Origin of the sequence: Mesorhizobium sp. B263B2A, from assembly GCF_020165775.1 — a bacterium.
GTDB lineage: Bacteria > Pseudomonadota > Alphaproteobacteria > Rhizobiales > Rhizobiaceae > Mesorhizobium > Mesorhizobium opportunistum.
Genome location: NZ_JAIUIU010000006.1, coordinates 163,747 through 219,971, shown reverse-complemented (window position 1 = coordinate 219,971; position 56,225 = coordinate 163,747). Strand labels below are relative to the sequence as shown.

At 61.8% G+C, this 56,225-nt stretch carries 53 protein-coding genes and 2 tRNA genes (2 of these 55 only partly in view); 28 read left to right on the top strand and 27 right to left on the bottom strand.

Annotation, left to right across the window (positions count from 1 at the left end):
- The 4 genes from rpsI to LB568_RS13550 all read right to left on the bottom strand — a co-directional run.
- Nucleotides 1-350 carry the 5' portion of a 30S ribosomal protein S9 gene (gene rpsI, locus LB568_RS13565; RefSeq protein WP_013895952.1) on the bottom strand. It extends 133 nt beyond the left edge of the window, so 350 of the gene's 483 nt are visible here — the first part of the coding sequence; the start codon lies at nt 348-350; its stop codon lies beyond the left edge, outside the window.
- 1 nt (nt 351) lies between these two features.
- Complete coding sequence (gene rplM, locus LB568_RS13560) at nt 352-816, bottom strand: 50S ribosomal protein L13 (RefSeq protein WP_010915638.1); 465 nt, start codon at nt 814-816, stop codon at nt 352-354.
- A gap of 267 nt (nt 817-1,083) precedes the next feature.
- Nucleotides 1,084-1,692, bottom strand: a complete 609-nt coding sequence (locus tag LB568_RS13555) for a LysE family translocator (protein WP_224730394.1) — start codon at nt 1,690-1,692, stop codon at nt 1,084-1,086.
- 101 nt (nt 1,693-1,793) lie between these two features.
- Complete coding sequence (locus LB568_RS13550) at nt 1,794-2,240, bottom strand: PaaI family thioesterase (RefSeq protein WP_013895950.1); 447 nt, start codon at nt 2,238-2,240, stop codon at nt 1,794-1,796.
- A gap of 154 nt (nt 2,241-2,394) precedes the next feature.
- Between LB568_RS13550 and LB568_RS13545 the strand changes: the two genes are divergently transcribed.
- From LB568_RS13545 to LB568_RS13520, 6 genes are all read left to right on the top strand, one after another.
- Nucleotides 2,395-3,216 carry an enoyl-CoA hydratase gene (locus tag LB568_RS13545; RefSeq protein WP_013895949.1) on the top strand — a complete coding sequence of 274 codons (822 nt, stop codon included), beginning with the start codon at nt 2,395-2,397 and terminating at the stop codon, nt 3,214-3,216.
- Nucleotides 3,217-3,229: 13 nt separating this feature from the next.
- The gene (locus LB568_RS13540) at nt 3,230-3,652 is read left to right on the top strand and encodes a VOC family protein (RefSeq protein ID WP_013895948.1); all 423 of its coding nucleotides are present in this window, start codon (nt 3,230-3,232) and stop codon (nt 3,650-3,652) included.
- A gap of 27 nt (nt 3,653-3,679) precedes the next feature.
- On the top strand, nt 3,680-4,462 hold the full coding sequence (locus LB568_RS13535) for an AAA family ATPase (RefSeq protein WP_013895947.1): 783 nt from the start codon (nt 3,680-3,682) through the stop codon (nt 4,460-4,462).
- Nucleotides 4,459-4,980, top strand: coding sequence for a CoA-binding protein (locus LB568_RS13530; protein ID WP_224730393.1), 522 nt, complete (start codon nt 4,459-4,461; stop codon nt 4,978-4,980). Before LB568_RS13535 ends, LB568_RS13530 begins: the two co-directional genes overlap by 4 nt.
- Nucleotides 4,981-5,137: 157 nt before the next feature.
- A complete protein-coding gene (locus tag LB568_RS13525; protein WP_224730392.1) occupies nt 5,138-6,418 on the top strand; it encodes an O-acetylhomoserine aminocarboxypropyltransferase in 1,281 nt (426 codons plus the stop codon).
- Between the two features lie 114 nt (nt 6,419-6,532).
- A complete protein-coding gene (locus LB568_RS13520) occupies nt 6,533-6,880 on the top strand; it encodes a cupin domain-containing protein (protein ID WP_224730391.1) in 348 nt (115 codons plus the stop codon).
- Here LB568_RS13520 and LB568_RS13515 read toward each other — a convergent pair whose 3' ends face one another.
- The 4 genes from LB568_RS13515 to LB568_RS13500 all read right to left on the bottom strand — a co-directional run bounded on the left by LB568_RS13515 (nt 6,881) and on the right by LB568_RS13500 (nt 11,375).
- Nucleotides 6,881-7,945 carry a hypothetical protein gene (locus LB568_RS13515; RefSeq protein ID WP_224730390.1) on the bottom strand — a complete coding sequence of 355 codons (1,065 nt, stop codon included), beginning with the start codon at nt 7,943-7,945 and terminating at the stop codon, nt 6,881-6,883.
- Nucleotides 7,946-7,970: 25 nt separating this feature from the next.
- A complete protein-coding gene (locus LB568_RS13510) occupies nt 7,971-9,215 on the bottom strand; it encodes a cytochrome P450 (RefSeq protein ID WP_224730389.1) in 1,245 nt (414 codons plus the stop codon).
- A gap of 105 nt (nt 9,216-9,320) precedes the next feature.
- Complete coding sequence (locus tag LB568_RS13505) at nt 9,321-10,700, bottom strand: pyridoxal phosphate-dependent decarboxylase family protein (protein ID WP_224730388.1); 1,380 nt, start codon at nt 10,698-10,700, stop codon at nt 9,321-9,323.
- A gap of 84 nt (nt 10,701-10,784) precedes the next feature.
- Nucleotides 10,785-11,375: a hypothetical protein gene (locus tag LB568_RS13500; protein ID WP_224730387.1), complete on the bottom strand. Its 591-nt coding sequence runs from the start codon at nt 11,373-11,375 to the stop codon at nt 10,785-10,787.
- Nucleotides 11,376-11,718: 343 nt separating this feature from the next.
- On the opposite strand from LB568_RS13500, the gene clpP reads away from it, so the two are divergent.
- From clpP to LB568_RS13480, 4 genes are all read left to right on the top strand, one after another.
- Nucleotides 11,719-12,348, top strand: coding sequence for an ATP-dependent Clp endopeptidase proteolytic subunit ClpP (clpP, locus tag LB568_RS13495; protein WP_013895939.1), 630 nt, complete (start codon nt 11,719-11,721; stop codon nt 12,346-12,348).
- A gap of 294 nt (nt 12,349-12,642) precedes the next feature.
- Entirely contained in the window at nt 12,643-13,917 is a 1,275-nt protein-coding gene (gene clpX / locus LB568_RS13490; RefSeq protein WP_013532190.1) for an ATP-dependent Clp protease ATP-binding subunit ClpX, read from the top strand.
- A gap of 275 nt (nt 13,918-14,192) precedes the next feature.
- Nucleotides 14,193-16,604: an endopeptidase La gene (lon, locus tag LB568_RS13485; protein WP_013895938.1), complete on the top strand. Its 2,412-nt coding sequence runs from the start codon at nt 14,193-14,195 to the stop codon at nt 16,602-16,604.
- Between the two features lie 197 nt (nt 16,605-16,801).
- Complete coding sequence (locus LB568_RS13480) at nt 16,802-17,074, top strand: HU family DNA-binding protein (protein WP_006201846.1); 273 nt, start codon at nt 16,802-16,804, stop codon at nt 17,072-17,074.
- A gap of 82 nt (nt 17,075-17,156) precedes the next feature.
- On the opposite strand, the gene LB568_RS13475 is transcribed toward LB568_RS13480, so the two are convergent.
- Nucleotides 17,157-18,179: an aldo/keto reductase gene (locus LB568_RS13475; RefSeq protein ID WP_224730386.1), complete on the bottom strand. Its 1,023-nt coding sequence runs from the start codon at nt 18,177-18,179 to the stop codon at nt 17,157-17,159.
- Between the two features lie 116 nt (nt 18,180-18,295).
- Here LB568_RS13475 and LB568_RS13470 point away from each other — a divergent pair, with 116 nt between their 5' ends.
- Nucleotides 18,296-18,922 (top strand): SIS domain-containing protein, encoded by a 627-nt coding sequence (locus tag LB568_RS13470; RefSeq protein ID WP_013895936.1) that lies wholly within the window; start codon nt 18,296-18,298, stop codon nt 18,920-18,922.
- Between the two features lie 3 nt (nt 18,923-18,925).
- On the top strand, nt 18,926-19,669 hold the full coding sequence (locus tag LB568_RS13465) for a creatininase family protein (protein WP_224730385.1): 744 nt from the start codon (nt 18,926-18,928) through the stop codon (nt 19,667-19,669).
- A gap of 48 nt (nt 19,670-19,717) precedes the next feature.
- On the opposite strand, the gene LB568_RS13460 is transcribed toward LB568_RS13465, so the two are convergent.
- From LB568_RS13460 to LB568_RS13450, 3 genes are all read right to left on the bottom strand, one after another.
- Complete coding sequence (locus LB568_RS13460) at nt 19,718-20,635, bottom strand: carbohydrate ABC transporter permease (protein ID WP_013895934.1); 918 nt, start codon at nt 20,633-20,635, stop codon at nt 19,718-19,720.
- A gap of 12 nt (nt 20,636-20,647) precedes the next feature.
- Nucleotides 20,648-21,769, bottom strand: coding sequence for a carbohydrate ABC transporter permease (locus tag LB568_RS13455; RefSeq protein WP_041164284.1), 1,122 nt, complete (start codon nt 21,767-21,769; stop codon nt 20,648-20,650).
- 90 nt (nt 21,770-21,859) lie between these two features.
- Nucleotides 21,860-23,524, bottom strand: coding sequence for an ABC transporter substrate-binding protein (locus LB568_RS13450; RefSeq protein WP_013895932.1), 1,665 nt, complete (start codon nt 23,522-23,524; stop codon nt 21,860-21,862).
- Nucleotides 23,525-23,816: 292 nt separating this feature from the next.
- On the opposite strand from LB568_RS13450, the gene LB568_RS13445 reads away from it, so the two are divergent.
- Genes LB568_RS13445 through rbsK form a run of 3 tightly spaced genes read left to right on the top strand, consistent with a single transcriptional unit; the run spans nt 23,817 to nt 26,325 of the window.
- Nucleotides 23,817-24,866: an ABC transporter ATP-binding protein gene (locus LB568_RS13445; protein ID WP_013895931.1), complete on the top strand. Its 1,050-nt coding sequence runs from the start codon at nt 23,817-23,819 to the stop codon at nt 24,864-24,866.
- Nucleotides 24,867-24,923: 57 nt separating this feature from the next.
- Nucleotides 24,924-25,376, top strand: a complete 453-nt coding sequence (locus LB568_RS13440) for an RbsD/FucU family protein (protein WP_013895930.1) — start codon at nt 24,924-24,926, stop codon at nt 25,374-25,376.
- A gap of 4 nt (nt 25,377-25,380) precedes the next feature.
- The gene (gene rbsK, locus LB568_RS13435; RefSeq protein ID WP_013895929.1) at nt 25,381-26,325 is read left to right on the top strand and encodes a ribokinase; all 945 of its coding nucleotides are present in this window, start codon (nt 25,381-25,383) and stop codon (nt 26,323-26,325) included.
- A 196-nt stretch (nt 26,326-26,521) separates the two neighbouring features.
- Here rbsK and LB568_RS13430 read toward each other — a convergent pair whose 3' ends face one another.
- Nucleotides 26,522-27,037 (bottom strand): hypothetical protein, encoded by a 516-nt coding sequence (locus tag LB568_RS13430; protein WP_041164282.1) that lies wholly within the window; start codon nt 27,035-27,037, stop codon nt 26,522-26,524.
- A gap of 342 nt (nt 27,038-27,379) precedes the next feature.
- Nucleotides 27,380-27,456: transfer RNA gene (locus LB568_RS13425), tRNA-Asp, on the bottom strand.
- Nucleotides 27,457-27,673: 217 nt separating this feature from the next.
- Here LB568_RS13425 and LB568_RS13420 point away from each other — a divergent pair.
- A tRNA-Val gene (locus LB568_RS13420) sits at nt 27,674-27,749 on the top strand.
- 384 nt (nt 27,750-28,133) lie between these two features.
- Here LB568_RS13420 and LB568_RS13415 read toward each other — a convergent pair.
- Nucleotides 28,134-29,810 (bottom strand): hypothetical protein, encoded by a 1,677-nt coding sequence (locus LB568_RS13415; protein ID WP_224730384.1) that lies wholly within the window; start codon nt 29,808-29,810, stop codon nt 28,134-28,136.
- Nucleotides 29,807-30,232 carry a hypothetical protein gene (locus LB568_RS13410; RefSeq protein ID WP_224730383.1) on the bottom strand — a complete coding sequence of 142 codons (426 nt, stop codon included), beginning with the start codon at nt 30,230-30,232 and terminating at the stop codon, nt 29,807-29,809. Before LB568_RS13410 ends, LB568_RS13415 begins: the two co-directional genes overlap by 4 nt.
- A gap of 812 nt (nt 30,233-31,044) precedes the next feature.
- On the opposite strand from LB568_RS13410, the gene LB568_RS13405 reads away from it, so the two are divergent.
- Nucleotides 31,045-31,296: a hypothetical protein gene (locus LB568_RS13405; RefSeq protein ID WP_013895925.1), complete on the top strand. Its 252-nt coding sequence runs from the start codon at nt 31,045-31,047 to the stop codon at nt 31,294-31,296.
- A 115-nt stretch (nt 31,297-31,411) separates the two neighbouring features.
- On the opposite strand, the gene LB568_RS13400 is transcribed toward LB568_RS13405, so the two are convergent.
- The 6 genes from LB568_RS13400 to LB568_RS13375 all read right to left on the bottom strand — a co-directional run bounded on the left by LB568_RS13400 (nt 31,412) and on the right by LB568_RS13375 (nt 36,844).
- Nucleotides 31,412-31,678, bottom strand: coding sequence for a hypothetical protein (locus tag LB568_RS13400; protein ID WP_013895924.1), 267 nt, complete (start codon nt 31,676-31,678; stop codon nt 31,412-31,414).
- Nucleotides 31,679-31,918: 240 nt separating this feature from the next.
- Entirely contained in the window at nt 31,919-32,689 is a 771-nt protein-coding gene (locus LB568_RS13395) for an SDR family NAD(P)-dependent oxidoreductase (protein WP_013895923.1), read from the bottom strand.
- Nucleotides 32,690-32,719: 30 nt separating this feature from the next.
- Nucleotides 32,720-33,715, bottom strand: a complete 996-nt coding sequence (locus LB568_RS13390; RefSeq protein WP_013895922.1) for an ABC transporter permease — start codon at nt 33,713-33,715, stop codon at nt 32,720-32,722.
- A gap of 121 nt (nt 33,716-33,836) precedes the next feature.
- Nucleotides 33,837-34,877 (bottom strand): sugar ABC transporter substrate-binding protein, encoded by a 1,041-nt coding sequence (locus tag LB568_RS13385; RefSeq protein ID WP_013895921.1) that lies wholly within the window; start codon nt 34,875-34,877, stop codon nt 33,837-33,839.
- A gap of 39 nt (nt 34,878-34,916) precedes the next feature.
- Nucleotides 34,917-35,681 (bottom strand): ATP-binding cassette domain-containing protein, encoded by a 765-nt coding sequence (locus LB568_RS13380; protein WP_013895920.1) that lies wholly within the window; start codon nt 35,679-35,681, stop codon nt 34,917-34,919.
- Nucleotides 35,678-36,844, bottom strand: a complete 1,167-nt coding sequence (locus LB568_RS13375; RefSeq protein WP_013895919.1) for an ROK family transcriptional regulator — start codon at nt 36,842-36,844, stop codon at nt 35,678-35,680. The genes LB568_RS13380 and LB568_RS13375 overlap by 4 nt, the downstream gene beginning before the upstream one ends.
- 217 nt (nt 36,845-37,061) lie before the next feature.
- Between LB568_RS13375 and LB568_RS13370 the strand changes: the two genes are divergently transcribed.
- Together LB568_RS13370 and LB568_RS13365 are read left to right on the top strand one after the other, a co-directional pair.
- Entirely contained in the window at nt 37,062-38,240 is a 1,179-nt protein-coding gene (locus LB568_RS13370) for a M24 family metallopeptidase (RefSeq protein WP_224730382.1), read from the top strand.
- Between the two features lie 271 nt (nt 38,241-38,511).
- Nucleotides 38,512-39,135 carry a class I SAM-dependent methyltransferase gene (locus LB568_RS13365; RefSeq protein WP_224730381.1) on the top strand — a complete coding sequence of 208 codons (624 nt, stop codon included), beginning with the start codon at nt 38,512-38,514 and terminating at the stop codon, nt 39,133-39,135.
- A gap of 32 nt (nt 39,136-39,167) precedes the next feature.
- On the opposite strand, the gene LB568_RS13360 is transcribed toward LB568_RS13365, so the two are convergent.
- Nucleotides 39,168-40,472 (bottom strand): M23 family metallopeptidase, encoded by a 1,305-nt coding sequence (locus tag LB568_RS13360; protein WP_013895916.1) that lies wholly within the window; start codon nt 40,470-40,472, stop codon nt 39,168-39,170.
- 300 nt (nt 40,473-40,772) lie between these two features.
- Here LB568_RS13360 and LB568_RS13355 point away from each other — a divergent pair, with 300 nt between their 5' ends.
- Entirely contained in the window at nt 40,773-41,768 is a 996-nt protein-coding gene (locus tag LB568_RS13355) for a sterol desaturase family protein (protein ID WP_224730380.1), read from the top strand.
- Nucleotides 41,765-42,907, top strand: a complete 1,143-nt coding sequence (locus tag LB568_RS13350) for a GNAT family N-acetyltransferase (protein WP_013895914.1) — start codon at nt 41,765-41,767, stop codon at nt 42,905-42,907. Before LB568_RS13355 ends, LB568_RS13350 begins: the two co-directional genes overlap by 4 nt.
- Before the next feature lie 75 nt (nt 42,908-42,982).
- Here LB568_RS13350 and LB568_RS13345 read toward each other — a convergent pair whose 3' ends face one another.
- Nucleotides 42,983-43,450 carry a peroxiredoxin gene (locus LB568_RS13345; protein WP_013895913.1) on the bottom strand — a complete coding sequence of 156 codons (468 nt, stop codon included), beginning with the start codon at nt 43,448-43,450 and terminating at the stop codon, nt 42,983-42,985.
- 95 nt (nt 43,451-43,545) lie between these two features.
- On the opposite strand from LB568_RS13345, the gene LB568_RS13340 reads away from it, so the two are divergent.
- Nucleotides 43,546-46,926, top strand: coding sequence for a DUF3971 domain-containing protein (locus tag LB568_RS13340; RefSeq protein WP_224730379.1), 3,381 nt, complete (start codon nt 43,546-43,548; stop codon nt 46,924-46,926).
- Between the two features lie 7 nt (nt 46,927-46,933).
- On the opposite strand, the gene tyrS is transcribed toward LB568_RS13340, so the two are convergent.
- Nucleotides 46,934-48,187, bottom strand: a complete 1,254-nt coding sequence (gene tyrS / locus LB568_RS13335) for a tyrosine--tRNA ligase (protein ID WP_224730378.1) — start codon at nt 48,185-48,187, stop codon at nt 46,934-46,936.
- 309 nt (nt 48,188-48,496) lie between these two features.
- Between tyrS and LB568_RS13330 the strand changes: the two genes are divergently transcribed.
- The 4 genes from LB568_RS13330 to LB568_RS13315 all read left to right on the top strand — a co-directional run bounded on the left by LB568_RS13330 (nt 48,497) and on the right by LB568_RS13315 (nt 52,094).
- Entirely contained in the window at nt 48,497-49,231 is a 735-nt protein-coding gene (locus LB568_RS13330) for a glycosyltransferase family 2 protein (RefSeq protein WP_224730377.1), read from the top strand.
- Nucleotides 49,224-49,556, top strand: a complete 333-nt coding sequence (locus tag LB568_RS13325) for a lipid-A-disaccharide synthase N-terminal domain-containing protein (protein WP_023764145.1) — start codon at nt 49,224-49,226, stop codon at nt 49,554-49,556. Before LB568_RS13330 ends, LB568_RS13325 begins: the two co-directional genes overlap by 8 nt.
- 42 nt (nt 49,557-49,598) lie before the next feature.
- Nucleotides 49,599-51,248 (top strand): ArnT family glycosyltransferase, encoded by a 1,650-nt coding sequence (locus LB568_RS13320; RefSeq protein ID WP_224730376.1) that lies wholly within the window; start codon nt 49,599-49,601, stop codon nt 51,246-51,248.
- 75 nt (nt 51,249-51,323) lie between these two features.
- Nucleotides 51,324-52,094: a phosphatase PAP2 family protein gene (locus LB568_RS13315; RefSeq protein ID WP_224730375.1), complete on the top strand. Its 771-nt coding sequence runs from the start codon at nt 51,324-51,326 to the stop codon at nt 52,092-52,094.
- Nucleotides 52,095-52,106: 12 nt separating this feature from the next.
- Here the strand turns inward: LB568_RS13315 and LB568_RS13310 are convergent, their stop codons facing one another.
- Together LB568_RS13310 and LB568_RS13305 are read right to left on the bottom strand one after the other, a co-directional pair.
- Nucleotides 52,107-52,775: an FMN-binding negative transcriptional regulator gene (locus LB568_RS13310; RefSeq protein ID WP_224730374.1), complete on the bottom strand. Its 669-nt coding sequence runs from the start codon at nt 52,773-52,775 to the stop codon at nt 52,107-52,109.
- A 43-nt stretch (nt 52,776-52,818) separates the two neighbouring features.
- A complete protein-coding gene (locus tag LB568_RS13305) occupies nt 52,819-53,493 on the bottom strand; it encodes an alpha/beta hydrolase (protein WP_013895905.1) in 675 nt (224 codons plus the stop codon).
- A 237-nt stretch (nt 53,494-53,730) separates the two neighbouring features.
- Here LB568_RS13305 and LB568_RS13300 point away from each other — a divergent pair, with 237 nt between their 5' ends.
- Both LB568_RS13300 and sufB read left to right on the top strand, forming a co-directional pair.
- Nucleotides 53,731-54,909 (top strand): cysteine desulfurase family protein, encoded by a 1,179-nt coding sequence (locus tag LB568_RS13300; protein ID WP_224730408.1) that lies wholly within the window; start codon nt 53,731-53,733, stop codon nt 54,907-54,909.
- A 243-nt stretch (nt 54,910-55,152) separates the two neighbouring features.
- A protein-coding gene (gene sufB, locus LB568_RS13295; protein ID WP_023776296.1) for a Fe-S cluster assembly protein SufB crosses the window boundary here: on the top strand, nt 55,153-56,225 show its 5' portion. It continues 445 nt past the right edge of the window; 1,073 of the gene's 1,518 nt are visible here — the first part of the coding sequence; it begins with the start codon at nt 55,153-55,155; its stop codon lies beyond the right edge, outside the window.

Sequence of the window (56,225 nt, the reverse complement as noted above, 5' to 3'; positions counted from 1 at the left end):
AGCGCCTTGGAGATGCCGTGACGCACAGCACCGGCCTGGCCGGAGAGGCCGCCGCCGACGACGGTGGCGACGATGTCGTACTGGCCAGCGCGGTTGGAGGCGATGATCGGCTGGTTGAGGATCATCTGCAGGACCGGACGCGCGAAATAGGTTGCGAATTCCTTGTCGTTGACGACGATCTTGCCGGAACCCGGCTTTACCCAGACGCGCGCAATGGCGTTCTTGCGCTTGCCGGTGGCATAGGCGCGGCCCGACTTGTCGAGCTTCTGGACGTGGACGGGTGCCGCGGCCTGCGTATTGGTGTTGCCGGTGGCGGCGCCCAGTTCTGCGAGCGAGGAAAGCTCAGCCATCTTATGCGACCTTCTTGTTCTTGGAATTCAGCTTGGCCACGTCGAGGACTTCTGGCTGCTGGGCGACATGCGGATGCTCGGCACCTGCATAGACGCGCAGGTTCTTCATCTGGCGACGGCCGAGCGGGCCACGCGGCACCATGCGCTCGACGGCCTTCTCGACGACACGCTCGGGGAAACGGCCCTCCAGCAGCTGGCGCGCGGTGCGCTCCTTGATGCCGCCGGGGTGGCCGGTGTGCCAGTAATAGACCTTGTCGGTGAACTTCTTGCCGGTGAACACCACCTTGTCGGCATTGATGACGATGACGTTGTCGCCGTCGTCGACATGCGGGGTGAAGGTCGGCTTGTGCTTGCCGCGAAGATGATTGGCGATGACAGTGGCGAGACGGCCGACGACGAGACCCTCGGCGTCGATCAGGATCCACTTCTTCACCACATCCGCAGGCTTCTGCGAAAAGGTTGTCATGTTTTCTGCTCTCGGTTTGGACCTTCCCAAAAACATAGAGAAGGCGTTTCTTGTTGCTTGGATTGGCGAAAAGCACTTGCCCGCCGCCAATAACAAAACGGCGGCCTTTGCGGGCCGCTGCTTCGTGAGGGCTTATAGGGGAGAAGGGTAGCCCTCGTCAAGCATCATTGGCGGTCAACGAAACCGAAAAACCGTTAAATTTCAAGTGTTAAACTATGTGGTATTATTTTACAACACGGCCTGCCGCCAAAACGGCTGGTATTTCGCTCACCGCCGGCCACTCGTCACTGCAAGCAGGAGTCTGATGCCGACGGCGACCATAATGGCTCCGGCCAGCCTTCCCTGCCACACGACGAAGCTGCTTCGGCGCGACAGCCAGCCGCCGACCGCGCCGGACGTCAGCGCGACGGCGCCGAGGACAACCATTCCCATCATCTTCATAGTCGTGCCGAGAATGATGAACTGCAACGCCGCTGGACCGGCCCAAGGGTGAACGAATTGCGGCAGCATCGCTAACATGAAGGCAAGCGTCGTCGGATTGGTGAGATTGCAGATCATGCCCTGCCGGAAAGCGGCTGCAGTGCCACCGGTGTTGGCAAAGGCAAAGATACGACTTTCATCCTGCCGGCGCGCCAACAGGAATTTGACCCCGATGGCGATCAGATAGATGGCGCCGACGATTTGGAGAAAGCTGTAAAGAGGCGGCGAGGATGTGATCAGCGTGGCAAGTCCCATCGCAAGTAATGGAATTTGCACGACGCCGGCCGATACGCAGCCTGTCGCGGCCGCCAGTGCGTGGCGCCAGCCCTGTCCGACGCCGCGACTGATCACAAGCATCATATCGGGCCCGACGCCGGAAAGCTGGTAGGCAAGCACGGCGCCGAGAAAGGCAAGGTATGTGGTCAGATCGGGCATGCCGCAAAACGGACGTGTCGATCGGGAGTTCCGGCCAGGATGCCGGATCGGCCTTCTCCGTGTCAGCGTTTCGGCGGGATCGAATAGGTCCCCGTCGCGTGCGCGATCGTGTGTCCGCCCTCGCCGGCGACGATGTCGATGTCGAACACCATCAGGTTCTTTCCCAGCTTCAGGATGCGGCAGTGGCCATCGATCGGTCCTGTCCCGGCCTTGCGGACGAAGTTGATGTTGAGGTTGGTGGTGACCGAGAGTGCATCCGGCCCGGCATGGCTGAGCACGCATACATAGCCGCCTATGTCGGCCAACGTGAACAGGGCAGGGCCGGACACCGTGCCGCCTGGACGAAGATGCCGGTCGCCGGCATTGAGCCGCACGATGCAGCCGCCCGGGAAAACGTCGATCGCCTCATAGGCCGCGACTCTTTCGTTAAGCTGCGGAAACTCGGCTTCCATCAGCGCATTCACCTGCTGTGCGTTCAGCACCGGCTTGAGGTTAGTCTGGGCGGGCATGTCGGTCTCTCGTTTTGCGCCGGACCCTGTATGAGCGCAGCCGCCCGTTTCTGGCAACACCTCCGTCCGTCTGGCGCAAGCGATCGGTGTTGGACGAAACCCGATCCGGTATTAGATACTCAGGCAGCCCGAGCGGAATCGCGGAGACCTTAACATGGCCGAAATCCTTGCCATCAAGCCTGCCGCTGTCGAGGGGCCGGTCGCGACCCGGCTGGACAAGGGCGTGCTGCGCCTCATGCTGGCCAATCCGCCCGCCAACGCCCTGTCGCTGGCGGTGATGGCGGCGCTGACGGCGGAACTCGAACGCGCCAAGGCCGACAAGGCCGTGCGCGTCATCGTGCTGTCGGCGGCAGGCAAGGTGTTCTGCGCCGGCCATGACCTCAAGGAGATGACGGCGCGGCGTGCCGACGCCGATCGCGGCAAGGCCTTCTTCGAAGAGACGTTTGCCGCCTGCGCCACGTTGATGCAGGCGATCGTGCGGCATCCGCTGCCTGTCATCGCCGAGGTCGACGGCCTGGCGACGGCCGCCGGGCTGCAACTGGTCGCCAGTTGCGATCTGGCAATCGCCTCGCACGAAGCGACCTTCTGCACGCCGGGCGTCAACATCGGCCTGTTCTGCTCGACGCCGATGGTGGCGCTGTCGCGCAATGTCTCGCGCAAGCAGGCGATGGAGATGCTCTTGACCGGCGAGACGATCGACGCGGCGACCGCGAAGGACTTCGGCCTGGTTAACCGCGTCGTGCCGCGCGAGTACCTGAATCAGATTGTCACCAAATACGCGCAAACCATTGCTTCCAAATCGTCTTTGGTGGTGAAGACCGGCAAGGAAGCCTTTTACGCCCAGGCCGAGATGGGATTGGCGGACGCCTATGCGCATACCGGCCGCGTCATGGTCGAAAACATGCTGGCGCGCGACGCGCAGGAGGGCATCGGTGCCTTCATCGGCAAGCGCAATCCGGAATGGATGGACGAGTAAGGGAGACGCATTCATGGAACCGCGCATCTCCATCATCACCATCGCCACAGACGATCTCGATCGCGCGGTGCGTTTCTACGAGGCGATGGGCCTGAAACGGCATGCCGGCATCACCGAAGGCGTCGCCTTCTTCCAGATGGGGGGCGTCATTCTCGGCCTGTTCCCGCGCGAAAGCGCCGAGCAGGATTCCGGCGTCTCCTTCACCGGGGCGCCGTCCGCCGTCTATCTCGCCTACAACACCCGCTCTGATGCCGAGGTCGACGAGGTGCTCGCCATGGCGGAAAAGGCTGGCGGCCGCATCGTCAAGCCGGCCGGCCGCGCTTTCTGGGGCGGCTGGTACGGCTATTTTGCCGACGCCGACGGCCATGTCTGGGAAGTGGCGCACAATCCGGCCTTTCCAATCGCGGAAGACGGCACGATTTCGCTGCCCGAATGATGCAGCCCCGGCGATGCTGACCAAGTGATGGCCCACCGCAAGCAGCTGACGCGGCTCAAGGCACCCTATCTCAAACGCATCCTGCTCGATCCCGCGCGCGTGAACGATTGGGAAAAATACCCGTGGAGCCTGCCGCTGTTTCGCGGCCGTGCCTTCGAACTCGAATTCACCACGCCGATCACCATCATCGTCGGCGAGAACGGCACCGGTAAATCGACCTTGCTCGAGGCGATCGGCGCTCTGGCCGGTTACGACGAGGCTGGCGGCGGCAAGGGCTACCGGCCGGTCGACCATTCCAGCGCCATCGACAAGAGTGGCGCCGCGCTGGCGAACACGTTCCGTGGCCACTGGCTGCCGAAGGTCACCGCCGGCTGGTTCTTCCGCGCCGAATCCTTTTATTCCGTCGCCCGCTACCTCGACCAGGCAGCGCTGGAAGACCCATTCAAGCCGCCGCCGCCGGATTTCCTGTCCTGGTCGCATGGCGAGGGCTTCATCCGCTTTTTCGAGGAACGCTGCCGCAGGCAAGGCATCTATATCCTCGACGAGCCCGAGAGCGCGCTCTCCCCGTCGCGCCAGATCGAACTGCTCAAGATGCTGCGGCGCATGGACCAGTCGGGCACCGCGCAAGTGATCATGGCGACGCACTCGCCGCTGCTGATGGCCTGTCCCGGCGCGCGGCTGTTCCGCATCAGCCGGTTCGGGCTCGAGCCCGCCGACTTTCGCGACACGGACCATTTTCGCATGCTGCGCGATTTCAGCAATGACCCGGATGGTTTTCTCACCGAGGCGTTGTATGAGGACGAGGCATGAATCACGATAGCTACGACAACACCTACATCGGCGGCATCCTCAATTCGGTGAAGACCATCGCCATGGTCGGCGCGTCGGCCAATGACGTCAGGCCAAGCTATTTCGTGCTCAAATACCTGCTGGCCAAGGGGTTTTCGGTATTTCCGATCAATCCTGGCCAGGCCGGCAAGGAAATCCTTGGCCGCATGACCTATGCCAGGCTGGCCGACATTCCGGAGCCGATCGACATGGTCGACATCTTTCGCGCGCCGGCGGCGGTGCCAGGCATCGTCGACGAGGCGTTGCTGCTCGATCCGCTGCCGAAAGTGATCTGGATGCAGCTTGGCGTGCGCCATGACGAGGCGGCCGCACGTGCCGAGGCCGCCGGCATCAAGGTGGTGATGAACCGCTGCCCCAAGATCGAGTACGGCAAGCTCTCCGGCGAGATCGGCTGGACCGGGGTTAATTCCGGCATCCTGTCGTCGAAGAAGCCGCTGATGCGCCAGGGCTTTCAGAGCTTTGGTGTGCGCCAGAAATAGGCAGCAGCAAAAGCGCAAAATTATTCCGGCAAAAGCCGTATTTCCCTTCGGCTTGGTCGAAGGTCCCACGCCGAAGGGTATTTTCTTCTTTGCATTCCGGGCCGGGCTTCGCCAAGAATGCCCGGCGATTTTCAGAAGGTTTTTTAGGGAGGTTTCCGTGACCCGTACGCCCGGTTTCAATACGCTCGCCGTCCATGCCGGCGCCAAGCCCGATCCGGCCACCGGCGCGCGCGCCACGCCGATCTACCAGACCACGTCCTTCGTCTTCGACGATGCCGACCATGCCGCCTCTCTCTTCGGCCTGAAGGCCTTCGGCAACATCTACACCCGCATCATGAACCCGACGCAGGCTGTGCTCGAAGAGCGCGTCGCCGCACTCGAAGGCGGCACGGCTGCCCTTGCGGTGGCATCCGGCCATGCCGCGCAGGTGATCGTGTTCCACAATCTGATGCAGCCGGGCGACAATTTCGTCGCCGCCAATAAGCTTTATGGCGGATCGATCAACCAGTTCGGCCATGCCTTCAAGAATTTTGGCTGGGAGGTGCATTGGGCCGAAGCCAATGACGTCTCGACCTTCGAAAGCCAGATCGACGACAGGACCAAGGCGATCTTCATCGAGAGCCTGGCCAATCCTGGCGGTACCTTCGTCGATATCGAGAAGATCGGCGAAATCGCGCGCAAGCATGGCCTGCCGCTGATCGTCGACAACACGCTTGCCTCGCCCTACTTGATCCGGCCGATCGAGCACGGCGCCGACATCGTCGTCCATTCGCTGACCAAGTTCATCGGCGGCCATGGCAATTCGATCGGCGGCGTCATCGTCGATGGCGGCACCTTCGACTGGTCGAAGTCGGGCAAATACCCGATGCTGTCGCAACCGCGCCCCGAATATGGCGGCCTCGTCCTGCACGAGACCTTCGGCAATTTCGCTTTCGCCATTGCCGCGCGCGTGCTCGGCCTGCGCGATCTCGGCCCGGCGATCTCGCCGTTCAACGCGTTCCTCATCCTGACCGGCCTCGAAACCTTGCCGCTGCGCATGCAGCGCCATTGCGACAACGCGATCACCGTCGCCGGCTGGCTGTCCAACCATCCCAAGGTCGCCTGGGTGAACTATCCCGGTCTTCCCAGCGACAAGAACAACGCGCTGCAGAAGAAATATTCGCCGCTTGGCGCCGGCGCCGTGTTCACCTTCGGCCTCAAGGGCGGCTATGAGGCCGGCGTCAAGTTCGTCGAGGCGCTCGAACTGTTCTCGCATCTGGCCAATGTCGGCGACACCAAGTCGCTGGTCATCCACCCGGCGTCGACCACGCACCGCCAGCTTTCCGACGAGCAGAAGGTCAAGGCAGGCGCCGGTCCGGATACCGTGCGGCTTTCCATCGGCATCGAGGATGTCACCGACATCGTCGCCGACCTGGAACAGGCGCTCGCCAAGGTCTGATTTGAATAAGTAGTGAGTAGTGAGTAGTGAGTAGTGAGTAGAAGCGCTCCCGTAGACGCTCGGGTGGCTAGCCACTAATCACGACCGACGACTACTCACTGTGGGAGGCAAGTCTTGTCCGCACATTACCTGACAATATCGACCGACAGCGTCGAATCGGAATCCGGCGCACCGGCGCCGGATCGGCTGATCTCGGGCGACCCGAAATTCCGCACCTGGAATGTCGAGGAACGGGACGGCGGGCTCTACGCCGGCATCTGGGAATCCACCCCGGGCAAGTGGCGCATCGTCTATGACGAATGGGAATTCTGCCACATCCTGTCCGGGGTCTCGATAATCGCGGAACAGGGCGGCGAGGCGCGCACGGTCAGGGCAGGCGACAGTTTCGTGCTGAGGCCAGGCTTCAAGGGCAGCTGGGAAGTGCTTGAAACGACACGCAAGGAGTATGTGATCAAGCTGTGATCACTTCGCCGGAAATTGGCCGAGACAGGCCTCCGAAGCCTTGTCATGGGCGGTCAGCAAATTGGCGTCCTGGGCTTCGAGATCGGCGTCGGCAATCTCGTCGCGATAATATCGCGTCAACAGGTCCAGCCCTTCCTGGGCGATACCCTGGGTCGGCATTTCCCGCGCCAGACAGCCGCAGAGGCTGAGTGCGCGGTCCGGCAAGCCGACCTTGCGGTTGGTCAGGATGAAATCCTGGGCCGGGCAGGCGGCGATGAAGTCGTTGAAATCCAGCCTCTGTTGCGGCTGGTCGCCATGATTGAAGTAGGCCGGCTGCCACTGGCTCTTGCCGCTGACGACGTCGCAGCCGGTTGCGGTGTCGCTTGCCTTCGTGGTGACGGCTTGCCAGGCTTTCTCCTTGTCGCCGCTGGGATACTCGAAATTCTCGCCCAGCGAGGCGGCATACTGGTCAAGGTCGTCCTGGGTGAAGCCGATCGCCTGAAACCGGTTGAACTGGCATTGGCATTCACCGGCAACCCGTTCGGCCTCGCCCTCTTCTGGCTTTTCGCTGGATTTGCTTTTTTGGCAGGCGGCGATGAAAACGGCGCCGTCGAGCGACGTGGCGGGGAAGGTCGAGACTTCAGCGTAGCGGTCGCCGGTCCAGCCAAACAGCTTCTGGTCGAGTTGCAGGTCGATGAAGCCGTTGCGCTTGAAAGCACCGAGCGCGACCTTGTCTGGAGGCGTCAGCCTCGCACCGGGGATGTCACCGAGAACCTCACGGTAGCCATCGCCTTCCAGCACGAACAGGAAAAGCCCGCATTTGGCGCCATCGCAAGCGGGATCCGCGACGTAGGCGTAGATTTCGGACAGACCGTCGAGGTTGAAGTCGACCTCATAGGCCGAGAACTTGTCCGCGGGCACGGCAGCACCCGTCTGGCGCTCCAGCAGGCCCGCCGCCATCGCCCTGGCGATGGCATCGCTGTTTTCCTGCGGGATGTTTTCCGGCTGCTGCGCCTGGGCGTGCGCCAGGCATGCGCATAGCAATGCCGATGCGAACGCCGTCGCCAGTTCGGAAAACAGTCTCATATCGCAGCCCCAGGCCCGCGATCGTTCAAAAGCCGACGGCGAGCGTTTCCAGCCCATGGAAGTGGTAAGTGTCGCGGAAGCGCGGGCTTTCGGCAAGATGCAGCTTTGGCTGGCGGTCGAACAAGGTCTTCAGCGACACTTGCAATTCGAGCCGGGCGAGCGGCGCGCCGATGCAGAAATGGATGCCGGCGCCGAAGGACACGTTCTTCTGGTCTGTCCGGTCCGGCCGGAAGGCCTGCGGGTCGGCAAAGGCGCGCGGGTCGTGATTGGCCATGCCGAGCAAGAGCCCGATCGTCTGGCCCGGCTGCACGACGACGCCTGGCGCCACTTCGATCTCCTGATAGGCGTATCGGGTGAACATGTGCAGCGGTGCGTCGAAGCGCAGGCATTCCTCGACTGTTGCAGCGGTGGCTTCCGGCGAGGTGAAGAAGCGGCGCGGGTCACCCTGTTGCGCCAGGATCGAGCTCACCGCATTGCCGGTCTGATGCACGGTCGCTTCATGGCCGGCGTTCAGCAGCAGGATGGCCGACGACACCATCTCGTCCTCCGACAGTCTTTGGCCGTCTTCCTGCGCCGAGATCAGCAGCGACAGCAGGTCGTCACCCGGGTTCTTGCGCCGCTCGGTGATGTAGCCGCGCAGGAAATCGGCAAATTCGCTCGCGGCGCGGTTGGCCGTTTCCTCGGTCTCGCGGGTGCGGCCATGGATGTACATGGCGACCATTTGATGTGACCAGTCGAGCAGTTGCGGCCCCATCTCGACAGGCACGCCGAGCATTTCGGCGATGATGGTGATCGGCAACGGCGCCGCGAAGGCGGGCAAAAGGTCGACCGGGCCGGCCGGATCGAAACGGTCGATCAGCTCATTCGCGAGTGCTTCGACACGCGGCCGCAGCCGCTCGACCTGGCGCGAGACGAAGGCGCGATTGACCAGTGTTCGCAGCCGGGTGTGCACCGGCGGTTCCAGCTCCAGCATCGAGTTCGCTTCGATGCCGTCGAAAGCCTTGAGATGGCTTCTGTCCTGGCCGACGCCCCGACTGTCGGGAATGCCAGCCGGGTTCTGGCGGCCGAAGCGGCGGTCGCGCAGCAGCCGGTTGACGTCATCGAAGCCGCCAAAGCACCAGAAACCGAACTCCTCCCAGAAAAACGCATTCGATAGGCCGTGCAGGTGCGCATAGGCCTCGTAGGGGTTGAGGAAGAAAGCCGGCTCGTGCGGGTCGAGCCGCAGGTGGCGGGTGGCTGGATCAAAGGCCAGATAGGGGAGCGTGGTCATGACAGACCCATAGCCCGGCTTGCCAGCCTCATTCCAGACCGTATGTTGGCGCCCGATAGCCCATGAGTTGAGCCAGCCGGTGCGGCTACGGAAGGTCTCGGCGGCTCAGCGATTGAGCTCTTCGGCGGCGGCAATGACTTCCGATACAATGGCCCGTACGTCATCCGGGGCCGTCCGGTGATTGACGAAACAAGCCCGCAGCACGAACTGACCATTGATCGTCGCATTCGACAGATACACCCGGCCGCGCGCGATTACGCGTCGGAGGATCGCTTCATTGTCCTTCGAGCGATGACGGAAGCAGACCGCGCTCAGCGACACGGGCGCAAGCTGTTCCAGCTCTGGATGCAACGCGATTGTTTGCGCCAATATTTGCGCATGATCGAGATCGCGCCTGATGGCTTCGCGATAGGCACCGCGTCCGTGAAACTGCAGCGACATCCAGAGCTTCAGCGCGCGGAAGCGTCGAGACAGCTCGATCGACTCCTCAAAGAACGCAAAGGCTTCGGTGGGATCTTCGCTCAATATCCTGACATAGTCGTCGCTGTGCGAGAAAGTCGTGCGCGCGATGTCTGGATGACGATTGAGCAGGCAGCCGCAATCGAGTGGTTGATACAGCCATTTGTGCGCGTCGAGCGACAGCGAATCCGCCAAGGACAATCCCTGGAACTTTTCCGGCACTGCCAGGGCCGCCATCCCGCCATAGGCACCATCGACGTGCATCCACAGCGCCTCCCTGCGGGCAATGTCCGCGATTTCAAGGAGAGGATCGATTGCGCCGGAGACGATGGTGCCGACCGTGGCCACGATGGCGATAGGCACGTTTCCGGCCTCGCGGTCGGCGGTTATGGATGCCTGGAGGGCGTCCGTGCGCATCTTGAATTTGTCGTCGACGGGGATCAGGCGCAGATTTCTTCTGCCGATGCCGAGCAGCGCGACGGCTTTTGGTATCGACATGTGCACTTGCTCGGAAGCATAGATCACGCATGGCTGTACGCCCGTTTCATTGGCTGGCAGCTTCGCTTCCCGCGCCATCGCCAGCGCCATGAGGTTGGCCATCGAGCCGCCGCCGCACAGGCTGCCTGTAAATCCGGCGCAGCCGACGGCCTCGGCCAACCACCCGACGACGGCGCGTTCGATCGATGTCGCCGCCGGCGCCGACCGCCACGACGTCACGTTTTGATTGAGCACCGCAGCCAGCAATTCCCCCAGCGCGCCGATCGGTTCGCCCGAGCCGACGACGTAGCCGAAGAACCTGCCGGTGGCGGGGCGCGCATGCTCCGCGATCGACTTGAAGTCCTGCAGGATTTCCCGACCACGACCGTTCTCCAGCCAAGGCCGCGAGAAGAGTTCGTTCGTGTCCTCGCCGCTGGTCGAGGGATATGCCCGACGCCCTTCGAGAGACGCCCAATAGCTTTTGGCCAGCCCCAAGGCTTCTTCCGCAATATCGGATAGTTCCTGGTTGGAAATTTCCAGGTCGCGCATTGCTCGGCCCAAAACAGGTTTCCGTTGCGCGCAGACTACACTTCCGGTTGAAATCCAACAACCGTCGTGGGGTCGTCTATGTCGCTAGTCCTGGCAATGCCTTGGAATATGTACGCGCCGCCAGCCTGACGACCCTTCGCGCACCAGAACGCGCCTTGCGACGGTCTGGTAAGAGGCGGGAATATCGATAACGCGCCTTTGCTCGGGCCGAACCAGCACTTCCTCGGCGATCCGGTCATACTGCGCCGGAATGACGATGCGCCGTGTGCGCTCCGGCTGGACCACCACGGTCTCGGCGACGCGTTCGTAGCGCGCCTTGTGCCAGACCTTGCACAGCACCCTGCGGCCATGGATGACGCGCCATTCCCAGGAATAGCCGCCATCATCGACCTGGACCGTATGGTAGACGGTGCGGGTGACGGCGGGCACGACCTCGTAGCTCACCTGGGCCGGAACGGTCATCACCACGCGTTCGCGCGTGCCGTAAATGGGCGGGTCGTAGTCCACCTGCTGGCCGGGCGGACTGACCATCACGTCCTCGTAGACCGTGTCGTAGACGGCAGGCGAACGGACCGGCTCATAACATTCGACGGCGCGGCCACCGGCCGCCGTCGGCGAAATCGTGCCGAGCACGGTCAACCCGGCAATGGTGAAGCATGCGATTTTCCCAGGCATGGCACTCCCCCTACCGAACGGCGTTCAACGTTGGATTGTAGGGGAAGCGGCTCCGGAGGAAAGCGGTTTCGGCGCATTTCGTTAAGTGACGCGGTTAAGAAACTGCTACCCGGTTGACCCGGGGGCATGCGGTATGGAGCGGCAGAGGCGTCCGCCGCTGCGAATCCTTGGCTGGAAACCTTGATTCGACTTACCCAGATGGCTAGGACGGGTCGGCCTTGCACAAGGATGAGCCGGCATCCTATTTACAGAATAACGATCCAGAACCGATTCTGCCCGACTTGCCAGCCCACTTGCCAGCCTTCCCGGAGCCGGAATCCCACCGCGAGATAAGAGACAACGAATGAAGAACCCCGTCGAAACCTACATGAACCTCGTTCCGATGGTGGTCGAGCAGACCAATCGCGGCGAGCGTGCCTACGACATTTTCTCGCGCCTCCTCAAGGAGCGTATCATTTTCATCACCGGTCCGGTCGAGGACGGCATGGCGACGCTGGTCTGCGCGCAGCTCCTGTTCCTCGAAGCCGAGAACCCGAAGAAGGAAATCAACCTCTATATCAATTCGCCGGGCGGTGTCGTCACCTCGGGCATGGCGATCTACGACACCATGCAGTTCATCAAGCCGGCGGTGTCGACGCTCTGCATCGGCCAGGCGGCTTCGATGGGCTCGCTGCTCCTGACCGCCGGTCACAAGGACATGCGCTTCGCCACGCCGAACGCCCGCATCATGGTTCACCAGCCCTCCGGCGGTTTCCAGGGCCAGGCGTCCGACATCGAGCGTCATGCCCAGGACATTATCAAGCTGAAGCGCCGCCTCAACGAGGTTTACGTCAAGCACACCGGCAAGAGCTACGAAGAGATCGAAAAGACGCTCGACCGCGACCATTTCATGACCGCCGACGAGGCCAGGGACTTCGGCCTCATCGACAAGGTCATTTCGTCGCGCGAGGCGGCCGAGGGAGCGCTGGCATAAGGGCTTGTTGGCAGTTGGATGGCACCATCACGCGCTTTTGGCGCGTCTTGCGTCATTTCGGCCACAATTGGCTGTTCCCTCGACGGTCGGGATTGCCTACGTTAAGGCTATGTTGATTTTCGACGGCTTAGCTTTGCGTGGGGAGCTGCGAATCATTGCCACGTTTTCTGATTTGTGTTTCGTACGGAATACGTTGCGGGAGCTGGGACACTGGCGGCGGCGGATTCCCGCGATAGATTGAAGTTGCGCCCTTTCAGCCAGACCATCGGCGGGCGGCCATGAAAGGACATGAAAATGAGCAAGGTCGGCAACAACAGCGGTGATTCCAAGAACACGCTCTATTGCTCGTTTTGCGGCAAGAGCCAGCACGAGGTGCGCAAGCTGATTGCTGGCCCGACGGTCTTCATCTGCGATGAATGCGTCGAGCTCTGCATGGACATCATCCGCGAGGAGAACAAGACCTCGATGGTGAAGTCGCGCGAGGGCGTGCCGACACCGCAGGAGATCCTCAAGGTTCTCGACGATTATGTCATCGGCCAGCCCTATGCCAAGCGCGTGCTGTCGGTGGCGGTCCACAACCACTACAAGCGCCTCGCGCATGCCGGCAAGAACAACGATGTCGAACTGGCGAAGTCCAACATCCTGCTGATCGGCCCGACCGGTTGCGGCAAGACGCTGCTCGCGCAGACGCTGGCCCGCATCATCGACGTGCCGTTCACAATGGCGGACGCCACGACGCTGACCGAAGCCGGTTATGTCGGCGAGGACGTCGAGAACATCATCCTGAAGCTGCTGCAGTCGGCCGACTACAATGTCGAGCGCGCCCAGCGCGGTATCGTCTACATCGACGAGATCGACAAGATTTCGCGCAAGTCCGACAATCCCTCGATCACCCGCGACGTGTCGGGCGAGGGCGTGCAGCAGGCGCTTCTGAAGATCATGGAAGGCACGGTCGCCTCCGTGCCGCCGCAGGGCGGCAGGAAGCACCCGCAGCAGGAATTCCTGCAGGTCGACACCGCCAACATCCTGTTCATCTGCGGCGGCGCCTTCGCCGGACTGGACAAGATCATCTCGGATCGCGGCCGCAAGACCTCGATCGGCTTCGGCGCCGTCGTCGCGTCGCCGGAAGATCGGCGCACCGGCGATGTCTTCCGCCTGGTCGAGCCGGAGGATCTCTTGAAGTTCGGCCTGATCCCGGAATTCGTCGGCCGCCTGCCGGTCCTGGCGACGCTGGAAGACCTCGACGAGCCGGCGCTGATCCAGATCCTGACCGAGCCGAAGAACGCGCTGGTCAAGCAGTATCAGCGGCTGTTCGAGATGGAGAATGTCGACCTGACCTTCCACGAGAACGCCCTGTCGGCGATCGCCAAGCGCGCCATCGAGCGCAAGACCGGTGCGCGCGGCCTGCGCTCGATCATGGAAGCGATCCTGCTCGATACGATGTTCGAACTGCCCGCGCTCGAAGGCGTGCGCGAAGTGGTGATTTCGGAGGAAGTGGTGACCGGCAGCGCCCGGCCGCTCTACATCTACTCCGAGCAGAAGGAAAAGAAGGGCAACGTCAGTGCCTGATATGGCACTTCAGCCCATATTTTTGTGGAACGGCGCCCTTGCGGCGCCGTTTTGCTGTCACGGGGCATGCGACCTTTGCAATGGAATGGATTGCGGACGATGTTAACTCTTGATCTTTGCCCCGCTTGCATCCACCTAACACGAGAAGGCCGAGGTGCCCGATTTCTGTGCTGTAAAACTCCCGTCACAAACGGTGGTAGGCGGAACGATCCCCGGTCGTTAATATAAGATTCGCGGTTGGCTCAATTAGCGGCCGCGACATGAAAGGTTGGACAATGGCCAAAATATCCAAGGCTCCCAGCGACGGCGTCTTCGCAGTCCTCCCACTGCGCGACATCGTGGTGTTCCCGCACATGATCGTTCCGCTCTTTGTCGGGCGTGAGAAATCGATCAAGGCGCTGGAAGAGGTGATGGGGCAGGAAAAGCAGATCCTGCTTGCCACCCAGATGAATGCCGCCGATGACGATCCCGAGCCCGATGCCATCTTCGATATCGGCACGCTCGCCAATGTGCTGCAATTGCTGAAGCTGCCCGACGGCACCGTCAAGGTTCTGGTCGAGGGCGCCTCGCGCGCGAAAATCGTCTCCTTCACCGACCGTCCCGACTTCCACGAGGCCCGCGCCACGGCGCTGGTCGAGCCGGAAGAGGAAGAGGTCGAGGTCGAGGCGTTGGCGCGTTCGGTCGTCACCGACTTCGAGAACTACGTCAAGCTGAACAAGAAGATCTCGCCCGAAGTGGTGGGCGCTGCCAGCCAGATCGACGACTATTCCAAGCTCGCCGACACGGTTGCCTCGCATCTCGCCATCAAGATCCCCGAGAAGCAGGAAATGCTGGCCACGCTCTCTGTCAAGGAGCGGCTGGAAAAGGCGATGGGCTTCATGGAAGCCGAAATCTCCGTCCTGCAGGTGGAGAAGCGCATCCGCTCGCGCGTCAAGCGCCAGATGGAGAAGACGCAGCGCGAATACTACCTCAACGAGCAGATGAAGGCGATCCAAAAGGAGCTCGGCGAAGGCGAGGACGGCCGCGACGAGGCCGCCGAAATCGAGGCGCGCATCAAGAAGACCAAGCTCTCCAAGGAGGCCCGCGAGAAGGCGGAAGCCGAATTGAAGAAGCTGCGGACAATGTCGCCGATGTCGGCGGAATCGACCGTCGTGCGCAACTATCTCGATTGGCTGCTGTCGATCCCGTGGGGCAAGAACTCCAAGGTCAAGCAGGATCTGGCTTATGCGCAGAACGTGCTTGATACCGATCACTTCGGCCTCGACAAGGTCAAGGACCGCATCGTCGAGTACCTTGCCGTGCAAAGCCGCCAGAAGAAGCTGAAGGGGCCGATCCTGTGCCTCGTCGGCCCTCCCGGCGTCGGCAAGACCTCGCTCGGCAAGTCGATCGCCAAGGCGACCGGCCGCGAATTCATCCGCATGGCGCTGGGCGGCGTGCGTGACGAAGCCGAGATCCGTGGCCACCGGCGCACCTATATCGGCTCGATGCCTGGTAAGGTCATCCAGTCGATGAAGAAGGCGAAGAAGTCCAACCCGCTCTTCCTGCTCGACGAGATCGATAAGATGGGCCAGGACTTCCGTGGCGATCCGTCGTCGGCGCTGCTCGAGGTGCTCGATCCCGAGCAGAACTCGACGTTCATGGACCATTACCTCGAGGTCGAATACGACCTGTCGAGCGTGATGTTCGTGACGACGGCCAATACGCTGAACATCCCTGCGCCCTTGATGGACCGCATGGAGATCATCCGTATCGCCGGCTATACCGAGGACGAGAAGATCGAGATCGCCAAGCGGCACCTGATGCCGAAGGTGGTGCGCGATCATGCGCTGCAGCCGAAGGAGTTCTCCGTCGGCGAGGACGCGATCCGCGCCATCATCCAGACCTACACCCGCGAAGCGGGCGTCAGGAGCCTGGAGCGCGAGCTGATGAAGCTCGGGCGCAAGGCGGTGACCGAGATCCTGAAGACGAAGAAGAAGACGGTGACCATTACGGCGGCGAACCTCGCCGATTACCTTGGTGTCCAGCGCTTCCGCTTCGGCCAGGTCGAGGCTGACGATCAGGTCGGCGTCGTTACCGGGCTTGCCTGGACGGAAGTCGGCGGCGAGCTGCTGACCGTCGAAGGCGTCATGATGCCCGGCAAGGGCCGCATGACGGTGACCGGCAATCTGCGCGACGTGATGAAGGAATCGATCTCGGCGGCGGCCTCCTATGTCCGCTCGCGCGCGCTCGATTTCGGCATCGAGCCGCCGCTGTTCGACAAGCGCGACATCCACGTCCACTTGCCGGAAGGCGCCACGCCGAAGGACGGCCCGTCCGCGGGTGCTGCGATGGCGACAGCCATCGTGTCGGTGCTGACGGGTATTCCGGTCCGTGCCGATGTGGCGATGACTGGCGAGATAACGCTTCGCGGCCGCATCTTGCCGATCGGCGGCCTCAAGGAGAAGCTGCTCGCCGCACTGCGCGGCGGCATCAAGAAGGTGCTGATCCCGGAAGACAACGCCAAGGATCTGGCGGATATACCGGACAACGTGAAGAACGGCATGGAAATCATTCCGGTCTCGCGGGTCGGCGAGGTGTTGCGCCACGCGCTGGTGCGTATGCCGGAGCCGATCGAATGGGTCGAACCGGTCAATCCGCCGGCCACGACGGACACCACCGACGATGCCGGAAAGTCGCTTGCACATTAGTAATTGCTAAAGTTGCAGCGCACAAACAGAAGAGCCGGGCCTCGCGCCCGGCTTTTTCATGTGAAAAACCCCGGAATTCCGGGCTTTTTCCGGTTTTTTCCTGCCTTTTCGACTTGGTTGCGGAAGCGCTTCTTTCTAAAGTCCGTTTCCTGCCGGATGAGTCGTTAGTTCCGGTGTTCTCATGGAAGGGAATTTTTATGAACAAGAACGAACTGGTGTCCGCTGTCGCCGACGCCGCGAGCATTTCGAAGGGTGACGCGCAGTCGGCGGTCGATGCGGTATTTTCCGTCATCACCGGCGAACTGAAGAAGGGCGGCGATGTCCGGCTTGTCGGCTTTGGCAATTTCACCGTGTCAAAGCGTGCGGCTTCGACCGGCCGCAACCCTCAGACCGGCGCCGAAGTGAAGATCCCGGCACGCACCGTGCCGAAGTTCTCGGCCGGCAAGGGCCTCAAGGACGCAGTCAACTAAGCGTTTTTTCTTTTTCAGAGACCAGAAAAGCCGGGCCCGCCCGGCTTTTCATTTTTGTGCGTTCGGCCGCCAGGGCCCCGGTCTATGCGGTGGGCGCATCCGCGCGCATCAGGCCTTCCTTCTTGAGGTCGGCCCACAGGGCCGCGGGCAGCTTGGCGTCGAGCAGCGACCGGTTGCTCTCCACTTCGCTCGGCCGCTGGCCGCCGGGGATCACCGAGACGACCGATGGATGCAGCAGCGGGAACTGCAGCGCCGCTTCGATCAGCCTGACGCCATGGCGCTTGCAGACGCCCTCGATGCCGGCGACCCGCTCAAGGATGTCCTTGGGGGCCTCGGAGTAATTGTAGTAGGCGCCCGGCTTCGGCCCGGTTGCCAGGATGCCGGAATTGTAGGGGCCGCCGAGAACGATGCCGATGCCGCGCTTCTGGCAGAGCGGCAGGAAGGACGTCAGCGCCTCCTGTTCCAGCAGCGTGTAGCGCCCGGCAAGCAGGAACAGGTCGAAATCGCCGCGCTCGGCCAGCGTCTGGGCAACCTGCCATTCATTGATGCCGCCACCGAACGCCTTGATCACGCCCTGGTCACGCAATGACAGCAGCCCGTAATAGCCCGAGCGCATGAACTCCTCGATGCGCTGGTCGGACGCTTCCTTGCTGCCATGGGTGAAGATGTCGACATCGTGCACGAAGAGGATATCGATGCGGTCGACGCCGAGGCGCTCCAGCGAGGCCTCGAACGAGCGCATGACGCCATCATAGCTGTAATCGTACACCTCGCGCCGCGACGGCGTGTCGAAGAACTTGCCTATGCCCGTGCGTTGCTCCGGCGGGCAGGCGCGCATGATGCGGCCGACCTTGCTCGACAGCACATAGTCGTCGCGCTTCCTGCCGCGCAGGAACGGGTTGAGGCGTGTTTCCGACAAGCCAAGCCCGTAGAGTGGCGCGGTGTCGTAGTAGCGGCACCCGGTCCCCCAGGCGGCTTCGAGCGTGGCATTGGCATCCTCATCCGAAACGGCGCGGTAGAGATTGCCGAGCGGCGCGGTGCCGAAGCCGAGCTCGGTAAAAGTGATGCCGCCATTGCCGATGCGGTCGAAATGCCGTGTCTTCATGTCCTGCAGTGTCCCGGATTGATCTGTGGGTTGATTTGTCTGGCATGACACTATCATGCCTGTGATCAGGCAAAAGCGCCGCGCGGCGTTGGACACGCATTTTCGCGGTTGCTAGCATGAACGAAATCAAGCTGTTCGTGGGAAAATCGCAAGATGATTTCGAGAGCGGGTTTGCCGTGAGCGACCGGAACGAAACCCTGTTCAGGACCGCGCTTGCCGAACTCGGCGGCGTGCTGGAGCGCGTCGACGAGAGCCGGATCGACACCGCCTGCAAGATGCTGGCTGATGCTGGACGGGTCGTCGTCTATGGCTGCGGCCGCGAGGCCTTGCAGGTCAAGGGCTTCGCCATGCGGCTCTATCATCTCGGCCTGCCGGTTTCCGTGGTCGGCGACATGAACACGCCGCCTCTGGGGCCGGGCGACGTCTTCCTGGCCAGTTCCGGACCGGGAGAAACCACGACCGTGCTGACCTTGATGCAGGTTGCGCACGCCGCCGGCGCGACCAACCTTCTGCTGACCGCCCAGGCCGAAAGCAGCGCTGCGAAGCGCGCCGATTTCACGCTGCTCATTCCCGCACAGACCATGGCCAACGATCAGGGCGCGCAAAAGACATCGGTGCTGCCGATGGGCTCGGTGTTCGAAGGAGCGCTGTTCCTGCTGTTCGAAGTGATGGTGCTGAAGCTCAAATCCCTGACCGGTGCGTCGCCTGAAGCCATGCGCGCCCGCCACACCAACATGGAATAGATCATGCGCTATGAACTGATGCTGCCGCACCAGATCCGCAAGGCGATCGCTGAGAATTGGCCGGTCGCGCTGCCGCTCGGCGTGCTCGAATACCATGGCGAGCACATGGCTGTCGGCATGGACACGCTGGCTGTCGTCAAGACGCTGGAACTGTTCGAGAAGGAGAGGGAGGTCGTCATCCTGCCGCCCTTCTACTACGGTGCCGCGAGCTACGCGGTGGCGCCGCCGGAGGGCACCGGCTCGGTGCAGGTCGGCGGCAATCAGCTGGCGCCGTTCGCGGAAGAGCTGTTCTACGGCCTGCTGCGCATCGGCTTTCGCAACATCCACGCCGTCATCCACCACCAGACCGAGAACTTTGCCGCCGGCATGCCGACCGACCTCGCCTTCAAGACCGCCGGCCGTCAGGCGATCTTCCGTTTCCTCGAAAAGCAGCGCGGCGAGGGCTGGTGGGGCTCGCAGGAGATGGCCGACTACTATTCCGGGCAGGCCGCGGGTGAAAACTTCTTCAACTGGGTGCAGGTGCATCCGCTGATGCCGGCGACCATGAACGGCAAGTACCCGTTCGACCACGCCGGCATCGGCGAGACATCGCTGATGTTGGCGTTATGTCCGGAAGCTGTCGATGCCGCCCACTTCGCCGATAACACCGGCTGGTACACGGCAAGCGCGCCGGAGGCCTCGGCGGAGTTGGGGCAGAGGGGCGTGGCGATGATTATGGATCATCTGAGAGAAATCCTCAGGCGCTAGCGGAGGTTCTTCCTTCTCCCGCAAGGGGAGAAGGAAGAGCGGCAACCGCTACTTCACCGCTCCCGCGGTCATGCCCATGATCAGATAGCGCTCCAGCGCGATGCCGATGACCGCCAGCGGTGCTATCGCGGCGGTGGCAAGCGCTGCCATCGACCACCAGTTGATGCCTTGCGAGCCGGTCTGGCTCGCTACCATGACGGGAATGGTCTTGGCATCGGTCGAGGTCAAAAGCGCGGCGAAGAAATACTCGTTCCAGCACAGCACCATCGCCAGGATGAAGGCGGCGACCATGCCCGGCAGCGCGATCGGCATGACGATGCGGAAGAAAGCGCCCCAGATCGACAATCCGTCGACGAGCGCTGCCTCCTCGAGCTCGACGGGGATGGAGTTGAACTGGTCGCGCATGATCCAGATGACGATCGGCAGCACCATCAGCGTGTAGAGCAGGATCAGCCCGATGCGGGTGTCGAGCAGCCCGACTTCCCGGTAGAGCACCAGGAAGGGCAGGGCGAGCACCACCGGCGGCAGGATCAGCTGCGACAGGAAGAAGAAGGAGATGTCCTCGTTCTTGAACCAGGCGAATTTGTAGCGGTAGCGCGTCAGGCCGTAGGCGGCGAGGCTGCCGATGACGATGGCGAGGCTCGACGCGCCGACCGAGGTGATGACCGAGTTCATGAAACGCTTGAAGAACTCGTCGCGCACCGTGGAGGTCTGGAAGATCGAATCCGGCGACAGGCCGAGCGATCGCCAGCCTTTCCAGTCCGGCCAGAAATCGACGAACGGGATCAGATGTCCTTGCGTGACGTCGACCGCCGATTTGAACGAGGTCGTTATCGTCCAGTAGATCGGGAACAGGCAGATGAAGGCCCAGAAGACAAGCGCGCCGTAGATGACGACACGGCTGGTGATGAAGCTCGCTGGAGAGCGGATTTCGGAAACGGTGTATTCGGTTGTCTGAACGCTCATGATCCGGCCGCCCTAGTTCACGTTGCGCACGAAGCGGTTGGCGATCTTCAATAGCCAGGTCACGAATACGACGATGATCACGAGATAGGCCATCGCCAGCATGGTGCCGTAGCCGACATTCGAGCGGTCGCGGTATTCGCGGTAGATGAAGCTGGAGACGGAATCGGTCGCGCCGCCCGGGCCTCCGGACGTCACGGTGATGATGATGTCGGCAAGCTTCAGCTTAAAGATGATGCGCAGGATGACAGCGGTCACCGAAACCGGCAGCATCAGCGGGAAGGTGACCTGCCAGAAGGTCTGCCAGGCATTGGCGCCGTCGACGCGGGCCGCTTCCAGCACCTCGCGCGACATGGCCTGCAGGCCGGCCAGCAGCATGATCATCATGAACGGAATGAAGGTCCAGGCATCGAGTATCATGATCGAGATGCGCGCGATGATCGGGTCGGAAAAGAAGGCGGGATTTTCCCAGCCGAGATGGCGCGCCAGCGTCGCCGCCGGGCCGAACCGGTACTCCATCAGCGATTTGCCGATCATCCAGGATACGGCGACCGGCGACAGCATCAGCGGCATCAGGAAGACGACGCGGAAGAATTTTCGCGCCCGGATCTGTGCGTTGAGCAGAAGCGCCAGCCCGAAGGCGATGACATATTCGACCAGCACCGCCAGCACGTAGAGCACCATGTTGAACAGCGCGTTGCGGTAGTAAGGATCACCCAGCATCTGCCAGAAATTGTCGAGCCCGTTGAACTTGCGGCCCGAGAACGAACTCAGGTTCCAGTCCGTCAGCGCGATGTAGAAGCCGAACAGCGTCGGGAAGATCACCATGGCGATGGTGAACAGCAGCGCCGGCAGCAGGAACAGCGCGCGTTGGCCGTCCTCGCCGCGCATCAGCACCTGGCCGACGCCGAGCGCCACGCCCCACAGCACATAGGCATAGACGACCGGGCGCCAGGTCTCGAAGCCGACGGTGCCGGCCTCGGTCTTGTACAGGATCTCGATCACGATGATCGCCAGCAGGCCGAGCGTTGCCGCAGCCATCAGCGCCCAGCCAAGCCGTTTGCGGGCCGGGGAAATCAGATCGTAAGCACCGGCATCTGCCGGCCACTGGTTTGCGGTCGAAGTCTGGTCAGTCACAAATCTCGCCCGTTTGGAAGGCTCCTCGATGAGCCGGAGCCGGTCTAAAGTGGTGGGGGGTTCCCCCCCCCCCACGGTTCATAGGCCAGCCTACATGCCGAGCGAGGCCTTGTAGAGCTTGATCTGGTTGTCGCGGCCGATCTGGTCGGTCAGCTTCTCCCAGGCCGCTGCAATGGCGTCCGCGCCTTCCTGCGCCTTCATCTTGCCGGCGAAGGTGTTGGCCAAAATATCCTCGGCGGCGGAATAGTACTGGAAGATGCCGGGGATACGCGGCTCGATCGCCGCATTCGGGTGGTTGTAGCTGTCGCCTTCCGACTTGAGATACGAGGTGATGAAGGCCTCGTCATAGCCGGCCGCCACCCACTCGGGAATGTCGAAATGCGAGTTGCGGTAGGGCTGGAAGCCCGACGGGTACATGGCCGTCCAGATCGACAGGTCCTTGCCGCCGAGATGGGCGGCCGCGGACCATGCCGCCTTCTTCTTCTTCTCGTCGGCATCGACGCGGGCCATGACATAGACGCCCCAGCCGAGATAGGCGCAGTTCGGCGCGTAGTTCGGCCCGCTGGCGAGCTTGTCCCACTTACCGGTCTTCGAATTGTAAACGTCGTCCGAGCCCGGCAGGATCGAGAAGCCGGTGACGTCGCCGATGACCGAGGAATCGTTCGTTTTGACGTTGGAACCGACGTCGCCCCACCAGGTGACCATCGATCCGGTACCCGCCAGGAACTGCTGGAAGGCGGTCGTGTTGGGGTCGGCGTTGATCTGGTCGGCGGGTTCGGACGGCAGCGCGTCGATGACGTCCTGGATGGCGCGCACCCAGGCCGGGTTGTTGACGCGCGGCTTCATGGTGTCGGCGTCGAACAGCCAGGCCTTGTCGTCGGGGTGCTTGGCATAGGCGGTGGCGCGGCTGCCGAGGAAGTAGAAGCCGAAGCCGCCCCACGGCTTTGGCGCGTCGAGATAGCCGTAGACGTCCTGGTCCTTGAGCTTCTTGCCCTTGAGGAACTTGGTCACGGCCTGCACCTGCTGCCAGGTCTTCGGCACGCCCCATTCGCCTTCGCCGCCGCCATCCTTCCAGGCCTTGGCGAGATCGGCATCGGCGAACACGTCGGTGCGGTAGTTGAAATTGTGCGCGTCGCCGTCGACGGTCACGCGGTACTGCTTGCCGTTCCAGGTGCCGACCGGCGGTTTCAGGTAGTTGACGAGATCGTCGAAATCGATCTGCGTCTTGACCCAGTCGGGCATCTCGGAGGTCAGGCCCTTGCCGCAAACATCGCCCTCGAAGGGCGCGCCCATCTCGATGATGTCGAAGTCGACGGTGCCGGTGGCGATCGACTGCTGCAGGCGGGCATTGTAGTCGGCCTGCGCCAGGTCGATCCAGCTGATCTTGGCGCCGGTATAGGCCTCCCACGGCTTCAGGAAGCCGCGGAACAGCACATTGTGCAGGTTCTGGTTGTTGAGGCCCATGAAGGTCAGCTCGACGCCGGCGAATTCGCCTTCCTTGACATTGGCCTTGGTCGCTTCGAGGCAGAGCTCGCCAACCTTCTGGAAGTCGGCATCGGTCGGCTGGCCTTTGCCAACGCCGGGAATCTGCAGGATTTGCTTGCGTAGCTCGCTTGCCGCGGAAGCAGGGCGCGTCAGGGCGCCGAGCCCCGCGCCGGATGCCGCCGCGATCGCGGCCATGCTGGCCGCGCCCTTCAATATGTCGCGCCTTGTAGCGCCGGCACGGGTCAGTTTTTCGTAAAGATCGACTCTCATGTACCATTCCTCCCAGAACAACAGCCGTGATTGAAATGCCAACTTCTCTCGGACGCCGGAACGTCGACGGTTCTCCTCGATAAAACAGGGACCTGAGACCCCACCCAGTGTCCGCCTGGAGCTCCGTCTTCCGGTCAAAGGTCCGGCATTCGGAATTGGCGACCATCACTATTCTCGCAACGCGATGGCGTGTCAACGAGATCGGGTTTTTATCTATAAGGGACCGACTTGCCCTGACAGGTCGCGTTGGTTAGCTTCTGCGCCTACGGCTGGTGGAGCCGATGGGGGAGACATGGCTCAAGTCGCAATCAGCAAAGTGGCCAAGGCCTTCGGAACCGTCAAGGTTCTGCACGAAGTCAGCGTCGATATCGCCGATGGCCAATTCGTGGTGCTGGTCGGCCCTTCGGGTTGCGGCAAGTCGACGCTGCTCAGGATGGTGGCCGGGCTGGAGACCGTCTCGGGTGGCACGATCGCCATCGGCGACCGCGTCGTCAATCATTTGCCGCCGGCCAAGCGCGACATCGCCATGGTGTTCCAGAACTACGCGCTCTATCCGCACAAGACGGTCGAGCAGAACATGGCCTTTGCGCTGAAGCTGCGGAAGACCGATCCGGCCGTGGTCGCCGAGCGGGTCAAGCGCGCCGCCGACATCCTCGACCTCAACCCTTATCTGAAGCGCTATCCCCGGCAGCTCTCGGGCGGGCAGCGCCAGCGCGTGGCCATGGGCCGCGCCATCGTGCGCAATCCGCAGGTGTTCCTGTTCGACGAGCCGCTCTCCAACCTCGACGCCAAGCTGCGCGTACAGATGCGCACCGAGATCAAGGAACTGCACCAGCGGCTGAAGACCACAACCATCTACGTCACCCACGACCAGATCGAGGCCATGACCATGGCCGACAAGATCGTCGTCATGCGCGACGGCCGCATCGAGCAGGTCGGCGCGCCGCTGGAATTGTTCGACCGGCCGGCGAACCTCTTCGTTGCCGGCTTCATCGGCTCGCCTTCGATGAACCTGCTCAAGGGTGTCGTGCGCAAGGATGGCGTCGACATAGCCGGAACGCTGTTCCCGATCGCCCCCAACAATACCGTGCAGGACGGTCAGGCCGTCGTTTACGGCGTGCGCCCGGAACATCTCGAAATCCATCCCGATGGCGTACCGGCGAAGATTTCGGTGGTCGAGCCGACCGGCTCGGAGACGCTGGTTTTCCTGCGCTTCGGCGATGGCGAGATGGTGGCGCTGTTTCGCGAGCGCCACGACTTCAAACCCGGTGACACGCTCAAGCTGCGGCCAAGGCTCGACCATATCCACCTGTTCGACGCCGAGACCGGCCAACGTCTTTGATCTCATCAGCGTCTCTAACGGCGTCTCCAATCTCAAACGGACTTCACGAGGACCATCATGCTCAAAGGGATCCATCCGTTGCTCAATGCCGACGTGCTCCAGGCATTGCGGGCAATGGGACATGGCGATGACCTGATCATCGCCGACACCAATTTTCCTGCCGCTTCGGTGGCGAAGCAGACCGTGCATGGCAAGCTCCTGCGCATCGATGCGCCGGCCGCCGAGGTGGTCAAGGCGGTGCTGTCGCTTTACCCGCTCGATACGTTCGTCGACGACTCGGCCGCGCGCATGGAAATCGTCGGCAAGCCCGACGAGATCCCGCCGGTGCAGACGGAAGTGCAAAAGGAGATCGACAAAGCCGAGGGCAAGGCCTGGCCGATGATCTCCGTCGAGCGCTATGCCTTCTATGAGCGCGCCAAGCAGGCTTATTGCGTCATCCAGACGGGCGAGCGCCGCTTCTATGGCTGCTTTGCCTTCCGCAAGGGCGTCGTCCCGCCGGACGCGGAGTAGCGGCATGGCCTCGGGCAAGCCGGTCGTCATGAAGCCTGTGGTCATATTGGGGGTCTTCGTTGCCGATACCGCCTATCGCGCCGATCGCCAGCCGCGCATGGGCGAAACGATTCTCGGCAATTCGTTCAAGCTCGGACCTGGCGGCAAGGGCTCCAACCAGGCGGTCGCCGCCGGCAAGCTCGGCGCCGACGTCACGTTTCTGAGCCGCCTTGGCGTTGACCCCTTCGCCGACATGGCGAAGCAGACCTGGGCGCAGGCGGGTGTGAAAAGCGCCGTCATCGACACGCCGGACAGCTACACGGGCGCCGCCTACATCTTCGTCGAGGAGGGAAGCGGCAACAACGCCATCATCGTCAGCCCGGGCGCCGCCATGCTGATCTCGCCGGCGGATATCGAGGCCAACGCGGATCTGATCCGCGCCGCCGGCGTCTTCGTCACACAGCTCGAACAGCCGATCGATGCGGCGATGCGGGCATTGGAGATCGCGCGCGGGGCAGGGGTGACGACCATCCTCAACCCGGCTCCGGCGGCAAAGCTTCCCGATCGCATCTACACGCTCTGCGACTATCTCACGCCCAATGAAACCGAGACGGAGGAATTGACCGGCATGAAGGTCTCTTCGGTCGGCGAAGCACGGGCCGCCGCGGACAGACTGCTCGAAAAGGGCGTCGGCACGGTCATCGTCACGCTCGGCGACAAGGGCGCGCTTCTGCACGCGAAGGATCGCTCGGAGCATGTTCCCGTCGTCAGCGCGGGCCCGGTGGTTGAAACCACCGGAGCAGGGGATGCCTTCAACGGCGGCTTCGCCGCGGCCCTGTCGCGAGGCGTGGAGCCGCTGGAGGCTGTGCGCTTCGCCTGCGCCGTCGCCGGTATTTCCGTGACCCGTCCAGGCACGGCGCCATCGATGCCGACGCTGCAGGAGGTCGAGGCGCTGCTGGCGAAGGGTTGAGATAATTGAGGTTCGCGGGCCGACCGAACGATCAGGCTGTTCCAGCCCTAAGGCATGCCGCCCAACAATGACCTCGGTTTTGGGACCTCGGTTTTGGTAGAACGGCATGCCTTGAAACTAAGGGCCCAAAGCGCGTCGCATGAATCCGCTTCAACGCGATGCGCCTTGGATGTCCCGTGAGCGATCGTCTGACCAATTACTGCTTGATGTAGCAGCGCTTTCTCTGATCAGGCGCGGGATCGCCGAATACATCGTTGTCGCATTGGACACCGTTGCGGAACACGTCCTGCGTGAATCGGCCGCGCGCTCCGTACCTGACCACTTTGCGGCCATCGAAGTCGCAGAACTCACCTTCATCGGCACAGACCGCCCAGCTCTCGCGGCGCGGCGCGTCGTAATCGTCATCCGACTGGTCCCGGTCGCGCATGACGATGAAGCACGACTTCGGCCTGCCCGGTGCTGGGTCGCCAAAAACGCGATTTGAACAGGGTACTGCGTTTCGCTCGATATAGCGCGAGGTGGTGCGGCCCCGGGCGCCGTACACCACCTCGGCGGGGTACGGCAGACGGCAGATGCCGCCCTCGCGCGCGCACTGCTGCAGCCGGTCGGCCGACGCGGTCGCCGGGAAAAGGGCGGTGGCGATCGTCGTTACGGCACCCAGGTAAAGGAGCGTGAATATCGTGCGTATAGGAATGTTTCGTGCGATTGACACTGTAAGTCCTCCATGCCGTTTCGGCAGCATATCTGTGCAGCTCCGCTGTCTGCGAAATGAATGGAGCGCTTTGTGGGCAAATCCGCAAGCCGGATCCGCAATCAGACACGGTTCAACGGTTTCAAGAGCCGCTTTTCAGCATATTGGAGTGGCCTCCCGTTTGCCGCACCGTCGCTTATGCATGTTTGTTTTTTGAAGCCGGCTGTGAAGACCGTCGGCCGTGTACGACCGGCGCGGGGAGCGATCACTGACCGCGCCTCGACACTTCATTTCCGAAAGTGGACTTTGACAATTTATGTCGGCATTTCCCTTGTACCAAGAGTTTGAAACCCTTGAGAGAAATGGCGCGAGTGACGGGGCTCGAACCCGCGACCTCCGGCGTGACAGGCCGGCACTCTAACCAACTGAGCTACACCCGCGCATTGACGAGCACGTGTCAGCCGTGTTCGTCGTTGGGGCGCTGGATAAGGGGTTCGCCACCGGGTGTCAAGCGCACCAAACCATCATAACAGCAAACTGGAGAAGGTTTTTTGACAGCCGGCGTTTTGTTGGCAAATCCGGCCCGCGAACAGGGCGTCGCCTTTTCATTTGGCCTTGCGAAGCCGGTCCCGACCGCTTAAAGGTCCGGCCCGGAGCGGGCGATTAGCTCAGTTGGTAGAGCGCTTCGTTTACACCGAAGATGTCGGCGGTTCGAGCCCGTCATCGCCCACCACTTTGATTAAACAAGGTAATTTTTGTTTTTGTGCTTTTTCTGCAAACCGTCGAAAATTGCCGCCTAGCTACAAAATAGCAACAGGAACAAAAGTAGCTCGCCAGATTCTCTCGGGCCTTGTAACGGCGATCTTCATATCTTAGCTCAAGGCACAACAAAAAAATGGCGGTCTGTCCAACGGCCTAGGCCATCTCAATCAGAGGGCAATCTTGGTCATCCGAGATCTCGGAATTCGGGCTAACCCTATCGCTTAGGCGCTTCGCTCTGATCAACCATTCTTGCCAACTAGGACAGTGGTCGGAAGTGCGACTCGCATTTTCATCGCTGTCCTGCATTTTTCGAGGGTAGCTATGAGGCCTTTTGGCGGCGGACTGACCAGCCCAATCAGTAAGGTCCGCGCCAGTTATCAAGAAATGATCTCCCTTTATCTATCGGCACGATATCATAAAAAATGTAGCCTCCCTCGATCGTGGAGTCTGCGAAAACGGTGAAGCCATCGCCATTAAGAATATACGAACCGATTCCACATTGAAGATAGTCAATGCGCGCGTTACCGATTGCAGTAATTTCTTCCGTCGATAGCTGAAAAATATTCGCAAACACAGTGACCGACAAAGCGATCTGCCGATAATATTCAACTGAACCAAATTTTGCGCCAACAGGCAGGGCGAATCGAATGCTTTTTAACCGTCCATAGTCCTCGATGACCTCCACAAAGCCTTTAAGTTCTTTATCAATAGGAAAGCCAACCCAGCACTCGGTGCCGGGGCACAGCTTGCCCTCCTCCATGCCATAGAATCCAGAAAGCGCGCGTAAAATATCATTTGAATTCCAGGGAAGGTCAGCTTGCGTAGCTGGCTCTCGACGAAACGATATCGACGGATCATTCAACGTGTTCAAGAGATCGGTGCCTTCTCGAACATTGAAATGTCCTCGAAATTCAAACTTGTCCGTCATGACCTGCAGAAGCCTCACCGCTCTTTCGAAATTATGAGGATGGGTGAGATAGACGTTTGCCCCCCTCAGCCGCTTTGCAAGCCCCTCATACTCAGATCTGGTAAGGACAGGGAGATGAGTCTCAGCACCTACAGCAACACGATCTGGGTTCGTATAGTCGAGATCAGCAAACGCAGAGTTATTTCGGCAACTGGCGTGGAGCATCTTGATGACGAAATCCTCCGCATTTAACCCTCTCTCCCCAACCAGCAAGTGATTAAAGACTATATCTTTCATTAGAAAGAGATAGGATTCCATCCCTTCCGCAAATAGCTTAGCGTTTAAGCTATTGTTTTTCTTAATGTATAGGTATGTGTTCCCCACGTCGATTGCGGCGACAGTGTCCGCTCGCACCTCCTCGTCAAACGTGCTCTGCGCTAGACGGCGATCTAAGAAGTCTAGGAGAGAGTCGAATAATCCGCTTGTCTCTGCCACTGGCACTTCAATTGTTTTGAGATGTGCGAGCTCGTGAAAAAGCAGCTGCGAAAAGGCCCCCGCAAAAACAAAATCTATGTGCTCATCATGGAGGGCCCCCGCCGCGCGCAGCAGATCCTTAACCTCCTTAGTAACATCTTCACCGTCCGGAACGTATCCCCTTCGTAATTCCCTCAGTAGCGTAAGGCGTCTGATTGAGAATATTTTTAAGTCAGTTATAGAATCCGTCAGAGCATCTCCCGATCTATTTGCGTTTTCGTATGTATAAGCCAATGATGAATTCATGGCGTCTAAAGTCAAAGTCGATGCAAGCAATTCACTAATCAGAATGATGTTAGGCTTGACGGCCATCGCATTCATGCTCAAACTTGGCATCGATGAGTACAAAATTGCTGACTCCTTGACTACCTTGATATTAACCTTCGATCCATCCAGCCCAGGCCCGACATGAATGTAGTCTCCTATCCTGAGGAGCTCTACAACAGATGCCAGCCTGTCGCGAAATTCAGGAACCTCGAACTCATCCTTAGCGAGATCGCGGATATCCGAGGCTGACCGCGCTGATCCTAATGAAAGGAGCAGGCCGCATATTACGGCGGCAATTGTTCGCGCCACTTTGAAAGCGTTCATACTTGCGTTTTTTTGGAGTACTTGCTTTCAACCGACGCAAGTATTATTCTGAAGAAAAACCCGTTCTGATACGATATTAAAAAGGCAACAAACGAGTCTGTGATGGAAATTATAGAATTATATGTGTACATAACGACAATAGGTGCTACTAGAGAAGCGGATATAATGCCTTTCTTTAAATCTGTTGGTTTTTCGGTGATGTACTCATAGATTGATTTTGATATAACACCTAGAAATGTCCCAACCGACGCAATAAGTGGAGCTTTGTAGTCTCGCAGTATCGAAATATCAAAATCTCCATGCACCTCCGGGTCTCTGAAAAAATTGAAGTAGAGCGCATAAGCAAGATAGGTCAGTGCGAGCACAAGGAGCGCATAAATTACATACAGAGGGACGGGAGGCAGGCGGCGGCTTTCAGCCATTAGTGGCGTCCTCCAAGTGCGGTTTCGCACTAAGTTGGCCGATTGGGCGGCCTTAGTTGGTCCTGTTGGGAGACCATGGCCTCTAAGGCGATCGACCGTTCATGTTGACCTTGGGGAATCTATCATGCAGTGGGGCAGCCGGTCACGCAAATTGTGGCGGCAGGGTCGAATACTGTGCGGCCAAACGCAAACGCTCTGATCGATCCAACACACGCGCCGAGCCTAGTCCGAGGCAGCATCCCTGAGCATCATCAGCGATGAGGGTAGGAAGTCTTGGGTTGCACCAGGAACATGAAGCCAATCGGCTAGCTCGTCATCTATCGGCGCAAAGCCTGCCCCATAGGCGTTAGTGTCTTAATTTGAAAACGGGTTCACGATTGATCCCTGCTCAACCAGTTTTTGGCCGTAGGATTTTTGTCAGCTTTCTATAACCGCAGCCCTAGTTAGACCTGCGCCCGGAGTAGAGCAGTTTACCTGCCTCCCGGCTTCCTGCGCTGCAACTACAGCCGCGTTCCATGGTCTATCCTCTGTCATCGGTCCTTTCAACTGTGAACACTTGTTTGTCACGATCGGTCACGATCAGGAGAAATGGCTTAATTGGCATGTTCGATCTCTCTTTCGATGTTTCGCCACGATCGGAGCCCGCACGGCATCAACCGGCGTATTGATCGGCGGTATCTGTAGCACGGCGTGCGCGCTCACAAGACCCTGCGCATTACGGCAGCTATGGCGGCAGGTGTGCGCAATCGGCTATGGTCGAAGGAAGAATTGGTGGAAGCGAGCGTATCGAGCTGAAATGGGAGGAGCGGTAAATGTCGGACCAGACGCAAACATATGTAGAGTGCGAAGTTGGAAATGATCTGTCGAATGATGAGGTTTTTGCTTGGGTCGATCAAGCGCTTGAGCAGAACAAAAACATGGCCGCGATTGGAATCAACGTAAGCAACTCGCTGCATCAACGCGGTCTTACTGGCGAACATCGTGGCGTGAAAATCGCGATGGACCCAAGCCTGTACCCACGCGATGTCGTGCGCATTCAGTTCGGACCCAAGAAATCAAATTAGGAGACTACCCCATAGGCACTTGCCGGTACGGAGCGGCCAACGGTGTTCGTCGGCAGCGCGGACTGCAACGAGATTGACCGGCATATATGTCCGCTGGAGGGTCGGTTCGCCAGCGTCAAGGATTTTGAGCGCTCTTTAGTTCCTGGATTTCCTCAAGCAGGTTTTTGACCAATATCTGGTAGACTTGCGTGAGTTCCGCTGGTGTGAGTTCGACCCGGATATCGTACGAGCCGGCATAGTTCACTTGCAGCGTCGCCGTCCCGAACAGCGTCGTGGTGCCGTCGCGAATATCAGTCGCCACGATCAGGTTTTGGACAGGTTGGTCGAGCAGGATGACGCCAGCTTCGCCGGGATTGTTATGGGTCGTTGTCCTAATTCTCATGTCGGCCTCCTGTTCACACACAGCAGCGTGCGGCACCATTGTCTTCCGCGATCGCACCATAGGCTAATACGATCAGGCAGTTCACAATACACCTACAAGCGGTCGATTCCTCCGGGATGTAGCCACTCCAAAAACCCGCCACGGGTCGCTCCCGTGGCGGGTTTTTCATCGATCAGGGGGTTGCGGGCCACCGGCGCGAGCTTCCTGACGCCTCGTCGGCGTGATTTCGCACCTGAGGGGTCACGGCGGCAGCAGCCGAAAGTCATTGCCCTCGGGCAGCAATTGTCCGCCATCGACGACGATGGTCGTGCCGGTGATGTAGCTGGCGTCATCCGAGGCGAGGAACAGGAAGGCGTTGGCGACGTCGCGCGGGCTGCCGAGCCTGCCGAGCGGGATGGAATCCTCCATGTTCTTGATGTAGGCGGCGCCGCGATGCTGCTGGATGGCTTCGGTCAGGATGTTGCCGGGCTCGACGCCGTTGACGGTGATGCCATAGCCGGAGAATTCCAGCGCCGCCGCCCGGATGAAGCCGTTGATTCCGGCCTTGCTGGCCGAATAGTGGCCGTGGCCCGGGCTGGTCACGTGCGGACCGGTTATGGAGGAGGTGTAGAGCATGCGGCCAAAACGCTGCGCCTTCATCGGCACCAGTGCGGCGCGGCTGGCATTGAAGGTGCCGCGCAGATTGACGGCCATGACGCGGTCCCAGTCGTCGGCGCTCGTGTTCTCGATCAATTGCCAGGGATAGATGCCGGCATTCTGCACGATGATGTCGAGGCGGCCGTGCTGCTTCAGCGCCAGAGCCACCGCGGCCTCGGCGTCGCTCATCCGCGAGATATCGGTGCGGATGAAGGGCACGCCGAGTTCGCTGGCGGTCGCTTGGCCGGCCGCCGCCTCGGTATCGGCGAGCACCAGCCTTGCGCCTTCCTCGGCGAAACGCTGCGCGATGCCCTTGCCGATGCCGCGCGCGCTGCCGATGATCAGCGCCACCTTGTCTTTCAGTCGTCCGGTCATGCCCGCCTTCCTGTCATGCGAATCGTCCTGTCATGCGAGTCTTTGGCGAATGGTTTGCTTGAAGGCGTCGAGCAGCACGGCCGCCAGCACCAGCAGGCCGTGGATGACCTGGGTGAAGTTGGCGGGCAGCCCCATCAAATTGATCGCCGTGTTGATGGCCGAGAGCAGAAGCACGCCGGCATAGACGCCGGGCAGGGTGCCGACGCCGCCCTTCAGGCTGACGCCACCGATGACGACCGCGGCAAAGGCGTTGAACAGCAGGCCGACGCCGAGATTGGCGGTGGCGCCCGAGGTGCGGATCGCCAGCAGCCAGCCGGCTAGGCCGGCTATGGCGCCGGCGAGCACGAAGGCGATGACTAGGTTGCGGTTGACTCGGATGCCGGCGCGGAAGGTTGCCGTCTCGTTGCCGCCGATCATCACCAGGTGTCGGCCGAACGGCGTCTTGGCCATGATCAGCGAGAAGACGACGAAACAGGCGATGGCGATCCAGGCGGTGAGCGGCAGGCCGGCGAGGCGCTGGATGCCGAACCAGCGAATGGCCGGCGCCAGGTCCTGCGCCGAGCGGCCGCCCGAAATGACCAGTACCAGGCCGCGCACCCAGATGTAGGACGCCAGCGTGATGATGAAGGCGCTCATCTTCACCTTGACCACCAGATAACCGTTGAAGACGCCGATGAGGCCGCCGACGGCCAGCGCCAGCAGCAGCGATACCGGCACCATCAGCCATTCCGGATGCAGTTGCACGCCCATGCCAATGCCTGACGAGCAGAACAGGATGCCGACCGCCATGGCGCTGAGCGCGGCGACGGATTCGACCGACAGGTCCATGTGGCCGGCGATGATGACCAGCGCCAGGCCGATCGACATGACCCCGAGCACGCTCGAAGCCTCGATGATGTTGGCGAAGATGCCGAGCTGAAAATAGTTCGGCACGAAGATGGAGAACACCACCAGCACGAACAGCAGCATGAACCAGACGAGGTTGTCGAGAACGAACTCCAGGGCATGGCGGGTGCGGAGGTTCATGGGCTGATCCGGCTGGCGCATGCCTCCGAAAATCAGTTCGATTTTCGGAGGCATGCGCGGATTGGAATTGCGAAGGATTGGCTCCGGGCCGAGAGGGCCCGGAGCGTTTCAGGCGAGATGCCTATTCGACCGACTTGACCGTGTCCGTCGGCGGCTTCTGGTTGCCCCAGAAAGCCGGGTTGTCGACGTTTTCCTTGGTAATGGCCGCACCCGGGATCTTGATGTTCGGGCCCCAGCTTTCCTTGGTGACGACCGATTTCAGGCCAAGCACGTCATAGTCGCCGGGCTTGATTTCTTCCTTCTTGACCACCTTGTCCATGAACATGGCAACCGCCGCGGCCTGTGCGTAGAGCGGCTGCTCGACTTCGACGTTGAGCCAGCCCTTGCGGATCAGGTCGAGGCCGACCGGAGCGCCGTTCGAGCTCATCAGCATGACGTCGCCCGGCTTCTTGCCGGCGGCCTCGAGCGAGGCGACGGCGGCGACCGACAGGTGCGCGGCATGGCTGAAGATCAGGTCGATGTCGGGGTTGGCCAGCATCTGGTCGGCGACGATGGTGCCGGCGTTGCTGGCTTCCCACTGCATGGCCGGAAGCGAGATGATCTTGACGTCCGGAAACGCCTTCATCTTCTCCTCGAAGCCCTTCTGGATGTCGAGCGTATAGGGATCGCCGGGGTCGCCCAGCACTTGCAGCACCTTGCCCTTCACCGAGCCGTTCTTGGCTTTCAGCAGTTTCTCTGCCTGGTCGGCCGCGACATGGCCGATCTCGACGGTTCCGGCGACCGATGTGAAGTCGGAAGGCGTCGAGGTGATCTGGCGGTCGAACTCGACCACCGGGATGCCGGCCGCACGCGCCGCCTCGATGGACGGTTTCAGCGCGTTGAAATCGACCGCGGCCAGGATGATGGCCGCCGGCTTCAGCGCGATGACGTCGTTCATCTGCGACTGCTGCGCGTCGGTCTTGTTGTCGGCATTCAGCGTTTTCACTTCATAGCCGACCTGCTTGAGGAACAGCTCCAGCGCGCTCACCGAGCCGGTCTGGAACTCGTCGAGCAGTGTCGGCACCATGTAATAGACGGTCCCCTTGGACTGGGCGAATGCCGGCGTGAGCGTGGCAAAGGCCAGTGCCAGGATACCGAAGACAGCAAGAAGTACTCGCTTCATGTTGTTGGCTCCCTGTTAAGCCGGACCCCTCTTTGTCCCTCAGCCCGCCGGTCCGGCACCGGCAAGCGTTTCACCGGTGATCATGTTGATCACCGCATCGGGACTTGTTTTGCTGCGTGCGACATCGCCCGCCACGACGCCTTGCCGGATCACCACGATCCGGTCGGCGACCTGAAAGGCCTGCTGCATGATGTGGGTGATGATGACGACGCCGATGCCCTGGCTCGCCACCTGGCGGATCATGTCGAGGCCGCGCCGCGTCTGCTCGACACCAAGGGCGGCGAACGGTTCGTCCAGAAGCACCAGCTTGCCGCCCCAGTGTACGAACCGGTTGAGCTCGATGGCTTGCCGCTGGCCGCCCGATAGGTGCTCGACATTGGTGCGCAGAGACGGAATGCGGGTGCCGGCGCTCGCCAGGGCCTTCCCAACGACGGCCTCCATGGCGCGCTCGTCGAGCACGGGAATGCCGAGAACCTTCCGGGTGATCTCGCGGCCCATGAAGAAATTGGCCACCACATCGACATTGGTGCACAGCGACAGGTCCTGGTAGACGGTCTCTATGCCCGCCGCCTTCGCTTCGGCGGGCGATTTGGCGAGAAACTCCTTGCCCTCGAACAGCATGCGGCCCGAGGTCGGCTCCAGTCCGCCCGCTATGATCTTGACCAGTGTCGATTTGCCGGCGCCGTTGTCGCCGAGCAGGGCCACGACCTCGCCCTTGCCGATCGAGAAGCTGATCCCCTTCAGCGCTTCGATCGCGCCATAGTTCTTGGTGACGTTGTCGAGCACCAGCAGAGGTTCACTCATGCGGCAATCTCCTTGGCCGCCAGGAGATCGCGGCCACGCTCGCGCTCTGCCGTGAACATCTGCCCGAAGCGCGGCGACAACACCCCTGAAACTGCAAGGGCGGCGGCGCCGCGCAGCACGGATTGCTGGCCGCCGCCCGCGACGACCACGCGGGGCGCCTTGCGGTCGCCGCGGGCCGAGACCGAATTGAGCAGCGGCGTTGCCGCGCCCGCCAGAAGTTGCAGCAAGTCCGGCGCCGCCAGCCCGCCGAGCACGATCGTCTCGGGATCGAACAGGTTCTCGATGATGGCGATGGCATTGCGGAAGATCGGGCCGACCTCAGCCACCCAATCGGCGTCGTTGCCGGCCCAGCGCCCCCGTGCTTCGAGCGAAAGATAGCGTTCGAGGCAGCCCCGGTTGCCGCAAGGACAGGGCTCGCCGCCGGGAACGACGGGAATGTGGCCGATTTCGCCGGCATTTCCCCAGGCGCCGCGCATCACGCTGCCGTCATGCATCATGGCGCTTCCCAGCCCGACGCCGAAATAGAGATAGTAGTATTCGGAATGGTGGACCCCGATGCCATAGAGGCGTTCGCCCATCGCGGCGGCGGCCATGTCGCTTTCGAAGAACGCCGGCAGTCCCGTCGCGGCCGTCAGCCGCTCGCGCAGCGCCACATCCTTCCAGCCAGCCATCGTCGTTGGCCCGACGAAGCTCATGGAGTCCACGCCAAACGGTCCGGGAAGCGCCATGCCGATGCCGATGACACGGCCGCCGGCTCGCTTTCCCGTCAGGTCGCGGACCATGCCGCCGATCTCATCGAACGCATGATCGGGCGCCGCGTTGGGTGCTTCGCGGTGCGAACTTTCGATTACGTCGCCGCTGAGATTGATCAGCGCGGCGTCTATCCCGAGCGGCGTCAAATGGATGCCGACGGCATAGCCACCTTCCGGATTGATGCGCAGCGTCGCCGGAGGCAGGCCGCGCCCTTTGGGTTCCTCGCGCAGGGACAAGATGTAGCCCTGTTCCTCAAGCTCACGGACGATGGTCGATACGGTCTGGACGGTGAGCCCGACATGCCGGGCGATATCGCCACGGGCGATGGGGCCGTTACGGCGGATCGACTCGAGCACGATGCGCCGGTTGTACGGCCGCCCGAATTCCTGATTGGTCCCCCGCAACGCCATGCCTTGCACTCCCAATGGATGCAAGTTTGCATCAAAGATTTATTCAGTCAAATGGAATTCAAAAATAAATCAGCAAAAAGCCCGGGGTAAAAGGCGCTGGGATGGATGTCGCTGATTTAGGACCTGTTCAGGTGCCGCCCTTGGCCGATTGCCGCAATCGCGAGAACCGCTTCAATGGCGGCCAAGCAACCGCGACCCAACACAGCATGGAGCAAAGATGATCGAATTGCCGTTTGCCCGCGAAGAGTACCAGCAGCGGCTTCGCAAGATCCGCGTCGAGATGGCGGAGCGCGGTCTCGAGCTCCTGATCGTCAACGACGTTGCCAACCAGCACTATATCACCGGCTATGACGGTTGGTCGTTCTACACGCCGCAGGTGGTGCTGGTTCCCGTGGAAGACGTCGAGCCGGTCTGGATCGGGCGCGCCATGGATGCCGCCGGCGGTCTTCTCACGGCCTGGATGAGACCCGAGAACGTGGTTGGCTTCCCCGAAGATCACGTCCAGCGTGTCGATCGCCATCCGATGGACTGGATCGCCAACTGGATCGTGGCCAAGGGCTGGGGTACCAGGCATATCGGCATCGAGCTCGAAGCCTACTATTTCTCCCCGAAAGCGCATGCGCGGCTCGTCGCCGGCCTTCCCAATGCAAAATGGCACGATGCCGATCTCCTGGTGAACTGGATCCGTGCGGTCAAATCGGCGCCCGAGATCGCCTATTTGCGCAAGGCGTCGACCCTGGCCGAAGCGGCGGTGGCGCGGGCCTTCGAGGTGATCGCGCCGGGTGTGCGCGAGTGCGATGCGATTGCCTCCATCCAGGCGGCGCAGATCGCCGGCAGCCCGGATTTCGCCGGCGACATCACAGCCCTTCCGCCGACCATCCTCGGCGGCGAGAACGCCTCGGCCCCGCACATCATGTGGAGCGACCGGCGGTTCGGGGATAACGAGACCATTGCCCTGGAACTCGCCGGCGTCTGCCGCCGCTATGCCGCCGGGTTGGCGAGAACGATGCAGCTTGGCAAGACGCCGACGCGTGTCGAGGATACGGCAAAGGCGGTGATCGAGGGCATGGACGCGGTGCTCGATGCGGTGAGGCCGGGAACGACCGCCGAAGCGGTCGAAGGAGCCTGGCGCAAGGTCATCCAGCGCTACGGGCTGAAGAAGGAGTCGCGCATCGGCTATTCCATCGGCGTCGCCTATCCGCCGGATTGGGGCGAACACACGATCAGCCTCCGCCCGGGTGACAAGACGGTGCTTCAACCCGGCAACGTCGTTCATTCCATCCTCGGCATGTGGATGGACGGCTGGGGTATCGAGATCAGCGAAACCATCCTGGTCACCGAAACCGGCCATGAGACGCTGACCAGGTTCCCGCGAGAAATCCATGTCAAAGCTTGAGTGATCGACATGGCGGCGGTGGCGCGATTTCCGGCGGTGTTGGCCAGGCCTGTTATTGTCGAAGGCGCTGCAATCCAGGTTCAGATGTCGGCGGGCCGGTGCAGTATGGGCCAAGCAGGCAAGTCCATGGCCGCTTGATTTTTCATCCCACCTCACTCAAAAGGGCGCATTTGGGGGAGCGCGAATAGTGTCAAAACTTACAAGTTTTCTGGAGGGCCACGGTCTCAAGCGAAGGCGCCGGCCATCGGCTGTTGTGCTTCCAGAACGGCGTATGACACAAATATTGCACGAGCGCTGCGTTATCGAGAGTGCCGATTTTGCGGCGCCGCACATGGAAAATGCGCTGCTTTTCGACGACCACCAGCAAATACGAAATTATGCAATCGAGAAAGTCGCGAAATCCGGGTTTCTGCTGGAATTTGGTGTCTTTGACGGGACAAGCATCAACCATTTCGCAGGGAGACTTTCGTCATCTGGCGACACGCGGTCAATCTTTGGATTTGATGCTTTCCTAGGTCTTCAGGAAAACTGGACTGGAACTGGCTTCCAGGCCAGAGGCCGGCAATTCAACAGGGACGGCGTTGTGCCGAAGGTTCGGCAAAATGTGAATCTGATAAAGGGCTGGATTGAAGATACGCTTCCAACGTTTCTTAAGCAGCACCAAGGTCCAATTGCTTTCATTCATATTGACACGGACACCTACACGCCCTGCAAAGCCATTCTCACGCTCTGCAAGGACAGGCTTGTCAGTGGCAGTGTCGTCCTGTTTGACGAACTGCTCTGCTACCCAGGATGGCGATTTGGAGAGTACAAGGCGCTGAACGAGGTGTTGGATCCAGACCGGTACACCTGGGCAGCGTTCGAAGAGCAGCGGGCCGCGCTTGTCATCAACTGACAATAAGGTTTCACTCCGAGGACTGGCGCGCCTCAGAGATACTGGGCGACCTTCTTGCCGACGGTGAGGAAGCGCAGCGGATCGATCGCTTCGCCATTGTGGCGCACTTCGTAGTGCAGATGCGGGCCGGTCGAGCGGCCGCTGCTGCCGGTCTTGCCGAGGACGGCGCCGGCATCGACCTTCTCGCCGACGGTCACGTCGATTTCGCTCAGATGCCCGTAGCGGGTCGCAAAGCCGTTGCCGTGGTCGACTTCCACCATGCGGCCATAGCCGCCGTTCCAGCCGGCCTTGGTGACGACGCCGGGCGCCGTGACCCTTGCCGCCATGCCGATCGGCGCCCTGAAATCCATGCCGGAATGCAGCGCGGCGGTGCCGAGGAGGGGGTCGGTGCGAATGCCGAACGGGCTGGTGACGGAGTGGCCGGGTGCGGGGTTGGACAGCGGCAGCTGGCGCGCTTCCTTCTTGAGATGGTCGAGCGTATCCAGGGCTTCGTCCAGTTCCTTGACCTTGCTGTCGAACATCATCGAGCTGTCGAGCGGGATCAGCGGTCCGCCGACATCGCTCTGGTCCTTGCCGAAATCGCCGTCGACCGGCAGTCCCGCCGCTTGCAGCGCCTGGGTGATCGCGTCGGCGCTCTTATAGGCATTGTCGGCGAGTGCGCTGATGCGGGTGAGCTGCTCGGTCTCGATCGATTTCAGCGACTGGTTGATCGAGACGAACAATTTGTCGGCGCGATCGGCGGCTGAATCGTTTGGCAAAGGATCGGAGCGGGTCGACCACAAGGAGAACGGCCTCGTGTCTGCGGCTCCGGGGTCCGCGCTCAGGCTGGCGACCGCGTAATTCTGCGCCGGCTGGCTGATGCTGCCGGTCACTTCGGCGGGTTTGTCAGGCTTCGCGGCTGCTGCCGGGGCCTCGCCTGGCGCTGTTCCGACGTCATTCTCTGCGCGTTCGAGCAACGGGCCGAGGCGGCCGTGACGCTGGCTGAGCTGCGTCTGCCGGTCAAGCAACTCGCTGACCTTGGTCTCCATCAATTGCTGATCGAGCAGCTGGCGGCTGGTGATGCGGTCGACCTGGGCGCGCAGTGCCGAAATACGGTCCTCGTAAGCCTGCTGCATGCGCGCCTGGCGCGCGGTGGTGGCGCCGATCAAGTCATCGCGCAGCACCAGGTAGGACGTGGCCAGCAGGTAGCCGACGGCAATGGCGGCGAGTGCCGAGCCGATGAATGCCGCGAGCCAGGGTCGGATCGTGAAGTGCCTGATCTCGTTACCCCGGGCAATGATGACAGTGTGGGGTTCCTTGCGCCTGCCGAAGACTGCGGACTGACCGGTTGCGTTCACGGGACCAAGCTTTCGTTTACGACACCACGACGGCTTGATTACACATTATTAGGGTTAACAAAGGCTTGCCGGACCGATCGCGCGGCAACGAATACACGCGGCGAGGGCAGTGGGTTGCATCAACACTGCCGAGGGAGCGGCCATCGTGCGCGCGTCACGCACCATGTTTCAACCAGAGGAACGGGTCACTCGCCGATTAAGGTCAAGAATCCTTAACTCTCTTTGATCGCATTTACTTGACGGTTTTCCGTTAAAGGCGTGATGGGGTTTGGGAATCTATTGAAGAAGGCGGTCCAAGGGATGCTGAGCGATCTGGTTGGCAAGGTCCTCGACAAGCTCTCCGGCACCAGTCTGCTGGCGACCGGGCTTTTGCTGCTGACTGCCTTGGTCAGCGCGCTCGTGGCCTATTGGCGCACGGTGGAGGAGAAGAGCTGGAAGGAGTTTTTCGAGTTCGCCGTCCCGCATGAGGTTATCACTCATCCCTCGGCGAGAGCCGACCTGCTGTTCTGGCTGACGAAGAAAGCTCTGATGCCCTTCCTGATGCTGCCCGCCGGAATTGTCTTCGTCACGGCGGTAGGCTACGGGACCAACTGGCTGTTCTCGACACTGTTCCAGTTCCAGCCGCCGCTGATCGAGGGGCCGGCGGGTCCGGTAACGGTGCTGATCTTCACCATCACCATGCTGCTCGCCTACGACATTTCCTATTATCTCTATCACGTCGCCCAGCATCGCTATCCGGTGCTCTGGGAACTGCACAAAGTGCATCACTCGGCCGAGGTGATGGTCGGTATCACCAAGGACCGGGTCCACCCGCTCGACGAACTGATGAACCGCGCCTGGGACGGCATCGTGGTGGGCATCTGCTTCGGCATCTGGTCGCTGGTTTCGCTGAACCTGGTCGAACTGACGGTCTTTGGCGTCAACGTCTACGTCATGCGCAACATCCTGATGATGGATTTCGTCAGGCACACGCATTTCAAGATCTCGTTCGGCCCGCTCAACAATTTGATCCTGTGTCCCCATTGGCACCAGCTGCATCACAGCACCGATCCGCGCCACTACGACAAGAATTTCGGGCTGCTCTTCTCGTTCTGGGATCGCCTCTTCGGAACATTGTGCGTGCCGAAGCCCGACGAGGATTTCAAGTTCGGCCTGGTCGATCGCGATGTGCGCGACTACCAGTCGCTTGCCGGCCTCTATGTCATGCCGCTGAAGCGAATGTGGCGACATATCGCTCGGCGCGTCCGTCCCGGAAAGCCGGAGACAACGCGAGCATCGCAGAGGGCTCGGTCGTGAACGCTCCCGTGGCGCCCACTATTCCGCGGAGCTTCGTCTTCGAAGTCGTGACATCGGCGGCGCGTTTGGACGAGATCGCCCCGGCCTGGAGTGCGCTTTGGCAGCGAGCCGGCGGGCTTGTCTTCCAGCATCCGGCCTGGATCGCGGCCTGGTGGCGCACCACCCCCCATCAGGAGCGGCGCACGCTCAGGATCGGGCTGGCCTGGAACGGCGACCGGCTCGAAGGCGTGATAGCGCTCGCCACCTTCAGGCGCTCCGGCATCCGCGTTCTCGAATGGGCGGCGAAGGATCACAGCGACTATGGCAACGCGCTGTTTGCCCCCGGCGGCGACCCGCAACAACTCTCCCGGCTCTGGCAGTATGTTCTCGACCAGGGCGGCTTCGACCTCATCTATCTCAATCGTCTGCTGCCGGATGCCGGTTTCCGTGCCCTGCTGGATCCGGCCTCGCGCCACGGCAAGGCGCTTCGGCGCAACCACCGCTGGGAAATCAGCTACCGTGTCGAGGGTTCCTGGCCGCGCGGCGCGGACTGGTTCGAGACGCTGTCCAAAAAGGCCCGGCAGAACTACCGTCGCGGCTGCAAGTTCATGGAAGAAGGCGGCGCATTGCGTTTTCGCCTGATGGATATCGGCGAACCGCTTGAGCCGGTGCTCGCTCGGGTCGCGGCGCTGAAGCGGCTGTGGCTGGCGCGGCACGGGCGCGTCTCGGACCTGTTCGATGAAGGCTCGCCTGTTCTCGCCGCGCTTGTGTCGGTGCTGGCCGAGCTCGGGCTGTTGCGCATTTTCGTCTTGGAGCTCGACGATACGATCGTCGCCGTCTCGATCAATTTCGAGCAGCACGGCACCATGATGGCTTTCGTCACCACTTACGATCCCGAATACGAGCGCGCCTCGCCGGGTATGGTGCTGATGGTGGACTATATCCAATGGTCGCTCGACCGTGGCCTTGGCAAAATTGATTTCCTCTGCGGCGGCGAGGATTTCAAGCGGCGCTTCGCCACGCAGTCGGTCAGGCTGTCATCGGTGATCGGCGCGCGCGGCTTGCGCGGTCGCCTCGCCGCGCTGGCCGATCATCTGAACCATGTTTCGAAATCCTGGCGGGCGCGACAGCAGCCGAAGGTGGAAACACCCGAAGAGTAAGGACGCCTGATTTCGGCATCAGCCGGATTTCGTGCGCCGACATGAAGGCCGTATCGCCGTCGGCCTTCGTGGCGCTCAAAGCGCTCGGACGGCCTCGAGAACTTCCTCGGCATGGCCCTTCACCCGGACCTTGCGCCAAATCCTGGCGATCCGGCCATCGCGGCCAATCAGGAACGTGGCGCGCTCGACGCCCATGTATTTGCGGCCATACATCGATTTCTCGACCCACAGATGGTAGGCATCGATCACCTTGCGCTCCTCGTCGGCGGCGAGGTCGATGGTGAGGCTGTATTTGGACTTGAACTTGTCGTGCTTCTTGACGGGGTCGGGCGACAGGCCGATCACCACCGCTCCGGCCTTCTCGAATTCCGGCTTGAGCTGTGAAAAGCTGATCGCCTCCTGCGTGCAGCTTGTTGTGTCGTCCTGCGGATAGAAATAGAGCACCACGGGCTTGCCGGCGGATGCGGCAAGGCTGATTGAGCCGCCGCCGTCTCGCGGCAGGTCGAATTGCGGCGCAAGATCGCCCACGACGAGGTCAGCCATACCGATGCCCTTGTTTGAGGTTACGCGCGAAGCCACACCGATATAGTGTCGAGCGGGGATTCGTCCACGAGCGAATTCGTACAACGGAAGATTGCGTGGATCAGGAGCAACCGCAGCACGAGAAGATCAGGTTCAGGCGGGATGAGATCGCCGACCTGGGGACCTTGCCGTCCGCGTGCCGGGTGCCGCCGCTTGGTCAGGCCCGGATCGGACGTGGCCTTCGCATCCTTTCGCGCGTGTTCGCGGGCATGGTTGCGCTCACGCTGCTGGTCGCGATAGCCGTCTATCTCATCGGTCTTTCCGGCATCGGGGCGGACCGGCTGCGCGTCGAGGCGGAAACCGCCATCGAGAAACTCGCCGGCGTCGATGTCCATGTCGCGGTCGGGCCCGCTCGCATCACGCTCGACAGTTCGAGTTTCGTTGCGCTCCAGGTCAGCGACGTCAGCCTGAAGACGAACGACGGCAAGCCCATGGCCGACGCCGGGCGTGTGCGCTTCGGTGTCCGCCTTGTGCCGCTGCTGTGGGGTGAGGTGCGGCTGACGAGCGCCAGGATTTCCGATGCGCGCATCGTCATGGCGGCGATGCCCTCCGGCGGCGACTGGACCGCCGCGCTGCGCAATGAGGACGGCCTCGTCGATCCCGAGAAACTGTCGGACGCGGTGTTCGGCAACATCCATCGCGCCCTCGACGCCGTGCGGGAAGATTCGATGCGCCGGATCGATCTCAGCAATGTCGAATTCGTGCTGCCCGATACCGGATCGATCAAGCTGGTCAAGATCGCCGACGCCACCGTCGTTCAGTCGGGGCCGGGCGGCATGGAATTTTCGTCACAGGCCGATGTCGACGGCAGGACGATCAAGGTTGCCGCTTCCGCCACACGCGATGTCGCGGCGCATCGCGTGACGGCGCTGGAAGCGAGCATCGATCTGGCGGCTCCCGCCGGCACCACGGCCGGCGCCGGGAAGCTGGGCGCCGTGGCGTTGAAGCTGAAGGGATCGGAAGGTGCCGGCACGAATGCGTCGCAACTGACGGCCGCCTTGTCGTCGACCGGGTCGGTGCTCGATCTCGGCACACGTGGATTGCTGCCGGCGGACGTTGCGGTCGATGCGACGCTTGTCGCCGGCAGCAACAAGATTCAGGTGGACAGGATGCTGTTCAAGACCGGCCGGTCGACATTCGATTTCGCCGGCTCTATCGGGCCGAAGCCGGCGTCGGGAGCGGCCGGCGAAGAACCCGCCTACCGCTACGATCTGACCAGCGACGGTTCGTCGCTGGCGCCATCGGAGTCACCCGAGCCCGCGTTGAGCTTCCTTGCGCGAATAGCCGGCGTGTACCAGACCAAAAGCCACAAATTGGTGGCCGAGCAGATCGCGCTTCGTTCCGATACCAGTGGCGAAGTGCTGGGAACCGCCGCCGTCGAGTTCGTCGACGGCAAGGCGCCCGGGATCAACCTCGCCTTCAACGTTCACAACATGTTGGTCTCCCACGTCAAGCAGCTCTGGCCGTGGTTTTCAGCGCGCAATGCGCGGCTCTGGGTGCTGAGCAATCTGTTCGGAGGCCGCGTCGTCGACGGCAATCTCCAGTTCCAGGTGGTGCCCGATCGCCTCGGCAACGGTGTGCCGCTTTCCGCCGACGAAGTGTTCGGCCGCTTCCAGATCGACGGGACGCGTTTCGACACGGCCGGTCGCATTCCGCCGATACGCGACGCCGTCGGTGTCGTCGCCTTCCACGGCAATGACGTCGACGTCTCCCTGTCCTCGGGCACCGTCTTCATGCCCAGCGGCCGCACCGTGGCGGCCAGCAACGGCACGCTGGCGGTTAAGGCGGCGAACCGCCCGCCGGTCATCGGCGCGCTCGACATCGACGTTGCCGGCGACGCGGCGGCCGTCGCCGAACTGGCCTCCTACGAACCGATCAATGCCATGCGCCATGTCGGCTTTCTGCCGGATGACCTGTCCGGCAGCGTCACCGGCCATGTCAAGGCTGATATCCCGCTGCAGTCCGGCGTCGACAGCTCCAAACTCGACTGGCTCGTATCGCTCGACTACACCGGCCTTTCACTGGCCAAGCCGTTCGAAGGGCAGACCGTGGCGGATGCCGACGGCTCGATCACGGTCGATCCCGAAAAGGCGGTGATCTCGGCCAAGGCATCGCTGAACGGCATTCCGGCCGAACTCGACCTCGTCGAGCCGCTGGCCGATGATGGGCCGGCGCGCAGCCGCAAGGTCGCCCTGGTGCTCGACGACAAGATCCGTGCCGCCGCCATGCCCGGCCTGACGCCGCTGCTTGCCGGCACGGTGAAGGTCGCGATCGACAAGAGCGGCAGCGGCAATCAGAACGTCTCGGCCGACCTGACCAATGCCAGGCTGGACATTCCCTGGGCTGGCTGGAGCAAGGGGACAGGGGTTCCCGCCACCGCTACATTCGTCATGACAAAGTCGGGCGAGACCACGACGCTGTCCGACTTCGAGCTCGACGGCAAGACTTTCTCCATCGACGGCAACGTTGTCCTGCTCAACGGCGCCCTGTCGTCGGCAAAGTTCAGCAAGGTTACCTTGAATCGGGGCGACGACGTGGCGGTGTCCGTCAGGCGATCGGGCAAGGGCTATGCTGTCAACGTCAGCGGCAACGCCCTGGATGCCCGCTCGCTGATCAAGCAGTTTACCTCGGACGTCGACACCGCCACCAAGACCACTGGCGCCGACGCCATTTCGGTGAGCGCCGACGTCGATCGGCTCACCGGTTTCCACGACGAGCAACTGTCCAACCTGAAGCTCGACTACAGCGGGGCCGGCTCGCGGGTGAACGGCCTGAAGGTCAGTGCGACGGCGAGTTCTGGCGCCGCCATCACCATCAGCAACACCACCGGTGGCGGCCAGCGGGCGCTCAACGTGCAGTCCGCGGACGCCGGCGCCATATTGAGGTTCCTGAACGTCTACGAGCACATGGAAGGCGGGTCGATCATGCTGGCACTGTCGGGAGCCAGCGACGGGCCGATGAAGGGCAAGGTCGACACCAGCAATTTCTTCGTCGTCAACGAACCGAAGCTCGCCTCCATCGTCTCGACCACCCCGGCCGGCGACAGCCGTAGCCTCAACCAGGCGGTCAAGGGCAAGCTCGACACGTCGCGGGTCAAGTTCGAGCGCGGCTACGCCGAGATCGAGAAAGGCAGCGGCTATCTGAAGCTGGCCAACGGCGTGCTGCGGGGGCCGCGTATCGGCACGACCTTCCAAGGCATCCTCTACGACCAGAACAACAACATGGACATGACCGGCACCTTCATGCCGGTCTATGGCCTCAACCGCATCTTCGGCGAGCTGCCGATCGTCGGCGCGCTTCTCGGCAACGGCCGTGACAGGGGCCTCATCGGCGTGACCTATCGGCTCAGGGGCAATGCCAACAAACCGGTGCTCGACGTCAATCCGCTCTCGGTGATCGCGCCGGGGATATTCAGGTCGATCTTCGAATACCGGTGAAGCGGCCTTAGATAGGCCGCACCAAAATGTGCTTTTTCCTGCCGAGTGAAAGCTTTACGACGTTTTCCGGACTCAGATCCTGAAGCGTCACCAGCCGGCGCTCGTCGCTGACAGGCTGGTCGTTCAACCGCACCGCGCCGCCTTGCACATGCCGGCGCGCTTCGCCGTTCGACGCCGCCAGCCCGACGGTCACCAGTAGCGACAGGATACCGACGCCGGCGTCGAGCTTGGCGTTCTCAACCTCGACGGTTGGCAGCGATTCGGCGAGCGCGCCTTCCTCGAACGTCTTGCGTGCCGTGTCGCTGGCCTGTTCCGCCGCCGCGCGACCATGCAGCAATGCGGTGATCTCCGTGGCGAGCACCTTCTTGGCGTCGTTGATCTCGGATCCGCCGAGCTGCCCGAGGCGCGCGACCTCGTCCAACGGCAGCGTCGTGTAGAGTTTCAGGAACCGGCCGACATCGGGGTCCTCGGTGTTGCGCCAATACTGCCAGAACTCGTAAGGCGAGAGCATGCCGGCATCGAGCCAGACCGCGCCCGAGGCGGATTTGCCCATCTTGGCGCCCGACGAGGTGGTGAGCAGCGGCGTGGTCAGCGCATAAAGCTGCGCGTCCTCCATGCGGCGACCGAGATCGATGCCGTTGATGATATTGCCCCATTGGTCGGATCCGCCCATCTGCAGACGGCAGCCGAGCCGCTTGTGGAGTTCGACGAAGTCGTAGGCCTGCAGGATCATGTAGTTGAATTCGAGGAAGGACAGCGACTGCTCGCGGTCGAGCCGCAGCTTGACGGAATCGAACGCCAGCATGCGGTTGACCGAAAAGTGACGGCCGACATCGCGCAGGAAATTGACGTAGTTGATCTCCATCAGCCAGTCGGCGTTGTTGACCATGATGGCGTCATTCGGACCGCTGCCGAATTTGAGGTACGGCATGAAATTGCGACGGATGCCGACGAGATTGTCGTCGATGTCCTGCGGGGTCAGAAGCTTGCGCGCCTCGTCCTTGAAGGAAGGGTCGCCGATCATCGAGGTGCCGCCGCCCATCAGCGCGATCGGCCGATGGCCGGTCTGCTGCAGCCAGTGCAGCATCATGATCTGGATCAGCGAGCCGGCGTGAAGGCTTTTGGCGGTGGCGTCGAAGCCGATATAGGCCGTCACCGTCTCCGTGGCGAAGAGATTGTCGAGGCCGGCATCATCCGAAGTCTGGTGGATGAAACCGCGCTCGCTCATCGTGCGCAGGAAGTCGGATTTGAAGGCAGGCATGGTTTCTTTCCCGAAAGCGTCCGCCCGTCCGGCGCGGGCGTATGTGAACGGGCGCGTTTAGCATCCAAGCGCGATCAGCAAAAGTGAATTCCGATCTTGCGCCGGATTGCCTGCCAACCGAGGGGCTGCGACCAGCAGGGGGTGGATGCGGTTTTGTGGCACGCACGGATGATGTCCGTCATGCTTGCTTCATCGTTTCGGCTGGCGTAATGAGGCGCCGCGCCACAAGGTTCTTGCAGCCCACGACCTCCAGCGGCACCGTACGGCATTCAAAACATGCCATATCCGACGACAGAGCCCCGACGCGACATGCCGGACGCATTGATATCCATTGTCATTCCCAGCCGGAACGAGGCGGCAAACCTGCCGTTGCTGATCGACGAAATCGAGGCGGCGATGGTAGGGCGCGACTTCGAACTGATCATCGTCAATGATGGCTCGACCGACGACACCGCGGCCGTTCTTGCCGAACAGGCAGGTCTTCGCCCGTTCCCGGTGCGGGAATTGCGGCACCGGAAATCCGCCGGCCAGAGCCTTTCGGTGCGTTCGGGCGCCTGGGCGGCGCGCGGCGGCATCGTCGCCACGATCGATGGCGATGGCCAGAACGATCCGCAATACATTCCCGTGCTGGTCGACGCCTTGCGGCAGGCCGGCCCCGATTTCGGCGCCGCACAGGGGCAGCGCCTCAAGCGCCGCGACAGCAAGGTCAAGCAACTGGCGTCACGTTTCGCCAACTGGCTGAGAAACGCCATCCTGCATGACGAGACGCGCGACACCGGCTGTGGCCTGAAGGCTGTTCATACCGACATCCTGCGCAAACTGCCGTTCTTCGACGGCACGCATCGCTTCGTACCGGCCCTGGTCATCCAGGAGGGGTACCGCGTCGTGCACTGCGACGTGGTCGACCGTTCGCGCCGGCACGGCAAATCGAATTACGGCATCTTCGATCGTGGCCTGCAGGGCGCGCTCGATCTTGGTGGCGTCTGGTGGCTGCGCCGCAGGCGCCGCAGAATGCCAAAGGTAGAGGAAATCAAGCGTGTTTAACGTGCTTCAGGAACTGGGGACCTGGCTTCACCAGGTCTTCATCAAGCAATTCGATGCGTGGATCCTGCTCGGCTTCGTCGCGCAGTTCTTCTTCACCATGCGCTTCGTCGTACAGTGGCTGGCCTCGGAAAAGGCCAAGCGCAGCGTCGTGCCGGTGGCGTTCTGGTTCTTCTCGCTGTTCGGCGGCGGCCTGCTTCTAATCTACGCCATCCAGCGCCAGGATCCGGTGTTCATCGCCGGCCAGGCCATGGGCCTGTTCATCTACATCAGAAATCTCTGGCTGATCGCCAATGAGCGCAAGGCGGCGATGACCAAGGTCGATTGAGCGGCCCGTGTGCGTGAAGAACATGATCGGAGAGGCTCAAAAATGGCGTTGAACAGGAACTACATCCTTCTCTTCCTGTTCAGCCTGATGATGACGGCCTCGGGGCTGGCATCCCTGCCGCCGATCGACCGCGACGAGTCGCGCTTCGTCCAGGCGACCAAGCAGATGGCGGAGAGCGGCGACTATGTCGACATCCGCTTCCAGGAGGCCTCGCGCTACCAGAAGCCGGTTGGCATCTACTGGCTGCAATCGGCAGCCGTGACGCTGAGCGGCAAGGGCGCTGAAGCACCGATCTGGGTCTACCGCACGGTCTCGGCGCTCGGCATCGCCATTGCGGTGCTGGCGATCGCGTGGACGGGAACCAATCTTTTCGGAGCGAATGCCGGTGTCGTCGCTGGCCTGGTGATGGCCGCGATCTTCGCCACCGCCTTCGAGGGGCGGGATGCCAAGACCGATGCGATGCTTTTGGCCTGCTGCGTGGCCGCGCAAGGCGCGCTGGCGCAGATCTACCTGGCATCGCGCCGCAAAGAACCGGTCGCCGGCCATCTCTGGTGGATTTTCTGGATCGCGCAAGGCGCGGCGATCCTCATCAAGGGGCCGATCGCGCCGCTGCTTTCGGCACTGACCATCGCGGTGCTGTTTGCCTTCGAGCGCGACGGGCGCTGGCTGTCGAAGCTCAGGATCGGGCGCGGCCTTCTGCTTGTCGTGGTGATTGCGCTGCCCTGGCTCGCCGCGATCACCTGGAAAAGCCATGGCGCCTTCCTGCAGCAGGCCGTCGGCAAGGACATGCTTGGCAAGGTCGCGTCGGGCGAGGAATCGCACGGCCTGCCGCCGGGCTTCTATATGCTGACCTATTCGCTGTTCATGTGGCCGTTCGGCCTGATCGCGGTCGGCGCCGGGCTGCAAGCCCTCAACCGGTTGCGCGACGACCCCAGGCTGCGCTTCTGCCTTGCCTGGTACATCCCGTTCTGGCTGGTCTTCGAGCTGATCCCGACCAAGCTGCCGCACTATGTCCTGCCGGCCTATCCCGGCATGGCGCTGCTGATCGGCTGGCTTTTGACCTTGCAGTCCGAGGATGCCAATGCGCCGCTCAAGCGCTGGCAGACCTGGTTATGGTGGTCGACGGCATTTGGCCTGGTCGTGGTCAGCCTCGGCCTGGCGGCGGTCTGCGTGGGCGCACCGATCTACCTCACGCACACATTCTCATGGTGGAGCATCCCGGCCGCGGCGGCGGCGCTCGGCGCCGGCTACCTCGCCTTTTCGCGGCAGTTGCAGGTCCCGCTGCCCCGCATCGGCGCCATCGCCGCCTGTGCGGGCATCACCTATGGCTTGCTGTTTGGCGTCATCGCGCCGTCGCTGAAGCCGATCTGGCTGAGCCCGACCATCGAGACCGCGGTGAGCGCCTACAAGCCTTGCGATACCACGGTGCTGGCCTCGGCGCGGTATCAGGAACCGAGCCTCGTATTCCTGGTGGGCACGAAAACGGTGCTGACCGATATCGGCGGCGTGGCGGAGCATCTGCTGGCCGATCCTGCCTGCGGCTTGGGACTGGCGCCGATCGAAGACGAGCAGAAACTGAACGGCATGCTGTCGGTGCAAGGCAAATCCGTGAACCGCCTCGCCGAGGTCGATGGCCTCAACTATTCGTCGGGAGACAAACTGTCGCTCGGCCTCTATCGTGTGGCGCCATGACGGCTGGTCCATGACAGGGTCGAATTCCCAATGCTCGTGAAACCGCGCCCTTCCGCTTTCGCTAGGCTTCTCGCGGTGAGACGCCGCTCCCTCGACAATTTTCGCGACACGTTGCGGATCGTGAGAAGGCGCTTTGCCGTTCGTCCAGCACGTTACCCTGACGTTGCATGGCCGGTTTGGATCGTGGTTTGGGTGCTGCTGACGGCGGCGGCCTTTGTTCGTCTCGACACACCGGCAGGGATGGTTCATGGCCAATGGTCGGGGGCACGGTTTGCCGAGTTCACGACCCAGTTCGCTCTCGGCGGCTGGTATCTGATCCCATCGGCGCTCTTGCTCGTCGCGGCCAATCTGATCGATTGGCGAGGCCTTTCACGGCGATCGTTGATGCTCGTCTACAACTGGACCTGCCTGGCATTCCTGGTGCTGAGTTCGGTTGGCCTTTCCGGCTTGCTGGTCAATGTCCTGAAATATGCGATCGGCCGCGCCCGCCCACTCTACTTCCAGGATTTTGGTGTCCTGGCGTTGCATCCATTCGCCTTTGACGCGCGCTTCGCCGGTTTTCCCTCCGGCCATGCCACGACGATGGGCGCCGTATTCGGTGTTCTTCTGCTGTTGTTTCCACGGCGCTGGGCCATCGCCCTGATGGTCACGGCCTGCATCGCCTCGACCAGGGTCTTCGTCGGCGCGCACTATCCGAGTGACACCGTTGCCGGCTTCGGCCTCGGCTGCGCCTTCGCTCTCGCATGCGGGTTGGTCTTTGCCCGGCTGGGCTTCATTTTCCGCCCGGCAGCCGCGGGCCTGCCGGTACGCAAAGCATCGTTCCGGCTGATTGCGCCGGAACGATAGGTCGCTGCCGGCTCAATTGCCGTCCAGGCCACCGTAAGACTTTACCAGGCGAACCATATCGGACGAATCGGCGACTTCGCTTTCAAGTCCATGCGCGACGCCGACGCGATCGGCGACCGGACGGTTCTGGCTGACCTTCCACTTGCCGTGGATCTCGCCGATCTCGATCTCCAGCCCAATGATGCCCTTGATCTGCGACTGGATGAAGGGCGCCGGCGCGTCCGTCACCGCCCAGGGTGCCTCGCGAACGCCTTCCTGGGAGGCGGTCAGATCCGCGATCTGCCGCGCCAGCCAGTCCTGGTCATCCATCACCTTGACGGTGCCGCGCACCTGCACGATGGCGTAGTTCCAGGTCGGCACCACCTTGCCGGTCTCGCGCTTGGTCTCGTACCAGGACGGCGTCACATAGGCATCGGTGCCCTGGAAGACGATCAGCACGGGCGACGCCGGATTGTCGGCGATGAGGCGCCATTGCGGGTTGGCCCTGGCCAGGTGCGCGCGCAGCCTGCCGTTCGGCGGCAGGCTTTCACTAAGTTCAGAGGGGGCATCGAGCAGGAACGGAATGGCGTTGGCCACCGGGCCGTCCGGCCCGTTCGAGATCAGCATGCCGAGCGGATGCGCCCGGATCAGTCCGTGCAGGACATCCGGCCGCATTTCCTGGAACTGGGGAGGCTCATACATCCGCGCTCGTACCTTCCTTTTGCTTATCTCAGCCGCCCTTTTGCTATCTCAACCGCTTGGGCCGTGGATCCGACAATTCTCCAGCCAGCCGGCGGTCGAGATAGTCGGAGCATTCCTCGATCAGCAGATCGGCGTCGTTGGCGAAGAAATGGTTGGCGCCGGGCAAGGTCTTCTGCGTGATGGTGATGCCCTTCTGGGTATGCAGCTTGTCGACCAGGCCCTGCACATCCTTCGGCGGCGCCACCTTGTCGGCGTCGCCATGGATGATCAGGCCCGATGACGGGCAGGGCGCCAGGAACGAGAAGTCATAAGTGTTGGGCTGCGGCGCGATCGAGATGAAGCCTTCGATCTCCGGCCGGCGCATCAGGAGCTGCATGCCGATCCACGAGCCGAAAGAATAACCGGCGACCCAGCAGCTCTTGGAATCCGGATGTAGGGACTGCACCCAGTCGAGCGCCGCCGCCGCGTCCGACAACTCGCCGGTGCCGTGGTCGAATTCGCCCTGGCTGCGGCCGATGCCGCGGAAATTGAAGCGCAGCGTGGTGAAATCGCGCTTCTGGAACATGTAGAAGAGGTCGTAGACGATCTTGTTGTTCATCGTGCCGCCGAACTGCGGATGCGGGTGCAACACGATGGCAATCGGCGCGCTCTTTTCCTTGGAGGGCTGGTAGCGCCCCTCCAGACGGCCGGCCGGACCGGTGAAAATGACCTCAGGCATGAAATACTCCACTGTAATACGAATGCGCGGCGCCCGGAACGAACCTTCCTCTGGCCTTGACGCAGGGCGAGCGTCTTCCTAGAAGCTAGTTTAGAACTGTTCAAAACTGAGTGGCCAGACGTCGAGCCCGGCCACCCGCGCCGCAAGCCGCGTAAATAGGACGGCTCGCCTTGGAATTTCAAGGAAATAACGCCATACGACAACCGAATGGCTTCTGACGGGATCAACTGGACGAAAATGGCCGCAAAACGTGCCTATCTCGATTACAATGCCAGTGCGCCGCTGCTTGCCGCGGCGCGCGAGGCCGTGGTCGCGGCACTTGATGTTGCCGCCAACCCGTCATCGGTCCACGCGGAGGGGCGCGCGGCGCGGCGCCTGATCGAGACGGCGAGGCGCGAGGTGGCGGCGCTGGTGAATGCCAGGCCCGAACATGTCGTGTTCACCTCCGGTGCGACCGAAGCCGCCTCGACGCTGCTTTCTCCCGACTGGCAGATGGGACGCGGCAGCGTGCGCATGAGCCGGCTCTACGTCTCCGAGGCGGACCATCCCTGCCTTTTGAATGGCGGGCGCTTTCCCGCGGCGCAGGTGACGCGCATCGGCGTCGATGCCAACGGCATTGCCGATCTCGGCGCTTTGGCCACAGCGCTTGGCGGTCACGACAAGGCCGATGGCCTGCCGCTGGTCGCGATCCATGCCGCCAACAACGAGACCGGCGTCATCCAGCCGATCGATCGCATCGCCGAGATCGTCAAGGCGGCGGGCGGTGTCCTGATGGTTGACGCGGTCCAGGCAACGGGCCGCGTTTCGATCGATATGTCAGCGGGTTACGCCGATTATTTGGTTCTGTCTTCGCACAAGATCGGCGGCCCCAAGGGTGTCGGCGCCATTGTCGCCGGCGCGGACCTGATGATGCCCAAGCCCCTGGTCAATGGCGGCGGCCAGGAAAAGGGCCATCGCGGCGGCACGGAAAACCTCGCCGCTATTGCCGGTTTTGGCGTTGCCGCGCGTGAGGCCGTGAACGGGCTGCAGGCGATCGATACGGTGCGCAAGCGCCGCGACGAGATCGAGGCCATCGTGAAAACCTTGGTGCCCGAGGCGGAAATCTTTGGAACCGGCGCGCCAAGGCTTGCCAACACGACATTCTTCGCTATTCCCGGCGTCAAGGCCGAAACCGCGCAGATCGCCTTCGATCTTGCCGGCGTGGCGCTGTCGGCGGGCTCCGCCTGTTCGTCGGGCAAGGTCGGGCCGAGCCATGTGCTGAAAGCCATGGGTTACGGTGACAGTCTTGGTGCCTTGCGCGTGTCGATCGGTTCGGCGACGGGCGCCGAGGATATCGAGCTGTTCAGGACCGCACTGGCGGGCATCGCTGCAAGGCAGGCCGCCAGGGAAAAGGCGGATAGAGAAGAAGCCGCGTAGCGGTTGGGAGCATCGGACCGAAAAGTGCGTAGCGGTTTTCGGGAAAATCCGATGCTTGACTAAAATGTTTTGGGTCTTTTTGACCTGGTAGAGCCGTGCGTTTCATGCTGGCCGGGTGAATTTCCGGTCGAGACGCACTATATGGAACTTACGCTGCCGCGAGCGCTTCTTTGGCGGTCATTTCGGCGGTGCCATAGTTTGAAAACTGTCGGGCCTTGACCCCGGCGTGGATGGAGAACGCATATGCCTGCTGTGCAGGACACGATCGATCGGGTCCGAAAGATCGACGTCGACCAATACAAATATGGATTCCAGACCGAGATCGCCGTCGACAAGGCTCCCAAGGGGCTGAGCGAAGACATCATCCGTTTCATTTCGGCCAAGAAGGACGAACCGTCCTGGATGCTGGAGTGGCGCCTGGAAGCCTATCGGCGCTGGCTGACGCTGGAAGAGCCGACCTGGGCGCGCGTCAACTATCCCAAGATCGATTTCCAGGACATCTACTACTACGCGGCGCCCAAGAGCACGCCCGGCCCGTCGTCGCTCAGCGACGTCGATCCCGAACTCTTGAAGGTCTACGAGAAGCTCGGCATTCCGCTGCGCGAGCAGGAAATCCTCGCCGGCGTGCAGAAGACGGATGTTTCCGAGCTCGAGGAAGCCAGCGACAATGTCTACAAGTCGGGCCGTGTCGCCGTCGACGCGGTGTTCGATTCCGTCTCGGTGGTCACGACCTTCAAGAAGGAACTGGCGCAGGCCGGCGTCATCTTCTGCTCGATCTCGGAAGCCATCCGCGAGCATCCGGAACTGGTGAAGAAATATCTCGGCTCGGTCGTGCCGACGTCGGACAATTTCTATGCCACGCTGAATTCGGCTGTCTTCACCGACGGCTCGTTCGTCTTCGTGCCCAAGGGCGTGCGCTGCCCGATGGAGCTGTCGACCTATTTCCGCATGAACGAGAAGAACACCGGCCAGTTCGAGCGCACGCTGATCATTGCCGAGGAGGGAGCTTACGTCTCCTATCTCGAAGGCTGCACGGCGCCGCAGCGCGATGAGAACCAGCTTCACGCCGCCGTCGTCGAACTGGTCGCGCTCGACGATGCCGAGATCAAATATTCGACGGTGCAGAACTGGTACCCCGGCGACGCCGAGGGCAAGGGCGGCATCTACAATTTCGTCACCAAGCGCGGCGACTGCCGTGGCGACCGTTCGAAGATCTCGTGGACGCAGGTCGAGACCGGCTCGGCGATCACCTGGAAATATCCGAGCTGCATCCTGCGCGGTGACGATTCCCAGGGCGAGTTCTATTCGATCGCGGT

Bases quoted from the DNA above. Each gene is read 5' to 3' on its own strand.
- LB568_RS13300 (WP_224730408.1), top strand. From the start codon at position 53,731: ATGGCCGCAAAACGTGCCTATCTCGATTACAATGCCAGTGCGCCGCTG.
- LB568_RS13505 (WP_224730388.1), bottom strand. From the start codon at position 10,700: ATGCGCGACCTGGAAATTTCCAACCAGGAACTATCCGATATTGCGGAA.
- rbsK (WP_013895929.1), top strand. From the start codon at position 25,381: ATGGCCTCGGGCAAGCCGGTCGTCATGAAGCCTGTGGTCATATTGGGG.
- clpP (WP_013895939.1), top strand. From the start codon at position 11,719: ATGAAGAACCCCGTCGAAACCTACATGAACCTCGTTCCGATGGTGGTC.
- rplM (WP_010915638.1), bottom strand. From the start codon at position 816: ATGACAACCTTTTCGCAGAAGCCTGCGGATGTGGTGAAGAAGTGGATC.
- LB568_RS13345 (WP_013895913.1), bottom strand. From the start codon at position 43,450: ATGGCTGACCTCGTCGTGGGCGATCTTGCGCCGCAATTCGACCTGCCG.
- LB568_RS13305 (WP_013895905.1), bottom strand. From the start codon at position 53,493: ATGCCTGAGGTCATTTTCACCGGTCCGGCCGGCCGTCTGGAGGGGCGC.
- LB568_RS13380 (WP_013895920.1), bottom strand. From the start codon at position 35,681: ATGAGTGAACCTCTGCTGGTGCTCGACAACGTCACCAAGAACTATGGC.
- LB568_RS13480 (WP_006201846.1), top strand. From the start codon at position 16,802: ATGAACAAGAACGAACTGGTGTCCGCTGTCGCCGACGCCGCGAGCATT.
- LB568_RS13550 (WP_013895950.1), bottom strand. From the start codon at position 2,240: ATGCCCGCCCAGACTAACCTCAAGCCGGTGCTGAACGCACAGCAGGTG.
- LB568_RS13320 (WP_224730376.1), top strand. From the start codon at position 49,599: ATGGCGTTGAACAGGAACTACATCCTTCTCTTCCTGTTCAGCCTGATG.
- LB568_RS13365 (WP_224730381.1), top strand. From the start codon at position 38,512: ATGACACAAATATTGCACGAGCGCTGCGTTATCGAGAGTGCCGATTTT.
- LB568_RS13545 (WP_013895949.1), top strand. From the start codon at position 2,395: ATGGCCGAAATCCTTGCCATCAAGCCTGCCGCTGTCGAGGGGCCGGTC.
- LB568_RS13515 (WP_224730390.1), bottom strand. From the start codon at position 7,945: ATGAGACTGTTTTCCGAACTGGCGACGGCGTTCGCATCGGCATTGCTA.
- clpX (WP_013532190.1), top strand. From the start codon at position 12,643: ATGAGCAAGGTCGGCAACAACAGCGGTGATTCCAAGAACACGCTCTAT.
- LB568_RS13370 (WP_224730382.1), top strand. From the start codon at position 37,062: ATGATCGAATTGCCGTTTGCCCGCGAAGAGTACCAGCAGCGGCTTCGC.
- LB568_RS13400 (WP_013895924.1), bottom strand. From the start codon at position 31,678: ATGAGAATTAGGACAACGACCCATAACAATCCCGGCGAAGCTGGCGTC.
- LB568_RS13405 (WP_013895925.1), top strand. From the start codon at position 31,045: ATGTCGGACCAGACGCAAACATATGTAGAGTGCGAAGTTGGAAATGAT.
- LB568_RS13355 (WP_224730380.1), top strand. From the start codon at position 40,773: ATGCTGAGCGATCTGGTTGGCAAGGTCCTCGACAAGCTCTCCGGCACC.
- LB568_RS13500 (WP_224730387.1), bottom strand. From the start codon at position 11,375: ATGCCTGGGAAAATCGCATGCTTCACCATTGCCGGGTTGACCGTGCTC.
- LB568_RS13390 (WP_013895922.1), bottom strand. From the start codon at position 33,715: ATGAACCTCCGCACCCGCCATGCCCTGGAGTTCGTTCTCGACAACCTC.
- LB568_RS13510 (WP_224730389.1), bottom strand. From the start codon at position 9,215: ATGACCACGCTCCCCTATCTGGCCTTTGATCCAGCCACCCGCCACCTG.
- LB568_RS13415 (WP_224730384.1), bottom strand. From the start codon at position 29,810: ATGAACGCTTTCAAAGTGGCGCGAACAATTGCCGCCGTAATATGCGGC.
- LB568_RS13465 (WP_224730385.1), top strand. From the start codon at position 18,926: ATGCGCTATGAACTGATGCTGCCGCACCAGATCCGCAAGGCGATCGCT.
- LB568_RS13410 (WP_224730383.1), bottom strand. From the start codon at position 30,232: ATGGCTGAAAGCCGCCGCCTGCCTCCCGTCCCTCTGTATGTAATTTAT.
- LB568_RS13330 (WP_224730377.1), top strand. From the start codon at position 48,497: ATGCCGGACGCATTGATATCCATTGTCATTCCCAGCCGGAACGAGGCG.
- lon (WP_013895938.1), top strand. From the start codon at position 14,193: ATGGCCAAAATATCCAAGGCTCCCAGCGACGGCGTCTTCGCAGTCCTC.
- LB568_RS13385 (WP_013895921.1), bottom strand. From the start codon at position 34,877: ATGAAGCGAGTACTTCTTGCTGTCTTCGGTATCCTGGCACTGGCCTTT.
- tyrS (WP_224730378.1), bottom strand. From the start codon at position 48,187: ATGCCTGCCTTCAAATCCGACTTCCTGCGCACGATGAGCGAGCGCGGT.
- LB568_RS13310 (WP_224730374.1), bottom strand. From the start codon at position 52,775: ATGTATGAGCCTCCCCAGTTCCAGGAAATGCGGCCGGATGTCCTGCAC.
- LB568_RS13450 (WP_013895932.1), bottom strand. From the start codon at position 23,524: ATGAGAGTCGATCTTTACGAAAAACTGACCCGTGCCGGCGCTACAAGG.
- LB568_RS13395 (WP_013895923.1), bottom strand. From the start codon at position 32,689: ATGACCGGACGACTGAAAGACAAGGTGGCGCTGATCATCGGCAGCGCG.
- LB568_RS13445 (WP_013895931.1), top strand. From the start codon at position 23,817: ATGGCTCAAGTCGCAATCAGCAAAGTGGCCAAGGCCTTCGGAACCGTC.
- LB568_RS13530 (WP_224730393.1), top strand. From the start codon at position 4,459: ATGAATCACGATAGCTACGACAACACCTACATCGGCGGCATCCTCAAT.
- LB568_RS13535 (WP_013895947.1), top strand. From the start codon at position 3,680: ATGGCCCACCGCAAGCAGCTGACGCGGCTCAAGGCACCCTATCTCAAA.
- LB568_RS13375 (WP_013895919.1), bottom strand. From the start codon at position 36,844: ATGGCGTTGCGGGGGACCAATCAGGAATTCGGGCGGCCGTACAACCGG.
- LB568_RS13470 (WP_013895936.1), top strand. From the start codon at position 18,296: ATGAACGAAATCAAGCTGTTCGTGGGAAAATCGCAAGATGATTTCGAG.
- LB568_RS13460 (WP_013895934.1), bottom strand. From the start codon at position 20,635: ATGAGCGTTCAGACAACCGAATACACCGTTTCCGAAATCCGCTCTCCA.
- LB568_RS13440 (WP_013895930.1), top strand. From the start codon at position 24,924: ATGCTCAAAGGGATCCATCCGTTGCTCAATGCCGACGTGCTCCAGGCA.
- LB568_RS13540 (WP_013895948.1), top strand. From the start codon at position 3,230: ATGGAACCGCGCATCTCCATCATCACCATCGCCACAGACGATCTCGAT.
- LB568_RS13475 (WP_224730386.1), bottom strand. From the start codon at position 18,179: ATGAAGACACGGCATTTCGACCGCATCGGCAATGGCGGCATCACTTTT.